44 protein-coding genes (1 of these 44 running past the window's edge) are annotated in these 57,671 nt (G+C 36.2%); 23 read left to right on the top strand and 21 right to left on the bottom strand.

The window, feature by feature from the left end; genetic code table 11:
• The 3 genes from B0X80_RS18315 to B0X80_RS18305 form a co-directional block, all read left to right on the top strand.
• A protein-coding gene (locus tag B0X80_RS18315) for a TonB-dependent receptor domain-containing protein (protein ID WP_077342936.1) crosses the window boundary here: on the top strand, positions 1–406 show its 3' portion. It extends 3,299 nt beyond the left edge of the window; the window shows 406 of its 3,705 coding nt (coding positions 3,300–3,705); its start codon lies off the left edge, out of view; it ends in the stop codon at positions 404–406.
• Positions 407–453: 47 nt separating this feature from the next.
• Positions 454–2,196 carry an Ig-like domain-containing protein gene (locus B0X80_RS18310; RefSeq protein WP_077342934.1) on the top strand — a complete coding sequence of 581 codons (1,743 nt, stop codon included), beginning with the start codon at positions 454–456 and terminating at the stop codon, positions 2,194–2,196.
• Between the two features lie 370 nt (positions 2,197–2,566).
• Positions 2,567–4,480 carry a sialate O-acetylesterase gene (locus tag B0X80_RS18305; RefSeq protein ID WP_175623985.1) on the top strand — a complete coding sequence of 638 codons (1,914 nt, stop codon included), beginning with the start codon at positions 2,567–2,569 and terminating at the stop codon, positions 4,478–4,480.
• Between the two features lie 230 nt (positions 4,481–4,710).
• Here the strand turns inward: B0X80_RS18305 and B0X80_RS18300 are convergent, their stop codons facing one another.
• From B0X80_RS18300 to B0X80_RS18255, 10 genes are all read right to left on the bottom strand, one after another.
• Positions 4,711–6,300, bottom strand: coding sequence for a tryptophan halogenase family protein (locus B0X80_RS18300; RefSeq protein WP_217697169.1), 1,590 nt, complete (start codon positions 6,298–6,300; stop codon positions 4,711–4,713).
• Between the two features lie 11 nt (positions 6,301–6,311).
• Positions 6,312–7,040 (bottom strand): SapC family protein, encoded by a 729-nt coding sequence (locus tag B0X80_RS18295; protein ID WP_077342930.1) that lies wholly within the window; start codon positions 7,038–7,040, stop codon positions 6,312–6,314.
• Between the two features lie 123 nt (positions 7,041–7,163).
• Positions 7,164–10,103, bottom strand: a complete 2,940-nt coding sequence (locus B0X80_RS18290; RefSeq protein WP_077342928.1) for a TonB-dependent receptor — start codon at positions 10,101–10,103, stop codon at positions 7,164–7,166.
• Positions 10,104–10,521: 418 nt separating this feature from the next.
• Positions 10,522–11,448, bottom strand: a complete 927-nt coding sequence (ttcA, locus tag B0X80_RS18285; protein ID WP_077342926.1) for a tRNA 2-thiocytidine(32) synthetase TtcA — start codon at positions 11,446–11,448, stop codon at positions 10,522–10,524.
• Between the two features lie 129 nt (positions 11,449–11,577).
• Positions 11,578–12,507, bottom strand: coding sequence for a universal stress protein UspE (uspE, locus tag B0X80_RS18280; RefSeq protein WP_077342924.1), 930 nt, complete (start codon positions 12,505–12,507; stop codon positions 11,578–11,580).
• Between the two features lie 345 nt (positions 12,508–12,852).
• Positions 12,853–13,581, bottom strand: a complete 729-nt coding sequence (gene fnr / locus B0X80_RS18275) for a fumarate/nitrate reduction transcriptional regulator Fnr (RefSeq protein ID WP_245825498.1) — start codon at positions 13,579–13,581, stop codon at positions 12,853–12,855.
• Positions 13,582–13,640: 59 nt separating this feature from the next.
• Entirely contained in the window at positions 13,641–14,300 is a 660-nt protein-coding gene (locus tag B0X80_RS18270; RefSeq protein ID WP_077342920.1) for a sulfite exporter TauE/SafE family protein, read from the bottom strand.
• Entirely contained in the window at positions 14,300–14,533 is a 234-nt protein-coding gene (ccoS, locus tag B0X80_RS18265) for a cbb3-type cytochrome oxidase assembly protein CcoS (protein ID WP_077342918.1), read from the bottom strand. The genes B0X80_RS18270 and ccoS overlap by 1 nt, the downstream gene beginning before the upstream one ends.
• A gap of 8 nt (positions 14,534–14,541) precedes the next feature.
• Positions 14,542–16,980: a heavy metal translocating P-type ATPase gene (locus tag B0X80_RS18260; protein WP_077342916.1), complete on the bottom strand. Its 2,439-nt coding sequence runs from the start codon at positions 16,978–16,980 to the stop codon at positions 14,542–14,544.
• Positions 16,981–17,056: 76 nt separating this feature from the next.
• Positions 17,057–17,548, bottom strand: coding sequence for a FixH family protein (locus B0X80_RS18255; RefSeq protein WP_077342914.1), 492 nt, complete (start codon positions 17,546–17,548; stop codon positions 17,057–17,059).
• Positions 17,549–17,708: 160 nt separating this feature from the next.
• On the opposite strand from B0X80_RS18255, the gene B0X80_RS18250 reads away from it, so the two are divergent.
• On the top strand, positions 17,709–18,110 hold the full coding sequence (locus tag B0X80_RS18250) for an MAPEG family protein (RefSeq protein WP_077342912.1): 402 nt from the start codon (positions 17,709–17,711) through the stop codon (positions 18,108–18,110).
• Between the two features lie 71 nt (positions 18,111–18,181).
• On the opposite strand, the gene B0X80_RS18245 is transcribed toward B0X80_RS18250, so the two are convergent.
• Positions 18,182–19,696, bottom strand: coding sequence for a UxaA family hydrolase (locus B0X80_RS18245; RefSeq protein ID WP_077342910.1), 1,515 nt, complete (start codon positions 19,694–19,696; stop codon positions 18,182–18,184).
• 276 nt (positions 19,697–19,972) lie between these two features.
• On the opposite strand from B0X80_RS18245, the gene fucP reads away from it, so the two are divergent.
• Complete coding sequence (gene fucP, locus B0X80_RS18240) at positions 19,973–21,403, top strand: L-fucose:H+ symporter permease (protein ID WP_077342908.1); 1,431 nt, start codon at positions 19,973–19,975, stop codon at positions 21,401–21,403.
• 221 nt (positions 21,404–21,624) lie between these two features.
• Positions 21,625–22,689 (top strand): RelA/SpoT domain-containing protein, encoded by a 1,065-nt coding sequence (locus B0X80_RS18235; protein WP_077342906.1) that lies wholly within the window; start codon positions 21,625–21,627, stop codon positions 22,687–22,689.
• Positions 22,690–22,763: 74 nt separating this feature from the next.
• Here B0X80_RS18235 and B0X80_RS18230 read toward each other — a convergent pair whose 3' ends face one another.
• The 4 genes from B0X80_RS18230 to B0X80_RS18215 all read right to left on the bottom strand — a co-directional run bounded on the left by B0X80_RS18230 (position 22,764) and on the right by B0X80_RS18215 (position 30,142).
• Complete coding sequence (locus B0X80_RS18230) at positions 22,764–24,188, bottom strand: DUF1501 domain-containing protein (protein WP_077342904.1); 1,425 nt, start codon at positions 24,186–24,188, stop codon at positions 22,764–22,766.
• A 31-nt stretch (positions 24,189–24,219) separates the two neighbouring features.
• Complete coding sequence (locus B0X80_RS18225; protein ID WP_245825497.1) at positions 24,220–27,447, bottom strand: DUF1553 domain-containing protein; 3,228 nt, start codon at positions 27,445–27,447, stop codon at positions 24,220–24,222.
• Between the two features lie 21 nt (positions 27,448–27,468).
• Positions 27,469–28,593: an NHL repeat-containing protein gene (locus B0X80_RS18220; RefSeq protein ID WP_245825499.1), complete on the bottom strand. Its 1,125-nt coding sequence runs from the start codon at positions 28,591–28,593 to the stop codon at positions 27,469–27,471.
• 130 nt (positions 28,594–28,723) lie between these two features.
• A complete protein-coding gene (locus B0X80_RS18215) occupies positions 28,724–30,142 on the bottom strand; it encodes a c-type cytochrome (RefSeq protein WP_077342902.1) in 1,419 nt (472 codons plus the stop codon).
• Between the two features lie 199 nt (positions 30,143–30,341).
• On the opposite strand from B0X80_RS18215, the gene B0X80_RS18210 reads away from it, so the two are divergent.
• Positions 30,342–31,202, top strand: coding sequence for an AraC family transcriptional regulator (locus tag B0X80_RS18210; RefSeq protein ID WP_077342900.1), 861 nt, complete (start codon positions 30,342–30,344; stop codon positions 31,200–31,202).
• Between the two features lie 71 nt (positions 31,203–31,273).
• On the opposite strand, the gene B0X80_RS18205 is transcribed toward B0X80_RS18210, so the two are convergent.
• Positions 31,274–32,800: an alpha-L-fucosidase gene (locus B0X80_RS18205; RefSeq protein WP_077342898.1), complete on the bottom strand. Its 1,527-nt coding sequence runs from the start codon at positions 32,798–32,800 to the stop codon at positions 31,274–31,276.
• Positions 32,801–33,263: 463 nt separating this feature from the next.
• On the opposite strand from B0X80_RS18205, the gene B0X80_RS18200 reads away from it, so the two are divergent.
• Complete coding sequence (locus B0X80_RS18200; RefSeq protein ID WP_077342896.1) at positions 33,264–33,509, top strand: Rho-binding antiterminator; 246 nt, start codon at positions 33,264–33,266, stop codon at positions 33,507–33,509.
• Positions 33,510–33,630: 121 nt separating this feature from the next.
• On the opposite strand, the gene B0X80_RS18195 is transcribed toward B0X80_RS18200, so the two are convergent.
• Positions 33,631–34,044, bottom strand: a complete 414-nt coding sequence (locus tag B0X80_RS18195; RefSeq protein ID WP_076420947.1) for a hypothetical protein — start codon at positions 34,042–34,044, stop codon at positions 33,631–33,633.
• Between the two features lie 255 nt (positions 34,045–34,299).
• Between B0X80_RS18195 and B0X80_RS18190 the strand changes: the two genes are divergently transcribed.
• The 11 genes from B0X80_RS18190 (at position 34,300) to B0X80_RS18140 (ending at position 47,595) form a co-directional block, all read left to right on the top strand.
• On the top strand, positions 34,300–36,651 hold the full coding sequence (locus tag B0X80_RS18190; protein WP_077342950.1) for a TonB-dependent receptor: 2,352 nt from the start codon (positions 34,300–34,302) through the stop codon (positions 36,649–36,651).
• Between the two features lie 95 nt (positions 36,652–36,746).
• Positions 36,747–38,918 (top strand): FAD-dependent oxidoreductase, encoded by a 2,172-nt coding sequence (locus tag B0X80_RS18185; RefSeq protein WP_077342894.1) that lies wholly within the window; start codon positions 36,747–36,749, stop codon positions 38,916–38,918.
• A 1-nt stretch (position 38,919) separates the two neighbouring features.
• Entirely contained in the window at positions 38,920–39,756 is an 837-nt protein-coding gene (locus B0X80_RS18180; protein ID WP_077342892.1) for a DUF547 domain-containing protein, read from the top strand.
• Positions 39,743–41,059 carry an ABC transporter substrate-binding protein gene (locus B0X80_RS18175; protein ID WP_077342890.1) on the top strand — a complete coding sequence of 439 codons (1,317 nt, stop codon included), beginning with the start codon at positions 39,743–39,745 and terminating at the stop codon, positions 41,057–41,059. Before B0X80_RS18180 ends, B0X80_RS18175 begins: the two co-directional genes overlap by 14 nt.
• The gene (locus tag B0X80_RS18170; RefSeq protein ID WP_077342888.1) at positions 41,056–42,816 is read left to right on the top strand and encodes an ABC transporter permease; all 1,761 of its coding nucleotides are present in this window, start codon (positions 41,056–41,058) and stop codon (positions 42,814–42,816) included. Before B0X80_RS18175 ends, B0X80_RS18170 begins: the two co-directional genes overlap by 4 nt.
• 10 nt (positions 42,817–42,826) lie before the next feature.
• Entirely contained in the window at positions 42,827–43,465 is a 639-nt protein-coding gene (locus tag B0X80_RS18165; RefSeq protein ID WP_077342886.1) for an ATP-binding cassette domain-containing protein, read from the top strand.
• 5 nt (positions 43,466–43,470) lie between these two features.
• Positions 43,471–44,163 carry a CDP-alcohol phosphatidyltransferase family protein gene (locus tag B0X80_RS18160; protein ID WP_077342884.1) on the top strand — a complete coding sequence of 231 codons (693 nt, stop codon included), beginning with the start codon at positions 43,471–43,473 and terminating at the stop codon, positions 44,161–44,163.
• Positions 44,156–44,962, top strand: coding sequence for a sterol desaturase family protein (locus B0X80_RS18155; protein ID WP_077342882.1), 807 nt, complete (start codon positions 44,156–44,158; stop codon positions 44,960–44,962). The genes B0X80_RS18160 and B0X80_RS18155 overlap by 8 nt, the downstream gene beginning before the upstream one ends.
• A 106-nt stretch (positions 44,963–45,068) precedes the next feature.
• Entirely contained in the window at positions 45,069–45,611 is a 543-nt protein-coding gene (locus tag B0X80_RS18150; protein WP_077342880.1) for a hypothetical protein, read from the top strand.
• 107 nt (positions 45,612–45,718) lie between these two features.
• Complete coding sequence (locus tag B0X80_RS18145; RefSeq protein WP_077342878.1) at positions 45,719–46,177, top strand: hypothetical protein; 459 nt, start codon at positions 45,719–45,721, stop codon at positions 46,175–46,177.
• Between the two features lie 38 nt (positions 46,178–46,215).
• On the top strand, positions 46,216–47,595 hold the full coding sequence (locus B0X80_RS18140) for an ATP-binding cassette domain-containing protein (protein WP_077342876.1): 1,380 nt from the start codon (positions 46,216–46,218) through the stop codon (positions 47,593–47,595).
• Between the two features lie 100 nt (positions 47,596–47,695).
• Here the strand turns inward: B0X80_RS18140 and B0X80_RS20735 are convergent, their stop codons facing one another.
• From B0X80_RS20735 to B0X80_RS18125, 4 genes are all read right to left on the bottom strand, one after another.
• Positions 47,696–47,932 (bottom strand): ion channel, encoded by a 237-nt coding sequence (locus tag B0X80_RS20735; RefSeq protein WP_425439719.1) that lies wholly within the window; start codon positions 47,930–47,932, stop codon positions 47,696–47,698.
• Positions 47,933–48,000: 68 nt separating this feature from the next.
• Positions 48,001–48,723: a DUF1353 domain-containing protein gene (locus tag B0X80_RS18135; protein ID WP_077342874.1), complete on the bottom strand. Its 723-nt coding sequence runs from the start codon at positions 48,721–48,723 to the stop codon at positions 48,001–48,003.
• 235 nt (positions 48,724–48,958) lie between these two features.
• Positions 48,959–49,888, bottom strand: a complete 930-nt coding sequence (locus B0X80_RS18130; protein ID WP_077342872.1) for a response regulator — start codon at positions 49,886–49,888, stop codon at positions 48,959–48,961.
• Between the two features lie 3 nt (positions 49,889–49,891).
• On the bottom strand, positions 49,892–53,278 hold the full coding sequence (locus B0X80_RS18125) for an ATP-binding protein (protein WP_077342870.1): 3,387 nt from the start codon (positions 53,276–53,278) through the stop codon (positions 49,892–49,894).
• A 230-nt stretch (positions 53,279–53,508) separates the two neighbouring features.
• On the opposite strand from B0X80_RS18125, the gene B0X80_RS18120 reads away from it, so the two are divergent.
• From B0X80_RS18120 to B0X80_RS18105, 4 genes are all read left to right on the top strand, one after another.
• A complete protein-coding gene (locus B0X80_RS18120; RefSeq protein ID WP_077342869.1) occupies positions 53,509–53,766 on the top strand; it encodes a type II toxin-antitoxin system ParD family antitoxin in 258 nt (85 codons plus the stop codon).
• Entirely contained in the window at positions 53,753–54,043 is a 291-nt protein-coding gene (locus B0X80_RS18115; RefSeq protein ID WP_077342867.1) for a type II toxin-antitoxin system RelE/ParE family toxin, read from the top strand. The genes B0X80_RS18120 and B0X80_RS18115 overlap by 14 nt, the downstream gene beginning before the upstream one ends.
• A gap of 97 nt (positions 54,044–54,140) precedes the next feature.
• Complete coding sequence (locus B0X80_RS18110; protein ID WP_089024917.1) at positions 54,141–55,061, top strand: HamA C-terminal domain-containing protein; 921 nt, start codon at positions 54,141–54,143, stop codon at positions 55,059–55,061.
• A gap of 2 nt (positions 55,062–55,063) precedes the next feature.
• Entirely contained in the window at positions 55,064–57,571 is a 2,508-nt protein-coding gene (locus B0X80_RS18105) for a DEAD/DEAH box helicase (protein WP_077342863.1), read from the top strand.
• Positions 57,572–57,671: the final 100 nt, after the last annotated feature.

The raw sequence follows: 57,671 nt of genomic DNA, 5'->3' as shown, positions 1-57,671 counted from the left end.
TTTACCTCAACCACATACACCTAAACATTCGAGCAATACCACTATTTACTGGGAAGAAGATGGGTTGATGCTGCGCTTGGCGCATCGTTATAACTCTGATCAAATGGTTGATCGTGGTGGCGTTAATGGTGCTATCTGGAAAGACGCATCTAGCAGACTTGATTTTAGCTCTAGCTATAAAGTTAATGACAATGTGTTTTTGACCTTCCAAGCTACTAATTTAACTGACGATAATAATAGAACCTATTTTACAAGTACTGATAATCATATTGGTACCGATGTTAATGGTGAGTCAATTAACTGGGATGAAGGTAACGCACTGGATGGAGATGCTACCACCAGCAGAACAGTATCAGAATATAAAACCGGCCGATTATACCGTATTGGTTTACGCATGAAGTTCTAATTGTCATTAGATGGTCTGTATTTAAAGAATTGATTTGGAGAAAAAAAATGAAAAGTAACTTATTTTCAAAAACATTCGCCTGTACATTAGGTGTTACATTATTAAGTGCTTGTGGTAGTGGTAACGAAGGATTTGAATCGCCTTTTAATACCCAAAAACCTGTACAGTTTGAAAATGAAAAACTAACAAAATCTTTTGACGAGTCTCAAGGTATTGTTGCAATAGATTTATTTGAAGGGGCAACTTCTGACGGAAAAGTGCTAAGTGAAGTGAGTGATACAGCTCAAGTTCGTCTTTTTCAAATGGACGAAGATAGTTGGAAGGCTTTAGAAGTAACAGGTATTTGGGATGAAAAAAATCTAACTGAACAACAAGTGGCTGATGCAAAAGATCAATCTCTTTTCAGAGTTTCAGGTACATCGCTGTTGATTGATACGGATATGCTTGACGATCATTTACATGCTAATGGTGATTTGACTACTCATACCTATAAAATGAGCTATGTTGTAGACAACGGTTATGATTATCCAGAAGGGTCTGAAGTTACAACAACGGTAAGATATCTTGAAGTTACCGTTAATGGTATTCCTGATGAAGTAGAGGGTATTTCGGGTAATAAATTATCAGTACCACTGAATAACTCAGCGCAGGCTGTTGCTTGGGCTTTACCAGAAGCAAGCTTTAGTAAAAGTTATCAAAATTTTAGCTGGGAAATAGCTGATACTAGTATTGCTACAGTAGATGCAGAGGGCTTGGTATCAGGGTTAGTACTTGGTAGCACAACACTTGTCGTTACTTCAAAAGATAATAGCCAATTAAGCTTTACGATTGATGTTGACGTGGTAAACCCTCCTGTAGGTACGAAAGAGATTGAGTTGACAACTGCTAACGGATTACAACCACAAGCACTTGAATTTCCTGCATGTTCAGTTTTACCTTTAACAGCTCAAGCTATAGCAGAAGAAAATGAAACGCTTTCGGGTGACTTTGTTTATGACTGGGTTTTTACGGGAGGAATTTCTGAACAAACAGTTGTTGAATTTATTGATACTGAAAAAACAACAGCAATGATAACAAGCCCTGATAATGACAGTCTAGGTGGCTTCAATATTAGTACTGAATTGTTAGGAGCTCCAGCACCTAAGAACGATAGTATGGAAGTTGCTTTTGTTGCTAACCATATGTGTAGTACTGCGTATGATATTGATGGCAACTTTGATACGCTTAATGGCGAAGGTGCAGGCGCTAACACTAGATGGACAACTACTAACGGTGTAACTTTAGCATTGGAAGATGGTGCGGGTTTATCAGGTAGTGCTTACAAAGTTACATTGAAAGATACAGCATCTGAAAGTACTTATGCTGAAGGTCTTACCCATAAACAATGGAGTGCTTGGGGTGCCGCTGGACGACTATATAATCCTAATACTGGTGCTAGTGTAGGTAGAAAATTCAAAGCTTCAATTTGGGTTAAAGTGGTGAGTAATGCTGATAATCAAGACTTCACTATACGTCATACTTTAATTAATCGCAGAGATGACGATTATTCACTTAGAAATGAAGGCCCTGAATGGACTGGTAAAATAGATGGTAGCTCAACAGAGTGGCAATATGTAGAATTTGTTAATACAAATTGGGACTCTAATGATGCAACGGATACAAGTACATTTACTGTACCATCAACCGGTTGGGATCTTCAAAAAGCGATTCTATTAGAATTGTATTTTGATGGATTAAACCCAGGTGACTCAATTTTATTAGATAACTTCGCGGTTTTCGACGGAGAGTAAGTCAGAAATATAACGACGAGTTTAAATTGTCTATCAAGGGCAAAAGGCAACTAAATCGAATGTTGGTCTAGCTGCCTTATTATTCTAGTTAACATGCATTTCATATGATATTCAGGAACGGATTCTTGTGTCATATCTTCTATATACTATCTCTAATAATTTATCGCTTTTTAAATCAATCTATTCATTTCTATTCTTATTTATCAATATTAACCATTATGACTTAATCATTCTTTTTATTGAGTTTGATATATTGGGGTATTGTCAGTTTTTAGATTGAAATTAATAAAGCCGAGATGAACTATTAGTACAACGAATATTAAAAGCAGGCCTGAATAGTTCAGGCTCATCTAATAGGATTTTAATGGATATGAATAAGTATCAAGGTGGAATTAAGCGTTTAATGATCGCATTATTATTTTGTTCTTCTTGGCAAGTTTTTGCGGTTGAATTAGCCCCTTTGTTTAAAGATCACATGGTGATGCAAAGGGGGAAAGTTATAGAAGTAAGAGGGTGGATTGACAAAAGTGAACAAATAAAAATTCAATTCAACCATAAAAACCTTACAGTAAATTATGACGGCTTTGGTGGGTTTAAAGCCGAAATACCGGCCCAAAAAGCGGGCGGACCTTTTATTCTGAATGTAATGGGAAATAATAATATTGATGTAAAAGATATTTATTTTGGCGATGTCTTTCTAGCTTCAGGGCAATCTAATATGGAGTGGAAGCTAATGTTTAAGATTAATAATTGGGAAGAAGAGGTTGAAAATAGTCACTATCCTTTAATTCGTTATTATGATGTTCCTAATAAATATAGTTTTGAGCCATTGTCTAAAATAGAACAAACGCAATGGATGGTTGCTTCTCCAGAAGTAGCACATAAGTTTTCTGCTATAGCGTGGTTAATGGCGCGAGAGTTACATTTAGATAAAAATATCCCTATTGGTATTATTGATGCTACTTGGGGAGGTACTCCTGCTGAAGCTTGGACACCTGCAGATGCTTTATTATCGCTTTCTGCGTATCGTGATGGCGCACTTCGAGTACAGGATAAAAGTAGAGATTGGGAAAATATAGTTGAAAAACAAAGTCGTTTAGTTAAAGCAAAGTCTGCATTTGTTAGCTCTGTTAATTCAGTAGAAAAGCTTAAGGTAGCTTCTGAAACATATAATGATTCAATGTGGACAGAAGTTACACTGCCTAACAGTTTGATCTATAACGACACCGTGTGGGCCAGAAAACAAATTAACTTACCGAAATCAGGAACTTCATCAGACAAGGTTTTATTTTCGTTAGGAAACTTTCCGCAGGTTGTTCAAGTTTATGTAAACGATACATTAGCAGGACAAAAAAAGTCGACAGATCAGTACTTGCCATTAAAAATTGATGCCTCTTTATTTAAAAAAGGGAAGAATACCGTTGCCGTTAGACTATTAAGTACTTGGGCTAATAAAGTACGTATTGGCAAAGCTAACGAAATGTATTTTGAATATAACGGAGAAAAAATATTACTTGATGGTGCTTGGCGTGTTAATTCAACTCTTGAAGGTAGCATGCCACAACCAATAAGCTTACAAAGAAATGAAGGGGTTTTATATAACGCAATGATCCATCCCCTTATTAATTATCCTTTAACTAGTGTTTTATGGTATCAAGGTGAAAGTAATGTAGGTGCTAATCAGTATTATGACGTACTTTTTAAAACATTGATCGAGTCGTGGAGAGCACGTTGGAAGCAGCCTGAATTACCTTTTGTTTTTGCTCAGTTAGCTGGGATGAACGAAAAGCATGATCAACCAACAGAGAGTGATTGGGCTTTATTAAGAGAAGCTCAATTTCAAGCCCTTTCGCTTCCGTTAACGGCTATGGTTACCCTGATTGATGCAGGTGAAGAATTTGATATTCACCCTAGAGATAAACAAACAGCGGCTAAGCGCTTTTACTCGGCAGTAAAAGGAGTTGTTTACAATGATCTTTCGGTATATTCAGGGCCTGTTGCAACTAAAGTTAAAGCCAATAAAAATAAAATGTTTGTTTCTTTTAAAGACATAGGTGCTGGTCTTTATGCTGAAGGTGAAATTTTAGGTTTTGAGTTAGCAGGAAGCGATGCAAAGTTTGTTAATGCTAAGGCAGTGATTAACGGCTCCACTATAGAATTAACGGCATCATCAATTAGCAAACCTGTTTTTGTTCGTTATGCATGGGCTGATAATTCTAATGCTAATTTATATAATGTAGAAGGGTTTCCAGCGGTGCCTTTTAGATTAAATATATATAAATAATTTATTATATTTTAGATTGATGACTATAATATAATCTTTGAGATGGCTTGATTGATTAGCCATCTCATTTATTTTTAAGTATATATTCACTTTTATTACGATGATAAATAAAAGGATTTTTTTTTAAATTAAATATGGGAATACTGCTAGGGTATCAAGTTAAATGGTATTTTTAGTTCACACTGAACCTCGTATCTTGAATGATAAAGGGTATATAACCCTAATTCGGGTTATATACGCTGTAAACCGTATTTTTTGATCTTGCTGATAAGTAAGTTATTTGATTCTAGCTGGTTAAATAAATATTCTCGCTGCAAAAGTAAATTCTTTTCAATTTCTATAATTTTCCTTTCTATTTCAGCGCTTTGTTTATCGTTAAAAACTAAATTTTTAGGGCGTTTACCCATTCCATATAAAATATAAAGGTAATTTATACGGTAAAAAACTTCATGACGACTACTAAAATCATACTCACTGGGTATTCTTGTATCCCATAAAGTTAACATTTCTAATAAGCTTTCAGGCATTGTGTCGTGTTGTTTGTTTTGTCGCCAAAAGTCATTGTCATCTCTATCTGATAAATAATAATGGAGTTTTATAAAGTCAATTATTCGGTCCCATTGATAACGTATAATTTTGTTGTATTTTTTAGCTGCTATTTCATACTGGTTAACATGTGTGGGTAATAGTTCACATAAAGCTTTAGCCGCATCGTCTATCATTAAAATTCCCGTCGCTTCTAACGGTTCTACAAAGCCTTGTGATAATCCAATAGCGACACAATTTTTACTCCAGGCAAATTTACGATAACCTACTTTAAATTCAATTTCTCTAAACTCAACATCTTCTATTTTCTGGGATAATGAAGGGCGAAGATAAGATAAAAAATCATCTTGAGCCTGTTGCTTGCTTGTATGTGAGCTTGAATAAACATAGCCTATGCCCCTACGATTTGAAAGTCCTATATCCCATATCCAGCCAGCACTTTTAGCCGTAGCAAGCGTGCAACTTGGGATACTATTTAATAGGCTATTCGTGGGGATTTGCGTCGTTATAGCACGATCAGTAAACAAGATAGATTGCTTATCAATAAATTCTACTTGTAATTTTTCTCCCAATAATAGAGATGAAAATCCGGTACAATCTATAAATAAATCAGCATCTAATGCTTGTTTATTTTTCAATGTAATTGAGCGTATATAGCCATTATCAGAGAATTTCGTATCAACTAGTTCAGATTTTATATGCTTAACATTGAATTTACTGGTTGCATGTTTAGTTAATAATCCTGCGAGCTTTATTGCATCGAAATGATAGGCATAGCCCATAGCCCCTTTAAATTCAGGCGTTGTAATTAATTTTGGAGCTAAATGTTGATCGCAAACTTGCCCTTGATTGCTTATCATATCGACAAATGAGTTGTTTATATTTTTATTACTCACCCATTGACGGATTAAAGCTTCTTTGTCGCTATTTGGATGGTCAAAAACATGATGATAATAATGAGATTCATTACTCTCCTTTTTTTTCCAATCAACAAACTTTACACTTTGTTTAAAGGTGGCATCGGCACACTGAATTAAATCGGCTTCTTTTATTCCTAATTTATTGAGACTTGCTACGATACTGGGCACTGTTCCTTCACCTACACCTATTGTAGGAATATTTGGAGACTCAATAAGTATTATTTCTTGGTTTAGGTTTCCATCCTGTTGAAGTTTATGTCCTAAATGACATGCTGTAAGCCACCCAGCAGTACCTCCTCCTACTATAATGATACGTTTTACCGTATTAGTTAAGGGCATTGATGTATCTGTCATTAGGGAATAACCTATAATTCATTTGCGCGTGAAGCTAAGGTTAATATATGCGCTTTTGATACTATATGCGCATAAATAGCAGGTAACATATTTGCCTGCTTTAGCTTTATGGTGTCTTTATCAGCTAATGTATTTAAACGGTTTTCATCAATTAAATAGACACCATCAATGTTGTAAGTTTTTTGTGGTGTTTCAACAGATAAGCTTTGAGGAGTGAGTAACTCAAGTTCTAATAAAAGGGTAAAAAAGTGCTGAGTTATTTCTTGCTGATGTAAATAGCTGAGTAGGTCTTCTTGAATTTTTTTAAGAAAAGGGCTTTCTTTACCATTTTGTTCAAATAAAGGCTCACCATCTTTTTGATTAAAAGCGGGGTCGTCTATTCTACAAGTTAATAGGTATTCACCTGCGGATTCTGTATTTTCAATTAATTTGAAGTATTTATTACGAACAGCTTTAGGTAAATAAATAGATTGCCACGTGTCATTTTTTATCATCAAATTTTGCTCTGACTTTAATCCATAAAGAGCAACGGCACGAAATTGTCCTGTTTGATTGTCTTTAACAAACACAATCGGGTTTTGTGTCGCAACTGGAATAAATTCATTAATAACTAAAGGAACTATTTGTTCTTTTTTTAGTACATCGATATTTATTTGGGGAGTAAATCGAATATTGCCATGTGACTGCTTATTTAAATATACGAATTGATTATTGCTTAATTTTATAGAAGGGGAGTTCATAAAAAGCCCTATTATTTTATGCCTATCCTGAAACTTATTTTTACGGTATTGAATAGGGGGGAGGGAAACGATAAATACAAGGTAACTAGTAAAATACTAGTTACCTTGAATACTAAAGTTATACTAGAACTGTCCTCTTAGACCCACAGAGAATCGAGCACCAGTATCTTGTAATGATACGAATCTAGATGAAAAACGACTATATTCTCTTCTATCTTCGTCAGTTACATTGACGCCTTCAACAAATACTTCAAAGTTTTCATTGATGGTATAACTTGCTGACATATCAAGTTGGCCATAATCTTCAACAGTTATAGGCTCTCCACGTAAACAAGATGTACAAGACAGGTATTCACTACGCCAGTTGTAAGCTATACGTGCTTGAATATCACCTTCTTCATAAAAGGCAATAACGTTATAAGCATTTTTAGACAACCCTGTTAAAGCCCCTTGAACTTCTTCACCAGGAACTGCTTCAGAGTCACTATCCATATATGTATAGTTAGCTTGAACACCAAAACCATTATCAAATGCGTGTAACACTGAAAGTTCAATACCTGTAGCATCAGAATCTTCAACATTAATAGGGAGTGACGCATCAAAAACAAAATCTTTATTACCTTGAGAAACACCATCAACTATATAAGGTAAAGATAAGGTTCTTTGAGAGTTACCTTGGGCAATCCAATCTTTAATCGACTTGTTAAAATATGCTAATGCAATAGTGCTGTCATCTGCATAATAATATTCAAGTGATAAATCAAAGTTAGTGGCTAGATAAGGTTTTAATTCAACATTTGACCCCGTAATTGTACCGTCAAACTCTGGTATGCCTTGTGAGTTCGCTGTTTCTTTTCCTTTGTAGTCTTGGTTAGGTGTTAGTTGCGATAACTGTGGACGTGTTAGAGTTTGTGACCAACCCATTCGAGCTACAATATCTTCACTTACATTCCATCGAAAATTCAAGCTAGGTAAAAATTTATCGTATTTTGCGTTAGCTGAGATATCTTTACCTGATGCAGTATTTAAAGGACCATCACCAATAGCACTATTGTATGTAATATTTACTATTTCAGTACCGTTACCGAATGAAGTGGTTTCTGTTTCTACGTATCGAACGCCAACATTACCCGACCAAGCTTCGCCTACTAAATTTGCTTCAAGATAATACGCAATAGTCTCTTCGCCTACACGCCAAGATTTATCGACTCTATGTAACGGAGAAAAAATACCAAGAGAGTTACCTGACTGGCCTTCAGGCATAAATGCTTGTGCGGCATCTATTTTAGCGAGTGCATTAGCTGTTGCAGCATCTGCCGCTGTTTGCGCTTCTGCGAGCGTTGAATAGGTAGGATCACCATTTTCGAAATTATTAATGATCTGATGGCCAACATTAACTGCTTGTTCACGAACTCCACCATTTGGATCTGATAAAAAATCAACTAAATCTTGAACATCGTAAGTATAAAAGTTGTTAACTAATCCACCATAATCCGATAAAAATCCACCTTTAGGTGATGTTAAAGATAAAACACTTGCCGGAGGATTGTATCTGAAGCCGTTAAAAGCTGTAACTACAGTTCCCCATGAGGTTTCACCATTATTGGCAATTTTTTCTCGGTCAGAATAAGAAAAACCTGTTTTGATTGAGTCTAAAATACCCATATCATCTAGTTGCCAATGAGCATCTAATTTTACTTCAGTGATATCATCATCTCTGTCATCAGAGGTAAACTGAACATTATTTGGATAATAATCACTAGGATTACCAATAAAGTCTTTTTCTGGTCCATTCCATTGGAAGCCATCATCGCTTAAAGCAAAATTAGTCACGTCTTGGGTAGGGTTTGATAGTGCTACGCGTGCATTATTACCTGAACGACCTGACGTTGATGACTTATGCGCGTCGAGCTCTATGACAAGGTTATCATCTACATTCCATTCAACATTGATACCTAATGTAGTCGTTTCAACATCACGGCTATCAGAGTTTTGACTGGAACTATTCCATTGACCGGTCCCAAGTCTGTTTCCATTTTCCCATAATTGGAATACACCTTGAGATACAAGTGGTTTAGGTACTCGACTTAGAGAATTAACGGTACCATTTTCGTCTACATTAGCGTTGAAAATAGGGTTAGAAAACCAACGAGATAAGCTCGAATTACGATCTTCGACTTCTAATGCTGAATATAAAAAATCACCCGTAACTAATACGTCATCTACTGGAGACCATTGTGCCGTTAAGGTTGCTCCTATTCGTTCACGATCTTGTGTTTCTAATACTTGCTCGGCTGATTGTGGTCTGTAAGCCTGTATTTTATTTGCAGAGTCAGCAGGATCATTCGATGTTATTACTGTGTCTTCGCGCCATCCTCCAACACTTATACTATCAGCACGAGCATCACGTTGCAGGTAACTAAAAGATGCAAGTAAACCAAACTTATCATCAAAGTTTTGCCCAATAAAAAGTGATGCAGAAGGGCTAGTATCGCTTACAAGTGTATCGTGTACGCCTTTTATAGAACCAACAGCTTTAAATCCGTCTAAATCAAAAGGTCGAGCTGTTTTAACGTTTACCAAACCACCAATGCTACCTTCGACTCTTGAAGCTTGAGAGGTTTTATAAACATCGGCACCACTAATAAGTTCTGATGCGAGCAAATCAAAAGAGAAGCCTCGACCACCATTATCTGTAGGTACTGTACGATTATTTAAAGTAACAGTGTTAAATTCAGGACCAAAGCCACGGATGGATACCGTAGTCCCTTCACCTGAACTTCTATCTATTGATACACCAGTAATACGTTGTAGAGACTCTGCAACGTTTTGATCAGGAAATTTACCAATATCTTCCGCTGAAATGCCGTCATAAACTGATTCACTAAATCTTTTATTATTTAGTGACTGTACCAATGAGCCCTTGATACCTGTTACTACAATAACTTCTGTTTCTTGTTTAGCTTTTTCTTCTGCGTAAGCTAAGTTAGTCATTAATGGTGAAAGTATTGCTAAAACTGCTATTGCTGTTTTTTTCTTTTTAAATTGAATTGAGTTCATCATTTTTAATTATCTCCCCCGATAGTCATAATTAGTTATTCATACTAAAGATATTTATTGTATATCTTTCAAATTAAAGATATCTCATAGTATGTTGTCTTACAAGTGTTTTATGTTGTAAATAATTAACACCTAAATTATTTACAATTTATTTAAATGCTAAAAACCATATTTTTATTATTTAAATAAGAGAGGATTGTGATTTTTTTTGTTTATTTGTATTTTAAATCAATGTGTTATTTGAATTTTTCTAGTGTTTTATTTAAGTGTTCATTAAAGGCTAGGAGATATAATTTATTGTTTTATAAAATGAGCTAAGGCAAGTTGTTAAATGAAAACTTGCCTGAGTAATATGATGCTTATCATATAAGTTGAGGGTGATGATGCCATTTAGTGAAGTTATTTTGTCATTAATATTATATTACGAGATATTGGTAATATTAATAAATTGGCTTTCATCTATGTTGGTGGATGATACAACTTCATCAGAAAACTCATATGCTTTTCTTTTTTCAGTTCTATCTATGGCAAGGTTTGAAAAGTCGAATAAATCAGTATCTGCTAATTGACTTAAACTTACATTTTTGAGTGATTTAAATATATTTTGAACACGTCCTGGTGTTTGCTTATCCCACGCGTTAAGCATGGCTTTAATATTTTGTCTTTGAAGGTTTTCTTGCGAACCGCACAAGTTACAAGGAATGATAGGATAGTGTTGAAAGTTAGAATAATCTAAAATATCTTGCTCTCTACAGTGAGCTAAAGGCCTAATCACAATATTTCTGCCATCGTCAGAGCGAAGTTTTGGCGGCATAGACTTTAGTTTTGCACCATAAAACATATTAAGAAACATGGTTTCAACGATATCGTCCATATGATGGCCAAGTGCTATTTTAGTGGCTCCTATTTTTTCAGCAAATGAATATAAAGTTCCTCTGCGTAAGCGTGAGCATAAACCACAAGTGGTTTTTCCTTCAGAAATTTTTTCTTTAACAACAGAATAAGTATCTTTATCAACTATGTAATAAGGAATATTTAACGATTCAAGATATTCAGGAAGAATATGTTCAGGGAAGCCCGGTTGCTTTTGATCTAAATTAACCGCCACGATTTCGAATTGAATAGGGGCTGCTTTTTGTAATTTAAGCAGAATATCCAGCATTGAAAAAGAGTCTTTACCTCCCGATAAACACACCATAACTTTATCGCCATCTTCAATCATATTGTATTCAGCGATAGCTTGACCCACATTGCGTCGTAAGCGTTTTTCTAGCTTAGATAGTTGTAAGGCTTGCTCGGATGTTAGTTTTTTAACTGATACTTCAGGTGTTGTAGGTAAAGCGTTCATAAATGGTCTCAGGTTAATAGCGAGCGCATTATACCTAAAGCCTTGTGCTTAATAAACTAGATGAAAGCAGTATTAAATGAAAAATTATACTGCTTTATTTTGTGATTGAAAGTTGTAACTTAATTTTGATTATTGAACAAAAGGTGATTTATAGCCGTTAGGTTTTAATGCGAGTACATCACAGTTCAGTCGATCTATTACGTGTTCAGCGGTATTGCCAATTAATGTGGCTGATAATCCTGTTCTACCTATTGTACCTAAAATCACTAATTCTGCATCGATTTGATTGGCAACTTCTTCGATAACATCTTCAGGTAAGCCTTCTTTAACATAGGTATTTTCTTTGGCTATTTGATACCTTTCACAATGTTCTTTCATAGCATCTTGATGATGTTTTAACATGGTGTTGTTATATTCAACGGCGTTAAATTCGGGTATTTCTATGGTGATGTTAACGGGTGTACCAGGGTAAGAATTTACAATGTGCACGTTGGCATTTATTGTTTTTGCTAGGTCGCTCGCTTGTGAGGTTATTTTATGATTTAGTGAAAGGTGCTCTTCTTCATCACTACCGACATTTATTGCTGCAAGTATGTTGCCGTTTTCAGGCCATAAGTGGTCTTTAACTAATAATACAGGGCAAGGACATTTACGCAAAATATGCCAGTCGGTAGGTGTAAATATAACGGATTTTAATTTGTCGTGTTCGTGAGTGCCTTTAATAACAATGTCGTGATTGTGCTCAAGTACTTCGTTTATCACGGCTTCAAAAGGTCTATTGTGCCATACAACTTTGGTGTTGATAGTCAGCGATTCTGTATCGAGTTGTTCAATAATATTATTAAGCCATTGGTGTCTATCATCTATAACAGTTTGTCGCATAGATTCACGTTCATCGCTTGATAACATGGTGGTCATTTCGTAAGAAAAGTCAAAAATAGATAAGAAGGCCGTGATAGTGGCTTTAGTATGTTGTGCTAGTTCAATGCTACGTTTTAACGCTTTTTGGTCGTCTGTCGTAGGATCAATAACCGTTAGTATATTTTGATACTTTTTCATAATACTGTCCCCAATTATTTAGCTCGTATTTATAATACCATGAGTATCAGTATAGTGTATGAACGAGTGTTTTTTAATTGTTTTACATCAAGATATTCTTAATTAATAATATCTTGATGAAGAGGGGAATATGAAATTTAAAATAGAGCTTTACGGAATTAACAACAGTAATAATGTAACTTTTACTACTGTTGTTTAGACCCATCGAAGAAGCGCTTGAGCAAAATCACTTCATCAACAACGCTTTTCATAAGGGAGTAACCATTATCACAAAGCGTTGCCTTGAATTGATATCGCTCAAGCACTCTGAAATAGCCTCTTGATTGGTAACGGGTATATATCGAATTACAGTGAAGCCACTTCATTAAGCTTTTCAATATTTTTAATGGTAATGAGTTTGCCACTCACATCGATTAAACCATTTTTATGAAACCTATTCAGTAAGCGACTAATCGTTTCAACCGTTAAACCAATAAAATTACCTATATCGCTGCGTGTCATGGTTAATCTAAACTCAGACGCAGAAAATCCTCGTTCATGATATCTTTTACTTAACGTACTAATAAATGTTGCTAATCGTTGCTCTGCATTTTTATGGTTAAGTAGCATAAGCATTTCATGATCTGAACGAATTTCAGAACTCATCATTTTTAATATTTGTTTTTTAAGCTTTGGCATAGTGTTAGAGATAGAGTCTAACGTGTCGTATGGAATTTCACATACCATTGATGTTTCCAGTGCTTTAGCAAAACTAGGGTGTTCTGAATTGGCGATGGCGTCAAAACCTAATAAATCGCCTGCTAGATGAAACCCTGTAATTTGTTCTTCGCCTTGTTCATTAACGGTAAAGGTTTTAAATGTACCTGAACGAATGGCATAAAGAGATTTCATTTCGTCGCCGTCTTGAAAAATCTGTTCACCTTTATGGATAGGCTTTTTACGGTCAATAATATTATCAAGCGTATTAAGTTCTTGCTCGTTTAACGAAAATGGAAGGCATAATTCACTAATACTACAGTTTTGACAATGGATGTGTTGTTTTCCTGAGCAATTGTTGTTTTCCATAATGTCCATACTTAATCAAAGGTTAATTGATTTGGATCATATTCTAACCTTAACCTATATGCAATCGATTAAACGAGTAAATACAAGGTGTAAATACCATAACCAATAAGGCTTATTGCCATTGTTTTTCTAAAGAGGGGGTGGTTAAGTAGCGTTTTTGCTTTGATGAAGCTATACGACATAATAAGCAATGCTGGTAGTGTTCCTAAACCAAAGCTAGTCATAATTAACGCGCCCGCAGTTACGCTGCCACTCGCTAATGACCATGTTAACATTGAATAAATTAAACCACAGGGCAACCAGCCCCATAGCGCACCTAAACCTATGGCTTTTTGTGGTGAGTCTACAGGTATTAAACGTTTTGAGTAAGGTGATAAATATTGCCAAATAAATTTACCTAAGCGTTCAACTCTATTTAACCACATAAGCCATTGGCCAATATAAAGTCCTAAAAATATAAGAAATAGAGCGGATATTACGCGTAAACCAGCTAAAGGTACGCCAAGGTTTTTAGCCGCGACAGAACCTGTAAAACCGACTATGGCTCCAATAAGGGTATAAGATAATATGCGACCAAAATTATAACTGAAAACTAAAAGTGTTTTTGAGTACGACGAATGTTTAGGTAGAGCAGAGGTTAGCATTGAGGTTATGCCACCACACATTCCTAAGCAATGGCCAGATCCCAAAATGCCTATAATAAAGGCTGAAAAATAATCAATGTTCATTAACTATCTTTTGGTTGATTTGATGCGTTGGTGTTTTTATTCTTTTCTGATATTAATTCTGATGTTGATTTATTTTTATCAGCTGCTTGATCGTCATTTTCGTCAAACAAAATACTTAAACCTTGTTTTTCAAGATCATCAAATTGTTCTGTTTTAACTGCCCAGAAAAAAAGGTAAAGACCAATAGCCGTTAATAGTACCGCGATAGGAATTAATACGTAAATTATGCTCATTGAATATATTAGCCTTTTGTATCTTTTTTGATATTAAGTAAGCGCAGTGAGTTAGTCACAACCAATATTGAACTGGCCGACATACCAATAACTGCGAGGTAAGGCGTAATATAGCCAGCCATTGCTAACGGTAACACTAAGGCATTATAACCAAATGCCCATAAGTAGTTTTGCCAAATAATTTTTTTAGTTTTTTGAGCAATGAGTTTTAACGCGGTAATATTCGTTAAGTCACTGTTTAATAAAATGATGTCGGCACCATTTTTTGCTATGTCTGTACCACTTCCCATGGCTATGGCTATATGAGCTGCGCTAAATACAGGTGTGTCGTTTACACCATCACCCACCATGGCAACAATATGGTCAACTTGTTTGGCTTTTAATAGTTCAACTTTATTTTTAGCACTTAAATTACTGTGAGCTTGAGATAAATGCAAAGCAGACTGTGTTTTATCGCAACCGGCTTTATTGTCGCCTGAAAGCATTAAGGTTGATATTGATTGTTCATGCAAGTTTTTAATTAAGCTAGCGGCGTTATCCCTTACACTGTCTTCTAGGTAAAAGGCAGCGATAAGTTGTTCGCCTGTTACTAATACGCATTGAGCATTATTCACATTAGCTTCTGAATCGGCTAAACGTAGGGTGGGTAATAACCAACTGGGTTTACCTATTTGGTAGGTTTCGTTTTGATAATTACCTGAAACGCCTGAACTGGGTGTTACTTCTATTTGGGTGACATTAAGAGAAAAGTCTCTATGTTTAATAAATGCTTTTGCGATAGGGTGTTCTGAATGAGATTCTAATCCAGCAGCAATAGCTAATACTTGTTTTTCGCTAAACGCACGATCAAATAATTCCACCTTGGAGATGGTAAATTCTCCCGTGGTTAACGTGCCTGTTTTATCAAAAGCAAAACAATTAACGTTAGGTAAGGTTTCCATTACGTGGGCTGACTTTATTAATATCCCTTTATTATTAAGCGTAACCGTTGCACAAGTTAATGCGGTTGGTGTTGCTAAAGATAAAGCGCAAGGGCAGGTTGCCACTAATACCGAAAGCGTTATCCAAAAGGCTTCTTCAGGTAAGTGCATTTGCCAATATATAGCCGTTGCTATTGAGGTAAGTAAAATGGTTGCGACAAAATATTGCGCTATTTTATCTGAAAGTTTGGCTAATTTGGGTTTATGGGCTTGAGATGATTCACTTAAGCGTATCATCTGATTTAAGAATGAGTATTGATTTTCTTTTTTGACTTCAACCGTAATATTACCATCGCCGTTAATGGTACCCGCTAAAACATTATCGCCAATATTTTTGTTAACAGGTGTTTGCTCACCAGATAACATCGATTCATTAATTTGGCTAGTACCTGAAATAACCATGCCATCGGCAGGTACTGTTTCACCAGGCTTGATCAGTACAAGATCAAACTTCTTTAAATGTTTAGCGGCTATTAATTTTTCTTGCTGAGTTGTGCCTTTATCGTCAGTGATAGAAACAAGCTTGGTTGCTGTCATCGGCATTAGCTTGAGTAAGTTAGCCGAAACATGAGAGGCTCGCATTCGCGCTCTAAACTCTAAAAACTTGCCAATAAGTAATAGGAAAGTAAACATGGCTACTGATTCAAAATACACTTCTCCTTGCTGACTAACGGTTGCCCAAGCGCTGGCAGAAAAAGCAAGCGTTATAGCAATAGAAACTGGAACATCCATTGAAAGGCGTTTTATTTTTAATGTATTTATCGCACCTTTATAAAAAGGAAAAGCGCCATAGGTAACTATAGGTAAAGTTAAAATTAAGCTAGCCCATCTTAAATAAACAAGATTGTATTCAGACATATCTGAAAATGCGCCAAAATATAATCCTACGGCAATCATTAATACCTGCATCATTAAAATGCCTGAAACGCCTAAACGTTTGATAAATGATTTACTTTGAGCTCTGTTTAGTTCTTCGATTTGACTGGCTTTAAAGGGAAGTGCTTTATAACCGATGCTGTCTATGCGTTTTAATATTTCACTTAACTTTAGCTGTTTATCTTGCCATTTAACGGTTGCTCGTTGTGTTGTTGCATTTACGGTAATAGAAATTATGCCGGTGGTTTTTGATAGCTGCATTTCTATTAACCATGCGCAAGCTGCACAGCTAATGCCGTCAATCGTTAAGATAGCTTCTTTGTATTCGTTTGTTTTGAACGTAAATTCGTCTTGTAAGCTTTCATCATCTAAGAGTTGATTACGTTGTAATTGCTGCGGAACTAATTGCTCACCCTTTTTAGCTGGCTCTGTGCGGTATCGGTAATATTCCGTTAAATTATTTTCAACAATTACCTTAGCAACGGCTTCGCAACCTATGCAGCACATAGGTTGAATAACGTTATCAATTTTAACCGACAAATCTATACCTTTAGGAATAGATTCACCACAATGGAAGCACAAAGATGACATAGATTGTTTTAGTTCTGTAATGTTAGCTCAGTATTATGCGTTTTATTATACTAATGTAAGTATGTGTAAAATCGCTTTAACTGTTTTTAGGTGCAGGCTCAATACTAATGGCTGAAGCTTGAGGTAAATATATCGTATTTTGAATTTTCCATTTATCATCAAAAGTAGATAATGTGATTTGCCATTTACCTTTAACGTCATGATCTAAGTGATGTCTGAAATTACCATCGCCATCTGGAGTTAACGTTAAAACAAAATCTTTTTCTTCTTGCGTAGGGTGGTAAAAATTAACAGTAAGCAATGAAAACTCTTTTTCTATACCTGTAGGTTTTATTAAAAGTTCATCGTCTTTTAATGTAAGAGAAAATTTCATGCCTAATTTTTGAGCTAATTTTATTTTACTTAGCTCTAAATTAATTGCTTTTCCTTTTTTATAATAGTTACCGACTACAAGTGGATCAGGTTCATGGTTGGCAATAATATAAGTAGCTATACCTGCTACAACGGCTGAAAACGGTAATGCGAATACGAGCCAAGCCCATGGCTCTTTGTACCAATATGTTGTCATTTATATGCCTTTGTCATGAAAATAAATAAGCGCGCATTATACGTTTTTATTAGTGATGAACCAATAAAAGATGGAGGGGAATTGATTTAAATCTATAATTTTATGTGAGATAGGTATAATTATTTTCATTTAAATTATTATACCTGATAAGGAGTCTTCATTGATTTACCCTGTGTTTTCTATGGTTTTACTCACATTAGTTGTCGGAATTATTGCCTTTTTTACACGTGTAAATAGTGTAAAAGCACGCAAAGTTAACCCCAAAGCGTATAAATTAATGGATGCGGAAAGCTTCCCTGAGAGTGTAATTAAAACCACGCGTTGTTTTAATAATCAATTTGAAGTGCCTGTGTTATTTTATGTGGGATGTTTGTTCTATGTTGCTTTAAATGTTTCCAGTGTTGTTGGTTTATACTTTGCGTGGGCTTTTGTGTTATTACGCGCAATGCATGCTTATATTCACATTACCTATAATCATTTACTACATCGTATTATTGTTTTTTGGCTAGCGGTTTTTATGGTATTAGGTTTATGGATAACCTTGATGCTGAATATGGCGTAAATAAATGAGAATAAAAAAAAGGAGTTATGATTAGCTCATCTCTCCTCTTTATATCACTTTTAAAAAGCGGCTTATAAAGTTACGCCGTTTTTCCAAATAGAAATTTCACGATTATCGTTAATTTCGTTATTTGTTTTTTCACCTGATGCAACTTTTAGTAAGTAACTAAATAATTGTTCAGCACATTCATCAATACTCATATCAGACGTTAATATTTGGCCTGAATCGAAATCAATCCAATGTTTTTTACGTGTCGCTAAATCTGTATTCGACGATATTTTTACCGTAGGAACAGGAAAACCTAACGGGGTTCCTCTACCTGTAGTAAAGAGAATAATGTTAGCTCCAGCAGCAGAAAGGGCAGTTGAAGATACCGCATCATTTCCTGGTGCTTGTAATAAGGTTAATCCTTTGCCTGTTGATGCTTTTTTACCATAACCAATCACTTCATTAATAATGGCTTTACCCCCTTTTTGAATGGCGCCAAGGGATTTTTCTTCTAATGTGGTTAAACCGCCAGCCTTATTACCTGGTGATGGGTTTTCGTAAATAGGTTGATTGTTTCTAATAAAGTAATCTTTAAACTCTTGCACAAGGTCAACAATTTCAGTGTAAATTTCTTTATTACTGGCTCTGTCCATAAGTACTTGTTCAGCACCAAACATTTCAGGGGTTTCAGTTAAAATAACGCGACCACCGTATTGAGTCAGCATATCCGTAATTCGGCCTACAACAGGGTTTGCTGTTAAACCACTAAAACCGTCTGAGCCACCACATTTCATACCTAAAGTCAGTTGGGATACAGGTACTTCGGTACGAACGTCTTTGTCCATTTCATTCAGTAATTCTTCAACGTATTTCAGACCCACTTCAATTTCATTATCTACTTCTTGAGAGTTAAAATAACGTACTTTATTGCTATCAATATCTTTAGTTTCAGACATTAATGTAGATAATTGATTATTTTCACAACCTAAGCCGATAACTAATACACCACCAGCATTCGGGTTTTGCATTAAGCTACTTAACAGGTTACGTGTATTTGATAAATCATCACCTAATTGAGAGCAACCAAATGGGTGTGTTAGTGCCACAAATTCATCAGCGCGACCTTCAAATTGCCTTTTACATAAATCAGTAATACGTTTAGCTGATTGATTTACACAACCTACGGTATTAATGATCCATAAATCGTTTCGGATACCAACCTTACCATTTTTACGTACATAACCTTTAAAAGTAGGCATGTTTGTTTTATCAACTAATGGTGTGGGTTCTTGATCATAATGATAGGTTTCACTACCGTTTAACTTGGTGGATAAATTATGACTATGGATATGAGACCCCACGGCTATATCAGCTGTGGCTTGACCAATAACAAAACCATACTTAACAATATCGTCGCCTTGCTTTAAATTTTGTAGCGCGAGTTTATGCCCTTTAGGTATCTCTTGGCTGAGAATTACGCTTGCATATTCTTCAGGCAAAATAGTGCCTTGAGCAAGAGTGGAAATGGCAACGGCAACATTGTCATCATTATGTACTTTGATTACTTGGCGAAGTAAATTATTTTCAGAGTTTTTCACGTTAATAAAATTCTTAAATATGATCGTGAGTAAATCATATCATTTATATATAAAAATGTTAATCTTTACTTAATGGTCTAGCCGTAATATTATCAAATATGAAATTTACTATTTATTATTTAGAAAAATTATCTTTTGCATAATAAATATACACAGTGTTGAATGTTAAAAAAATGTGCTGTGTAACAAAGGCAAGCCATAATTAAAACAGTAGTTATCAAAACAATATAATTTTATATATAAACCATTTGGGTTGTTTATAAATAGGGGAAGTAAATGAGTACAAGCGCAAACGAAACCATTGGCGAACCGTCAACGGCTAACAATGAAGATCAATCTTCAAAACCTAAAATTTTAGAAGCACAATATATAGTCCCTTTTATATTAGTCGCATCTTTGTTCCCGTTATGGGGTTTTGCAAATGACATAACCAATCCATTGGTGAAGGCATTTAAAGATATTTTTCTTATTTCAAATGCTCAAAGTAGTTTGGTGCAATTTGCCTTTTATCTTGGGTATGGCGTTATGGCGATACCTGCCGCTATTTTTATTCGTCGATTTTCTTATAAATCAGGCATATTACTTGGTTTAGGGCTGTATGCTACAGGTGCGTTATTATTTCTTCCGGCTTCTATTACTATGGAGTTTAATTACTTTTTAGCCGCACTTTGGATTTTAACTTGTGGTTTAGCGCTATTAGAAACTACTGCTAATCCTTATGTGTTATCTATGGGACATCCTGATACATCAACACAGCGTTTAAATTTAGCGCAAGCATTTAATCCTATTGGATCACTTACCGGTATGTTTGTTGCCTCTAATTACATTTTGGGTGAGTTAAAAGTTGAAGAGTTTAGATTAGCCGAAAAAGCAGCAAACCCTGAATATGCAAACATGTTACCGTCAGTTGTTGACGGTAAGCTAACACAAGCTATTCAAGACTTTTCTGTAGCAGAACCTGCTGCACATCAAGCGATGCAAGCGGCTGATCTAGTAACTGTTCGTGGTCCTTATATTGCGATAGCTGTTGTTGTTGGCATTTTGTTTCTAGTATTTTTATTTAATAAATTACCTAAAACCATTTCTAACGATCACCCATTAACCCTTAAAGAATTAAAAGAAACCTTTGGTCGTTTAATTGCTAATAAATGTTATTTAGAAGGGGTGTTAGCACAAGCCTTTTATGTTGGCGCACAGATTATGTGTTGGACGTTTATTATTCATTACGGCATGACATCAGTCGGCTTAACCGCAGCAGAGTCGCAACAATATAATATGATTGCTATGGGGGTATTTTTAGCAAGCCGATTTATTTGTATTTTCTTATTGAGTTTTGTTCGTCCGGGCCAATTATTAATGTTGCTTGCAGCAGGTGGTTTTGCCTTGTCGTTAGGTACCATTTTCTTAGGTGGTTATACTGGTTTATATTGTTTAATTGGTATTTCAATTTGTATGTCGTTAATGTTCCCAACCATTTATGGTATTGCCCTTAAAGGCATGGGCGATGATGCAAGTTTAGCATCTGCGGGTTTAGTTATGGCGATTGTAGGTGGTGCACTTATGCCACCATTACAAGCAAGCATGATTGATGCTGCTCCTATTATTGAAGGCATTCCATCGGTTCAAACTTCGTTTGTTTTACCTCTAATTTGTTTTATTGTTATTTGTATTTTTGGTTACAGAGCGCATAACAAATATAAAGTATAAGTTATTTCGCAAAGGCTAAAACGAAAAGATGAAGGCGAATACTTAGGTATTCGCCTTTTTTGTTATGTAGTTTCTTATAAGTATTGAGGATTTTGTAATGTGGCTTATTTGCTTTCTAAAAGGTTGTATTAACTTGTTATACCAGCTATTCAATAACTACACTATGAATGTTAACTATCGTATTATACCGTGTAATATCACTAGATTAATGATTTAAAAAAATGGTAAATGATAGCTACGAAAAATCTAAACAGCTATTAGCTTTTTCTAAAAATCAAGTAGAGAAAGCTGGGCGTACGATTAGAAAAAACGAAGGTGACTTTGAATCGGCAGTCAAGGTGATTCAAAATTTTCGTGCGGCTCATTTATATCCATTACAAATAATTAAAAATTTAGTTTGGAAGCATGTAAAAAAATTACATTTATTAGAAACAGCTACAGTCGTTAGGCGATTAAAACGGTTGCCTACGATAATTGATAAACTACAAAGAAAATCTTTAGACGAAAAAACTGATAATGCGATCAGCTTAAAAAGAATGCATGATATTGGTGGGTGTAGAGTAATTTTAGAATCATTAGACGATTTAAAACAATTAAATAAAAGTTTAGACTCAAGTCGAACTGTTCATGGAGTAAAGATATATGATTATATATCTTTACCTAAGCCTAGTGGATATAGAGGAATACACAGGGTTTATAAGAGTTATGCAAATTCCGCAGATCATCAATGGAAAGGCTTTCAAATTGAAGTACAGCTAAGAATTCGATTACAGCATTTGTGGGCCACTACAGTAGAAATAGTCGATATTATTGAAAAAGAATCATTAAAAACCAATCCAGCGAATGCAAGTAAAAGTTGGAAACGACTTTTTAAGATAATAGGAGAGTTTTTAGCTGTTAAAGATGGTTCTTGGCAAATGTCTGATGATGTTTCAGCTAAATATAAACATGAGTTAGTTTCTTTAAACTCTGAATTGTCTATATCTCATAAATTAGATACTTTTAACAGCGCATTTAAATTAGATGAAATAAAAAAGAAATCTAAAGATAGCGGGTACACTTTATTGGTTTATAACACTAAAGAGCGTAAAGGTAATGCTTTTTTGTATAGTGAAAATAAAAAAGAATTAGCCCTTGAACATTATGCTGAAAAAGAAAAAAACATTGATAATAACGTATTACTTGTTGCAGGAAGTGACCTTAAATCTATTGAAAAAGCTTACCCTAACTATTTAAGTGATACTTCTGAATTTCTAGCCGAATATAGCCGAATTATACTTTCATAAACTTTATATTAGTAGATTTAAAATAAGGTAAGACAGTTTTCTTACCTTATTTTAAATCTAACTTTTTTAGAAGCCTAAGCCAATATCGCTTTAACTATTTTACCGTGAACATCTGTTAGTCTGAAGCGGCGCCCTTGGTATTTAAAGGTGAGCTTTTCGTGATCAACTCCCATCAAATGCATTAATGTCGCTTGAAAGTCGTGCACGTGAACAGGATCTTTAACTATATTGTAGCCAAACTCATCGGTTTCACCGTATACGCCGGGTTTTACACCACCGCCAGCCATCCACATAGTGAAACAACCGGGGTGATGATCTCGACCATAACCTGTTTCTGTTAGCTTACCTTGTGAATAATTTGTTCTACCAAACTCTCCCCCCCAAACAACAAGCGTATCGTCTAATAAACCGCGTTGTTTTAAGTCGGTGACTAATGCCGCTGATGCTTGGTCTGTTTTTTCACAGTTAGCTTTTATACCACCGGGTAAGTTGTCGTGTTGATCCCAACCTTGATGATATAACTGAGTAAATTTAACGTTGCGCTCTGCAAGTCGTCTAGCAAGTAAACAGTTAGCTGCATAGGTGCCCGGTATTCTTGAATCCGGCCCGTACATATCAAATACCCAGTCTGGCTCATCGCTAAAATCAGTAGCATCAGGAACTGATTTTTGCATACGTTCGGCCATATCATATTGAGCGATACGCGATTTAATTTCTTCGTCTTTCCATTTTTGATATTGCAGATCTTGTAGCTTTCTGAATTTGTCCATCATTGAACGACGATCGCCGGTACTTAACCCTGGAGGATTATTAAGATATAAAACCGGGTCTTGACCACCTCTAAATTGAACACCTTGATGTATAGACGGTAAAAAGCCATTACCCCATAGGCGTGAATAAAGCGGCTGTCCACCAGCGTTACTTGACACCATAACAATAAAAGGTGGTAAGTTTGGATTGTCAGTACCTAAACCATAGCTGAGCCATGCTCCCATACTTGGGCGGCCAGCAATAGGAAAGCCTGTTTGTAAAAAGGTAATAGCCGGATCATGATTAATGGCATCTGTATGCATAGATTTTACGATACATAAGTCATCAACAATTTTTGCGGTATGTGGTAATAATTCACTTACCCAAGCACCAGACTCACCATGCTGTTTAAAATCGAATACTGAACGCGCTAGAGGTAATGAAGTTTGTTGAGCACTCATGCCTGTTAATACTTGTTCGCCTCGTACTTCAGCAGGAAGCTCTTGCCCATGTCGTTTGTCTAACATGGGCTTGTAATCAAAAGTTTCTAGCTGCGACGGACCACCACTTTGAAATAAATAAATAACACGTTTCGCTTTTGCGGGGACGTGTGGCGAACCTAAAATACCATCAAGGTTTGGTCCTTGTTCTGCAGCAGCCGTAGCTGCAGCAAGGTGAGGGTAGCCTGCTAAAGCACTAGCACCTAAGCCAAGTGAAGCACCTTTTAAAAATTGACGTCTGTTTATCATAATATTTCTCTTTTCAATTCTTTTATTGTGATTAACGCTTAATAACTACAGCATCGTGATTCATTAACATGTTTGTTATAGAGCCAAGCGACGCAAGTTGTATCTTATTGTCAGACGCTTTTAATGGTTTATCGCCTACGGCTAAAAACTCATCAGCTTGTGCAGGGTTCGCTGCAAAGGTTTGGTTAATGTCATTATACATACTTATAATAATGTCTAATTCTTGAGCCGTTGCTTGATTACTGGTTAGCTTGCGATATACCCACTTTAGTTGTTCATCAAGTGATGATGAATGACTCATTGCTTTGCTTGCAAGTACACGCGATGCTTCAATAATTTGCGGATCATTTAGTAAAGATAATGCTTGTAATGGGGTACTGGTTTGTTGCCTTTCGCCCACGGTGTAACTACGCATTGGTGCATCGAACGCGGTCATATTTGGTGGTGGTACACTACGTTTGTATATGGTGTACATTGATTTACGATATAAATCGTCGCCTGAACCGTGCTTGTAAGGGGTTCTGCTGTTCATTTTCCAAATACCGTCTGGTTGATAAGGATATACGCTTTCTCCACCGATAGAGTCAACTAATAAACCACTGGCTGCTAAGGCGTTGTCGCGGATCATTTCTGCTGTTAAACGGTTCGTTGGGCCACGCGCATAAAGCTTATTTTCAGGGTCTGCTTCCATTAACTCTTGGCTAGCTATAGATGATTGTTGATAGGCTGATGACGTTACCATGAGTGTTAACATGTGTTTAATGTCCCAACCTGAATCAACAAATTCTCTTGCTAACCAGTCTAATAACTGCGGATGTGTAGGTAATTGACCTTGGTTACCAAAATCTTCAGGTGTACGAACAATGCCTGTGCCAAATAGCATTTGCCAGTATCGGTTTATCACAACGCGCGATACTAATGGATGTTTAGGATCTGTTAACCATGCAGCCAAACCTAATCGATTTTTAGGGAGAGATTCATCGTAAGGTAAAATGGTTTCTGGTACGCCTGGGCTTACTGCTTCACCATGTGATGCGTAGCTGCCTCGTTCTAGTATGTAAGCTTGTCTAGGTTCTGGCATTTCTTTCATTACCATTATTTCTTGAACTTGCTCGGCCATACTGTTTTGTTTTTGGCGTAGCGAGATTAACTTAGATGCTGTTTTTTTATAGTCAGGATTAAAACTTTTGTTAAATAAAGCAAGCAGTTCATCTTTGTTATTAATAACAGACGGGCTGTTTACATTGTTTATGTTAGCAATCTCTATACGGGTTAAGTCTCTGTTATATATTTTTAGATCGTCAACTAAAGCGTCTTTTGTGCCACGGCTACGCCAGCGAGCACCTACTTTAATGCCTATTTCTTTTAAAACACCTTTATGGGTATGTTTTATGTCTTTAAATAGGTTGTCTTTATCAACATTCATTGAGATAGCTTCACCGTTAATATAAAAATTAACACCTTCTGCTTTTGATGAACCATCGTAGGTCATGGTTACGTTTAACCATTGGTCACGTTGTGCGTTTTCTGGAGAGGTTAAAGCAATGGCGTTAAAAGGGTAGGTGTGGGCTAAACGTACTAACCAGCGGTTGTTTTGAATACCAATATCAAAGCCTTTAAAGTTATATAAAATGCCAGCTTTGTTGTAATGTACTAATACACCTTCTTCAAGTTCATTAGGCAGTTTTACATCAATACTTACGCTAAAAGGACGCGCTCTATCAAAGTCGTTAACTGACGGGAAATAAAGCGGATCGTCACCATTGAGTTTAATGGCTTCACGTCCGTTTTCTGAAACGTGAACCATAGCAGGGCCTTCTTTTTTCTTGGGATTTGAACCAAAAATCACTTTACCTATGGCTTTAGGCGAAACCTTATTTGCAATTGCTTTGTTGCTGTCGCGTTTAGTTAACGGGAAATGGGCAATCAGTGCATCTTTACCTTTAGCTTGTTTAATTACTTGAGTATTCGCTGTTAACCACGCATTAAATCGCTGGTTTTGTGCGTTGTATTCAGTTTCTAATTGATTAGATAAATCTGAAATCTCGTTAGTTACATTAGCTAAGTTTTGCGCTTGTTGGTTTGTTGGCATTAACAAGGTAGGCACAGGAATGTCTGTAGGGTCGTAAGAAATTTGTCCTGATTCATCAATATTGTTGAAAAAAGCAAAGGTTGAATAATAATCTTTTGCAGAAATAGGGTCGTATTTATGATCATGGCATTGTGCACAATGCATAGTTAAACCTAGTAAGCCGGTACCTACAGCTTGAACACGATCTTTTACGTATTCGACTCTAAATTCTTCGTTTACAATACCACCTTCACCATTTTGAGCATGTACGCGGTTAAAAGCGGTTGCTAATATTTGTTCTTGGCTTGCGTTAGGCATTAAATCCCCTGCAATTTGCCAAGTAACAAACTCATCAAAAGGGCGGTTTTCGTTAAAGCTTTTTATTACCCAGTCACGGTAAGGTGACATATCACGGTAATAATCGGTACTGTAACCATGGGTATCGGCATAGCGAGCAACATCAAGCCATTCAACGGATAAACGTTCACCAAAACTTGGTGAAGCCATTAAGCGAGCAATTAGTTTCTCGTAGGCGTTTTCGTTAGTATCTTGTAAAAAATCATCTATTTCTTCTAATGTAGGTGGTAAGCCTGTTAGATCGAAAGTGACGCGCCTTATCAAGGTTTCTTTTTCTGCTTTTTTATTGGGTGATAAACCTTTATCTGCTATTTTTTTAGCAATAAAGTTATCAATAGGGTTACTGGCCCATTCGTCATGCTTTGTCGTTGGTGTTTTTGCTTTCGCTGGCGTAATGTAAGCCCAATGTTTTTTATATTCAGCACCTTGGTCAATCCACTTTTTAATAATGGCTTTTTGTCGAGGTGTTAATACTAAATTAGAAGATAATGGCGGCATTATGTAACTTTCGTCGGTAGACATAATACGCATAAAGGCTTCACTACCTTCAGCATTACCAGGTATTAGCGCTTGTATACCATTATCGGTTACATGAGACGTTGCTAAGTTAAACGAAGCAAAGCTTAAACCGTTTTTAGCATTAGGTAAATCAGGTCCATGACATAAAAAACAGGTGTCAGACAGAATAGGCCTAACATCAAAATTAAAATCAACCACTTCAGGAAGCGGTTCACTAAATTCAATTTCAGGTTCTTTATCATTACAACCTAGCAGTAAAATACTGGTTGCGGCGAGTAAGGTTAACTTATGTGGTTTTAAATAATTTTTCATTTTAGCTCTTATTATTAATGCTTAAACGCGTTCTAATTTAATCGGGTAAATTTGGTTTGAATTCCATTGACCCACGTAAAGGTTTTCGTCGTCATCTACACATACTGCATGGCAATGGTTAAACACGTCGTAAGTGGTTTGCATGGTTGTTAATTCGCCATTTTCGTAATGAGGTCTTGTACCGCCAGGGTTTGAAACGACTTTATTATCTTTATCTAAAATAGTGATAAATCCTGAATTTGGTGCCATCTTGCCATCAATATGCGACCAACAAACGGGCGCATAAAAGTTTTCACCTTTAAAAGTGGGTCCGCCTACATAAGCTCCCGGTAATGAAATGTCGCCTATGTATTTACCGTCCAATGTGTATTTTTTAAGAGCGCGTTCAGCACGAGAACTGATCAGTAAATGATGATTGTTGGGATCTCGTGTATCAACACCAATACCATGAGTATTTTTAAGATTAAGGTTTTTATCGGAATTCTTGTTACCTCCCCAATGTCTTATGTAACGACCATTGCTGTCGTAATGAATAACGTAGTCAGAGCCGTAGCCGTCAGTTACATATAAATCACCGTTGGGCGCTATGGTAATGTCGGTAGGTTGAAAGGGCATGCCGGGCTCGTAAATACCAATGGTTAATGGATGACCAAGGGTATAAACCAATTTACCTTCAATGGTTAATTTTGAAATAAAACCACTTTGTTTATACCATTTGTTCTTCCATTGATTATCAGGTCGGTTTCTATCTAACACCCAACCACCATCAACGATGTAGATGAAGTCTTCGCCATTTTCTCGTGATATTTTAACAGAATGGGCGCCGGGGTATTGTGTACCCCAAGCGTCTATAAATTTTCCATCTTTGTTGTATATCACAAAGTTATTTACGTCACTGTCTGTCACCATGATGATCCGACCTTTTGAATCAAAATCTAATCCATGACAGTTTTCTACAGGCACTTTATGAGGATCTAAATCGCCCCATAAGTAGTTAACTTTGTATTTAAAGTCGCCGTGTCCCACAATTTTTCCATGAGGACTTCTGCCAGCTTTAGGCAATGGTTTTTTAGGTGGTTCATGTGCGATAGCTGAGGTTGATGCACCAGTTAGAATAGCGCCAGTAGTTAAACCTGCGCCTAACATAGAAGATTGTTTAAGAAACTGGCGCTTCTTCAAATCGGGTTTAATAGAATCAATAGCTTTTTTAGTATTGTTATTTTTATGTATCGTGTTTTTATTATTCATAATATCTACCTTCAAAGAATCCAGTTTTTTATGCTTTTTTGTTTGTATTACTAGGAATTGATAAGCCTAAAATAATGTTTTGTTTTGCTTTATCGTTAAATGACGATGCGCTTGTTGGAGTTATTTTTGTTTGCCCTACATAAACCGCTTTTAATTTAGGGAGGGTTTCTAATGCCGATAAAGCCTCATCATCTACAGCCGTTTTATACAAATTTAAGTATTCAAGGTTGATTAAGGGCGACAGTGCATTGATACCTTTACTGGTTACACTATTTTTTTCTAATCTCATTTTTATTAAATAAGTTAATTGTGCTAATTGATTTAGTTGTTCATCAGTAACATTTGAGTTAACTAAATTAAGGTAAGCAATATGAGATTTTGCTTTTAGTAAACTGGCAAGCGCTTCAGGGGTTAATCCTTCACTAGCTGAAGACAAATCAACATCAATATAATTAACGTTCTTAGCAATTGTTTTCACTACAAAACCATGGCTTTGTAAATCACGCACGGTTTCTACTGATAGCGGCTCTACTTTAGCTAGCGGCCAACTACCTGCTTTAGGTGTTAGTCCTAGTGCGCGCATTACTGCGAGTTTAGAGTCGCTTGATAACGTGTGGTCGGTTACCATGCCCGATGTAGGTGAACCGGCGTTTATCCACCACGCTATTGTTTGCACTTGCTCGTCTGAAAGAGGTGTTTTCCCTTCTGCAGGCATGTACTTTTTATCATGGCTGTCCATCGTTATACGTTTGTATAACTCGCTTTTATCAATGCTATTACCAAAGGTTTTACCTGAACGCCCACCTTTTTCTATGCCTTTAATACTCGCTAAATTTAATTGACCTTTTTGTTTACCGTCGTTATGGCAACTTACACAGCGTTGCTTAAATATAGGTTCAATTAAATCAGCATAGGTTTCAGCTTGAGCAATAGACGTAATAGGTGGACGAGGTTCTTTATGCGGTTCAAAACCTGCGAGTACACGCACAACGTTAGGTGCATGTTCAACCAAATAGGTTTCACCGTGGGTCATATTTGCGCCGTAATGTCCTGTGCTAAACAATAAAAAAAGCTGCAATGAAGCCAGTGCACTTATTACAACTTTGTTTGTTTTTGTGTTAGCTTTTTTGTTCGGTATTTTTTTAGACAGGAATACGCCAAAGTATATCCAACATATAATGGAACAAACAGCTACCGAAATACCAAACGCTTTATGTATAAATACCGCATCATCGCTGTATCCACCGCCTAGCGATAACATATAACCTAAAGTACACGCACCTATTGCTGAAAGTGCCCCCCAAAACCAAACCCAGGTTAATAGTGAGTTTCTAGGTTTGTTTTTTACCGCATAAAAAATCTCCATTAATGCTGACATTAACAAGATACCTATAGGTAAATGTAAAACTAATACGTGAAAACGACCAAAAAATTGAATTATATCCATCAGTAAATTTTATTTTTTATATGTAATATTGATGATATTACTTAAATTAGTTGATGAGTGACATTGGTATTATTGATATTTATTTGTGTAAAATTGATAATTTAGATGTGAAGAAAGTTGATGTGTTCGAGATAATAAGGGAGTATATGCCTTAGATCTTAGCTGGAGATAATAACCAACATAATTGGTATAAAATAATATGCAACCAGAAAAAATAGAAACTGGCTCTAACGGCTTTGTTTGGAAAAACATATTACCTGACGAGCTTATAAGTCAAATTAAGCTACATGTTTATACCGCACATAAAATGCAAACAGATACATCGTGGGCAGGAAGTGATTTTATTAATCACTATAATAGACTGTATTATGTAGAGTCGGGTGAAGCAGTTTTAAAGTTTAAAGACAGTGAAATTTTGATGAAGCCTGGATATCTATATTTGATCCCCGCTTATCAATTAATATCTCATTACAGTAAAGGTGATTTTACTTTTTATTGGACTCATTTTCAGGCATCACTTGATGCAAATCTTGATTTATTTATGATTTATGGCAACCCACAAGGTATAAATTGTAAAGCATTACCGCATATTCCACAGGACTTTGAAGCTCTTATTCAATCCATAGATAAAACTCATCCTACGATTGTATTATCGCGTATGTTGCATTTATTGCGTTTGCTTGAACCTTTTATTGAAAAATTTTCAGAACAACCTAATTTGCCGACTCATTTTAAACATCAAGATTTAATCCCTGCATTAGATATGATCCGAGTTAATTTAACTAAACCACTCGAAATACAAACATTAGCTGAGATCAGTAACTTATCGCCAGAGCATTTTTCTCGTAAGTTTAAGTTAGCATTTAACATTTCACCTAAGCGATATATTTTATCTAAGCGTATTGAGCTAGCTAAGCAGCTTTTATTAGATAAACTTTCTGTAGGGGAAGTATCGGAGCAATGCGGGTTTTGTGACTTATATCATTTTTCACGAACATTTAAACAAAGTACAGGTATGTCACCAACGCAGTTCTATAAAGCTTATGCACGTGATGTTTAATTTACTCATATAAAAAAGCCAAAGCATTTTGAAGTGCTTTGGCTTTTATTTAAACGTGCGACGTGAGAAAGTTAATTTTCTAACTGTATTTTATACACAAAAGGTAAATCATTATTAAAGCTGATTTTTTGATGCTTTATTGTTAAACCTTCTTTTGATTGTTGCCACTCAATTTTGTTTGGTTTACCTATTAATTCGACAGATTTAACTTTTATATTATGACCATACTGCAAACGCGAAAGCGCTTTAAGTATAGTGTCGTTTGTTGATTGTCCAAATTTAATTGCGTATAGGGTTTTGTTGTCTTTTGAACGAGTATAGCGAATATCTTGTGGGCTAAAGCCTTTAAAATGTAAATCAGCTAAATGGCCTTCAGGCGTAATAGTAGGGCCTTCGCCGTAAGTATACCAAGGACGTGTAGCATAAATTGCCTCACCATTAACTTTTAACCATCCGCCTATAGCAAGTAATAAATCTTTTTGTTCTTGTGGAATAGTTCCATCTGCTTTAGGTGCAATATTAAGTAATACAGAGCCATTTTTACTCACAATATCTACCAAGTCTTGCACTAAACGTTGCGCGCTATAGTATTTCATAGGTTCAGCGTAACCCCACGAGTTAACACCTACCGAAGTATCAGTTAACCAAGGTTGAGGGTAAATACTGCTCATTCTGTTACGTTCTAAATCAATGGTTGCTGAACCTACGAGTAAATCAGGAGTTTTGTAAGTTAATACAACGTCTTTCTTCCATTTTTCTGCGCTGTTGTAATAATTAGCGGCCATATCCATACGTGTTTGTTCAGGTAGAATATTCATGCGGTTATCAAACCATAATAAATCGGGTTTGTAGCGGTCGACCACTTCATTAACTTTGGCTAACCATTCATCTGCAAATTTCTGTGGTGGCAACGTTTCAGGATGCAAAGGCGTTATTACACCATTAGCTTTAGCTGTTCCCCAAGCGGTTTTGTCAGATGTTGGACCATATAGGGCTTCATTTTTTGGGTTGCTTGCGTCAGTGTTTTTGTCTGATGTTGGATACCAACCCCATTTCCAATGATGATGGAAAGACGTCATAAACTTTAAGCCTTCACCACGTATCGCTTTTTCAAGTTCAGCAACGACATCTCTTTTCGGACCCATATCAGCGGCATTCCAAGGTGTTAGTTGGGTATCCCACATAGCAAAACCGTCGGCATGTTCAGCTACAGGACCTGCAAATTTAGCTCCTGCTGCTTTATATAATTTTGCCCATTCGGTCGCATCAAATTTTTCAGCTTTAAACATCGGAATAAAATCTTTGTAGCCAAAGTTTTTTAAATCGCCGTAGGTTTTTTTGTGATAAGCGTTTAAAGGATGGCCCTCAACATACATATTACGGCTATACCAATCAGATCCAAAAGCCGCTTTTGTTGCAGAATAAGGTCCCCAATGTGCGTAAATACCGAATTTGGCGTCTTGAAACCACTCGGGTGCTTGTTGATACTGAGCTAAAGAATCCCAGTTAGCTTTAAATTTAGGTGATTCAGCTGCACTAACTGAACTTGTAGCTACAAACATAAGAGCTGTTGAAGTAAGCGTTAATAGTTTATTCATTATTATCTCTGAAGTTGTTTTTATTAATGAAGTTATTATGTGAATTATTGACATTCTACGGAGCAAATCAATCAAAATGAATAGATATAACTGACATGCTTTTGTGTTTTTATGATTTTTAGGCTTTGAAAAAGGTAAGCATTAGTTATGTAATAAGTATAAAAAACATTTTAATGACAGAGTAGAGCCACAGAGGAAGATAAATTTATGTGCTTACTTTTTTTAATCAATAAACGAATTACGCTAATTTCACGAATTTTTTAAAACAGTAAAGCACTTCTCTGTGTAGAACGAAGTCCCTCGGTGACCTCTGTGGTTGTTGTTCTTTTAATTCGCGTGATTAGCCGACTTGTTACTTCTGAAAACATAACAAATAACTCTGTTTTTTAAGTTTTCTTTGGCGTAAATTCAAGTTTAAGTTTTGTCGTTAAGCGAATAGCAAAATAATGAGAAAGGTAAAGCTATGATAGGTTGTAATGAATACGACACCATTGAAATAGTATGCATGTATAAATATCCGATTAAACTCACCTTAAAAACAGGTGTGGTTGTTAGTGGTGTAGCACTTGATACCAAACGTAATAATAATCGTGAAGAATGTATAAAAATTGAAGTTGAAGGTGTTGAAATTTTAGTGGTTTTAGACGAGCTTTCAGTATTAGAAGTGTGTATTGCAAATCCTCATTTTAAAATAGTTTCTTTTACTTAATTACTCATTCTTATTGTTAAATCATCATAAAAAAGAGACTGATTGAATATTCAATCAGTCTCTAATATTTTATCTTTACATTTTATGTCTGATTAAAGAGAGTTGTTGTAAGACTTAACCACTATTTAACCGTAAATTTAACGTCTTGCTCGCGTAATAAATATAGCGCAAAACATGCCGCCCACATTGGCCATGCTGTAAAAAATAATAGGTTATTAAAACCATCAATATATTGATTGTAAGATGACAACGTAGACATACCGTGCATGATAAAAATTATGCCGTAAGTTATACGTTTTTTAATGCCAGCTAAAAAAGCAAGTACAAGTAATAACTGTAATGCACCGAGTATGTAAGCAATAGTATCGCTTGAACCACTAATACCATAAAACTTTTCAAATATGCGTGTACTATGTCCTGGATTTATAAATTTATCTAATGTCCACATAATCATCACGATAAATACGCCAAGACGTAAAGAAAATAAAGACCATTGCAAACGATTTTGCACATCAGAACTTATTGAATTACTCATAAAACTAAAATTTCCTAAACTAAAAATTTATATACATTAGAAGTAGTAAGACCGTGGTTTTATTTTTTTTCTTTCAAATAAAAAGCTAATTATTTTAAAAGATAAAAACAATAAAAATGATTGAAATTTATTTAGGTGGCTCAGGGTCTTAATGCCCATCAATAACATAATAATCCGTTGCCATTGAATATGAAGATTTTAGTTAGAATTCATATTTTGAGAAGGCGTAGATATAAAATAATAGTGAGTAAAAGTTTGAAGCACGCATATTTGGCTCTATCAATAGCCACCGTATTAAATATCCCTTTTGTTAGTTTTGCCGCACAAGAGTCGAAAGAGGACGCTATCGAGGTGATTAAAGTTTTTGGGCAAGCCAATAATTCGCAAGGCTTATCAGTTAAAGATGCTGCTATTGATGGCCCATTTGGTGACAACTTAGCGTTGAAAGATATCGCGCGCTCTGTTACGCCTATTTCCAGTGAGTTAATTGAGCAACTTAACATTACGACATTACAAGATGTTTTAGCGGTTAGCCCAAACACATACTCGGCTAGTGGCTTTGGTGCGCCAAGTTTACCGACTATTCGTGGTCAGTTAGGTGAACTGTTTCAAGACGGAACTCGACGTCAAGCAGGTAACAATGGTTTTGGTGTACCATTATCATTTAACTCGGTAGAACAAATCGATGTAGTGAAAGGTGCTCCACCGGTGTTATTCGGCTCAAGCCAACGTAATGGTGGTTTTGTTAATTTACATTCTAAAACCGCTTCAACAGATGAAAGCAAAGGCAAAGTTAATTTATCGGCAGCACGTTGGGATCAATACCGAGCGCAAGTTGATTACACGGGCGCTATTATTAAAGATAAAGTGGGCTTTAGAATAAGTGCTGAACATATAGATAACGGTAGTTTTTATGATTACGCGGGAATGGAAAGTGACAGTTTATATGCTGCATTACGTATTTTACCTGACGATAAAAGCAGCTGGGATATAAACTTTGAATTATTCCAAGTTGAATTTACCGACAACGCGGGCATTAATCGCCCGACACAAGCATTGATTGATGATGGTTTGTACATTACAGGTCAAGGCGTTCAAAGTAATGGCAGTACTGTACCAGCAGCAGGTTCAATTGTTTCTCCAACAGGGCAAGTTAAATTAGATAGAAGCACGGTATTAACAGATCCAGACAATCAAAACGAAGCCACTACCTATTTATTACACAGTGTTTATAAACGTGAACTGACTCCAAGCTTGTTACTTAAAAACACAACGTATTTTCAACACTTACAACGTGAAGAAATTTCACAAAACAGTTTTGTTGAAATTATCGATGGCGCAGATACTGCACAAAATAGAACAGAACTTAGTTATTTATGGAATAGCGATCAGCAAACTATTCTTGCTTTAGATGTGCGCTACAACAAAGTATTAGGTTACAGTCAATTTACAACTGAAGCTGATTCACCTATTGATTTAACGGGCCCCATTTCAAATCGTCGTATTCCTTTAACCGCAGAACAACAAGCGCGTTTAGTTGAGCTTCGCCCCGGTATTTTTGTTTCACCAGGTGCGCAATACGATACGAATAACGATGGTACGGGCGACTTTAACTTGTCAGATACTACCGATTCACGCTCTATACAAACAGGTTTAGCCATTCAACACGATTCAGACTGGACTACTAATTTACATACTACTGTTGGCTACCGCGCAGACTTTTATGATGTTAAAGCAAGTGATCCTATAGCACCAGAAGGTCAAGTTGCAGCAAGCGACAGCATTAATGAAGTATTACACTCAGCTCATGCAAGCTTCAATTACTCAATTGATAGTGACTTTACGGTTTATGGAACTGCAAGTTATAACGAAGCGACATCAAACAGTATGGCTGGTGGTACGGCATTAGGTGGCGGTAACATTATTAGTGAGCAAAATTTTGCTACTGAAAATACGTTAGTTGAAGTTGGTTTGAAATACGCACCCACTGACAGCGATTGGTATGCCGATGGCGCGTTATTTAGTCAACGCCGTAGTTTACGTAATAGGGATGGAAGCAATACTGGTATTCGTACGCAAGGGTTTGAAAGCCAAGTGTTTTACGATGCTTATCCTTATTGGATAAGCGCAGGTTACAGCTATATTGATGCAAGTTACGACAATTCAGCAAGCAGCCAAGACTCTGCTCAAATAGCCGATGCGTTTGATAATTCACGTCCAGACATTATTGTAGGTACAAGTGTTGGTGCACCAAGCTTTACTTCTTTTGCTCCGTCGAATAGCCAAGTACAAGGTATTCCTGAGCAATCTTTTAGTGTTAATGGCCAATATTCAATTAGTGCGCAATGGCAAGCAGGTTTCTCTGGTCTATATACCAAGAGTTATCCATTAGACTTTTTAGCAACGGTTAATATTAGAGATCAATATACGCTAAACGTTAATACCAGCTATACCTTTACGCCAAGTACAAAATTACGTTTTGACGTAAATAACGTGACTAATCAAAAGAATTGGCGTCCAGTATTTGAAGGCGGTTACTTTGGCGCAACCTTAGTCTTTCCTGAATTACCCATTAACGCCAAGTTAACCCTTACTCATTCTTTCTAAAAGTACGGGTATATAACAACAAGTTTTAAAAACACACTTTAAAGATAAAGCGTTTAATTTTAAGCGCTTTCATAAAGTATTTAAAAGAGACAAATATGATTAAAAAATTATTGTTATTAGTGATCGCAGCTGTTGCTGTTGGTTTGTTTTTTCATTTCAATTTACATCAATTGCTGACACTGGAAGGCTTGAAAGATTCAATGGCTCAGTTTAGCCAATGGCGTGAGCAATCACCGGTATTGGTTATTGGTGGTTTCTTTTTATTGTATGTACTAGTTACTGCACTGTCTTTACCTGGTGCTACTATTTTAACGTTAGCAGCAGGGGCTTTATTTGGTTTAGTTGAGGGGTTATTACTTGCTTCTTTTGCTTCAACCATAGGTGCTACATTAGCCTTTTTAGTATCGCGTTACTTACTTCGTGACTCTATCAAGCAAAAATTTCCTGAGCGTTTAGCCGCGATTGACAAAGGTGTAGAGAAAGAAGGTGCATTTTATTTATTTACTTTACGCTTAGTACCCGTTTTTCCATTCTTTTTAATAAACCTATTAATGGGCGTTACGTCTATCAAGTCATGGACTTATTATTGGGTAAGCCAAGTGGGTATGTTGGCAGGTACTTTTGTATTTGTTAATGCAGGCACTCAGCTTGCACAAATTGAAAGTTTGTCGGGTATTTTATCTTTCAACTTAATTTTATCATTTGCTTTATTAGGTATTTTTCCTCTCATTGCAAAAGGAATCATTAACGTGTTTAAAAAACGTCGCGTATACAAAAATTATTCAAAACCTAAAAAATTCGACCGTAACATGATTGTGATTGGTGCTGGTGCTGGTGGCTTAGTAACAAGTTATATTGCTGCTGCAGTAAAAGCCAAAGTTACCCTTATTGAAGCTGGAGAAATGGGGGGCGACTGTTTAAATTACGGTTGTGTTCCAAGTAAAGCGATTATCAAAAGTGCAAAAGTAGCAGAACAAATTCGTCATGGTGAGCATTACGGTTTAGAAAATGCGACTCCACAGTTCTCATTTAAAAAAGTGATGGCGCGTGTTCATAAAGTGATTGCAGACGTTGCACCACACGACAGTGTTGAACGTTACACAAATTTAGGTGTAGAAGTGGTTAAAGGCTACGGTAAGTTAATTGACCCGTGGACGGTTGAAATTAAATTGAATGATGGTGGCACACAAACATTAACGGCTCGTACTATTGTTATTGCGACAGGCGCACGGCCATTTGTTCCGCCTTTACCAGGTATTGAAGAAACAGGTTATGTAACCAGTGATACATTATGGAGCAAGTTTGCTGAAATGGACGAAGCACCTAAAAAGCTTGTTGTTTTAGGCGGTGGGCCAATTGGTAGCGAATTAGCACAAAGTTTTGCTCGTTTAGGTTCGAACGTTACACAAATCGAAATGGCAGAGCGCATCATGATCAAAGAAGATCTTGAGGTTTCTACATTCGCTCACGAAGCATTAACTGAAAGTGGCGTTAACATTTTAACTTCGCATCAAGCATTACGTTGTGAAGCTCGAGATGGTAAGAAATTCATTATTGTTAAATGCCTGTCAAATAACGAAGGAAAGGATAAAGAAGTAGAAATTGAATACGACGAGTTATTATGTGCCGTAGGGCGTAGCGCACGTCTTAAAGGTTACGGACTTGAAGAATTAGGTATTGAAACTAACCGTACCGTTGTTACCAACGAATACTTAGAAACCTTATACCCTAATATTTTTGCAGCAGGCGACATTGTGGGTCCTTACCAGTTTACCCATGTTGCAGCGCATCAAGGTTGGTACGCAGCAGTTAACGGTTTATTTGGTCATCTTAAAAAGTTCAAAGTGGATTACCGTGTAATTCCATGGACAACATTTATCGACCCTGAAGTAGCACGTGTTGGACTTAACGAACAAGATGCTATTGATAAAGGTATTGATTATGAAATTACACGTTTTGAATTTGAAGAGCTTGATCGCGCCATAACAGACAGCGCAACCAAAGGTTTCATCAAAGTGATTACGCCTAAAGGCAAAGACAAAATATTAGGTGTAACGGTAGTGTCTGAACATGCGGGTGATTTAATTGCTGAGTTTGTTTTAGCCATGAAACATGGTTTAGGTTTAAACAAAATATTAGGCACTATTCATAGTTACCCAACTTGGGCTGAAGGTAATAAGTATGCCGCTGGCGAATGGAAAAGAGCTCATGCGCCTGAAACTGTATTAAATTGGCTTGAAAAATATCACACATGGCGCAGAGGTTAATATGTTTAAAGGTTCTTTTAAAACACTATTATTAGGTTCTACTTTACTTGCTGCATCGTTTGTTAGTTATGCTGAAAACATGCACAAGGTATGGGATCAGTTGGTAAATCAAAACGTAGTGGCTATTAATAATGGCCATAGTACCGTTGTTAATTATGCGGCTATGCAAGCGCAACATAGCGAATTAACCACGTATTTAAAGATGTTGTCGGCAGTAAGCCAAAATGAATTTGACGACTGGGGGAAAACAAAACAACTGGCGTTTTTAATTAATGCTTACAATGCGTGGACTGTGGAGCTGATTGTAACAAATCTATCTAAAGACGGTTCAGACCTTAAATCAATAAAAGATTTAGGCGGATTTTTTAGTTCGCCATGGAGTAAAAAGTTTATTCCGTTATTAGGGGAAACACGTAGTTTAGACAATATAGAACACGACTTAATTCGTGGCGCGGTTGACGAAAAAGGTAAGCCAAAGTATAACGACCCTCGTATTCATTTTGCGGTAAACTGTGCGAGTATTGGTTGTCCTGCATTGCGTGAAGAAGCTTACACCGCTGATAAATTATTACAGCAGCTTGAGCAACAAACTGTACGTTTTTTGTCGGATACCACACGTAATTTTGCGCAGAGTTTTTCATTAAGTTTATCGTCAATTTTTAAATGGTACGGCGAGGATTTTGAAAAAGGTTATAACAACACGCATTCGTTAGAGGAGTTTATGTTGCAGTATCCTGAAGCTCTTAATTTAACGCCTGTTCAACAAAAAGCCCTTAAAGAGGGTGATATGAAAATACAGTTTTTAAAATATAACTGGGATCTAAATGCACAACATTAAGTGTTGGCAAGCTTTAACGCGATACTGCTTTTGTAGTGTCGCGTTTTGCGTTTGTATTAACTTGTTTTCTACTGTGTTATTTAACACCGCCTTTGCTTATTCAGTTGAACCACAAAACGATATAAGCCAAATAAGTGAAATAAACCTAAAAGAACACTGGCAACAAATTGAAAAAAAAGGAAGAAACCAAAACGTATACTTTCATGCGTGGGGCGGAGATCCACAAATAAATGCCTACATACAGTGGGTTGCACAACAGGTTAAAGCGCAATACCAGATCACTTTACACCATGTTAAGTTAAGCGATACCAGTGAAGCGGTTAGCCGAGTTTTAGCTGAAAAATCGGCAAATAATCATAATCAAGGCAATGTTGATTTGGTGTGGATCAACGGTGCTAATTTTGCCACCATGGCTCAGCACTCATTATTATTAAAAGGTTGGGCAGATAAACAGCCTAACTTTATTTACACCGATTCTGAACATAATCCTGCAGTAACACTAGACTTTGGTGTACCAACGCAAGGTATGGAATCACCCTGGGGACAAGCATCACTTACTTTTTATTACGACCAGTTGGCGTCAAATAATCCGCCTCGCAGCTTGTATGAATTACTTCGTTGGAGTAAGAAAAATCCCGGACGATTTAGCTATCCTAAACCCCCTGATTTTTTAGGCATGAGCTTTCTAAAATATGCGTTGGTGGTGTTACATCAACAAAACAGCTTATTAGCTCAAAATCAACTTTATTCACAAGCGACAGCTCAAAATACAGAACAAACATTAAAGCCTTTGTGGGCGTTTTTAGATGAACTTCACCCTAATTTATGGCGTAAAGGTAAGCACTTTATACAAAGTGGTGTAGAAATGCGTCGTTTAGTGGATGATACTGAGTTGAGTTTAGCGTTTACCTTTTCTGCGCCAGAAGTTCCTGCAGCCGTAAAGCGTTACGATTTACCTTATAGCATTCGTAGTTATGCAATGGACGATGGCAGTTTAAGTAATACGCATTTTGTCGCAATACCTTATAACGCTAGCCATCAGCAAGGTGCACAACTTGTCGCTAACTTTTTATTAAGCCCAAAAGCTCAAGCGTATAAACAACAAGCGGATATTTGGGGCGATCGCAGCGTACTTATTTCATCAACATTAAATAGCGAACAACAAGCCTTGTTTAAAACACAAAAACCTCACCCAAGTGCGCTACCTTTTAACAGCATAAAAAGTACCTTAAGCGAACCCCATCCAAGTTGGGTTGAAGCAATAACTCAAGGTTGGCAAACACGTTATGGAGTCACTCCATGACAGTAACTAACAAGGTGCAAGTTAACCAAACGCAGGGTGTCAATCATTCTACCGATTGGTTTACGCGTGTGGCTACCTTTAGCCCTAAGTTTTTATTGCTGCTTTTAATTGTTCCTGTATTTGGTGGTTTAATTGGCGTGTTATTACCAGCATTTGGCTGGGCGCCTGCACTTAATCAGTACAGCGTAGGGCTACAAGGGTTCAACGCGCTTTGGCAAACGTTAGGTCTTACTCAAATGATAAGCTTAAGTATTGCTACCGGATTAATAAGCACCGTACTCGCTTTTGTTATTACTCTGATGATCTTAGCGGCATTTTTTAACAGTGTTTGGCTTGACCGTATTCAACAAATATTGAGTCCTATTTTAGTTATTCCTCATGCGGCAGCAGCGATTGCGGTAGGCTTTTTAATTGCGCCATCGGGTATGGTTTCTCGTTTGTTTTCTCCGTGGCTAATTGGTTGGGAGTTAGCACCTCATGGTATTTTCCCTCACGACCCTTATGGCATTAGTATTATGTTAGGTTTAACGTTAAAAGAGTTACCGTTTTTGTTGCTTATGGCCTTAGGTGCATTGGCTCAACCTGAGTTAGGGAAAAAATTACGCCAACAACATAAAGTGGCACTTAATTTAGGTTATTGTCCAATAACAGCGTTTTTTAAAGTGGTATTACCGAGTTTATATCCGTTGTTACGTTTACCTCTTTTAGCGGTATTAGCTTATGCCAGCTCAAGTGTAGAAATGCCGTTAATTTTAGGCCCTAATACACCACCAACACTTGCCGTTGCTATTATGCAGTGGTTCAACGATGTTGATTTAAATCTTCGTATAAAAGCTTCTGCTGGCGCGTTATTACAATTAGCATTAACAGGCGGATTATTAGTACTTTGGTTACTAGGTGAAAAAACGGTTAAGTACTTATTTTGTGAATCGTTAACCAATGGTAAACGTGAATACGGCGGCACTTATTGGCAAATCATTACTGCAATTGTGACCACCTTAGTTATTGTATTTATTGCACTAGCGCTAGTGGGATTAGTTTTATGGTCAGTTGCTGGCTTTTGGCGCTTTCCTGCCACATTGCCAGACTCGTTCACGTTAATTCATTGGCAAAGTGCCGTGATGCAAATAGGCGAACCTTTATTCAACTCGTTATTGATTGGTATTATAACGACGTTACTGGCTATTGCGTTAACACTGCTTTGTTTAGAATATGAACAAATAAAAGGTAAGTTACTTTCGCGTTTTACCAGCTTAATTATTTATATTCCTTTACTTGTGCCCAGTATCGCTTTTTTATTTGGACTTGTGTGGATACAGCAGTTAATCACAGTGCAGGTAAGTTTTATTAGTTATATTAACGTGATTATCGCGCACCTATTGTTTGTATTACCTTATGTATTTTTATCGCTAGCGAGCAGCTACAGGCAATTAGATCCTCGTTTTGCTATTGTTGCCGCAAGCTTAGGTACAAAGCCTAGTAAAGTGTTTTTTAAAGTAAAACTACCACAATTATTTGTGCCTATTTTAATCGCATCAGCATTAGGTTTAGCGATTAGTTTTGGCCAATACTTACCAACATTATTGGCGGGAGGGGGACGTATTAGCACCATTACAACCGAAGCTATTGCACTTGCTAATGGCGCAAGCCGACGCACCAGCGCTGTATATGCACTTATGCAAATGTTATTACCGCTTATTGGTTTTATATTAGCGTGGGTTTTACCTAAGTTTATTTACAAAGCCGCACGTCGTTAAAGGGTCTTAAATGCAAACATCTTTACAGATAAAAAATTTACAACTGTTTCGTCAAAACGAGTTATTGCTGCGTTTAAATGAACAAGTTAATGGTGGTGAAATTCTCACACTTATGGGGCCATCTGGCAGTGGTAAATCAAGCTTACTTAACTGGTTAACAGGTGCACTTCCTACAGGATTTACTGCGGAAGGTGAGGTATGGTTAAACAATAACAACATTACTCAAGTGCCGGCACATTTACGCCATGTAGGCGTGTTATATCAAGACGCTTTATTGTTTTCTCATTTATCTGTAGCCGGCAATATTGCTTTTGCTATGCCTGCTGGTAATAAAAAACAGCGGCTTGAAAAAATTGAAGACGCACTCGAGCAATTAGGCTTAAAAGGTTTAGCTGACCGCCACACCGATAACCTTTCAGGTGGCCAACAAGCTCGTGTCGCGTTATTGCGTGTTTTACTGAGCGAGCCTAAAGCTATTTTACTTGATGAGCCTTTTAGTAAACTTGATTCACAATTGCGTGAAGATACCAGAGCGCTAGTTTTCGAACAAATTCGTTATCATCAACTACCGGCACTTATGGTTACACATGATCATAGCGACGCTAAAGCAGCTGGTGGTAAAGTTATCACCTTAAATAAAACAGAGTAAGTTGTATGTTAGATAAATATATCACGCCGGTTATAAAACCTTTGTTAACGCCTGTTGTCATGTTGCTACACAAACGCAAAATTACTGCCGATCAAATAACATTTTATGGCTTTTTAGTGGGTATGTTAGCGGTGCCATTATTAGCTTTTCAGCTTTGGTATTGGGCACTGGCTGCGATTATAGCAAACCGTATTTTAGATGGGTTAGATGGAGCACTTGCTCGTTATGCTAAGCAAAGCTCAAGTGCGGGGGGCTTTTTAGATATCACCTTAGACTTTTTGTTTTACGCGGCTATTCCGTTAGGCTTTATTTTTTCTGATCCCGAACTTAATGGCATCGCTGGTTCAATTTTACTAGCAACATTTATTGGTACAGGTTCAAGCTTTTTAGCTTTTGCGATTGCCGCTGAAAAATTTAAAATTGATAAACCACAATTCAAATATAAGAGCTTTTATTATCTTAATGGTTTAACCGAAGGTACGGAAACTATAGCTTTATTTATTGCTTTTTGTATTTGGCCACAATCGTTTCCATGGTTAGCTTTGTTATTTTCACTTGCTTGTATGATCACTATTTTTACTCGTATACACGGTGGCTATCACACCCTAAAACAACAAGAAGCGGATATGAAAAGTAAAGTCTTAATAAACGAAGCAGGGCAAGTCTCTGAAATAAATACAGAGGCGAAAAATGACTAACGAAGTATGGTGGCGACTTGGCTGTTTTTTTAGTATTTTAGTGGTTATGATGTTGCTTGAAGGCTGCAAACCTGCGCGACAGTCTCCTATTACTAAAACTAAACGTTGGACTGCCAATTTTGGTTTGGTGTTTGTTTCGTCGATTTTCGCTCGGTTAATTATACCTATTGGTTTAACTGCTGTTGCGCTTTATAACACTGAAAATGCTATCGGCTTGTTTAACCAAGCATTTTATATCAATGTAAACTTACCTTTTTGGCTAACAGTTGTACTAGGCCTATTCATATTAGATATTATTATTTATTGGCAACATAGGTTATTCCATGTCGTTCCTATGCTATGGCGTTTACACCGTGTTCATCATGCTGATGCGCATGTAGATACTAGTACAGGCCTACGTTTTCATCCTATCGAAATCGTATTAAGTATTGTTATCAAACTACTTGTTGTTACCGCGTTAGGTATACCTGCCATTGCCGTACTTATATTTGAAATTACTCTCAATGGTTTAGCGTTATTTAACCATGCTAACATTCGCTTACCTCAAGCGATTGAAAAACCATTACGCCTCGTATTAATGACGCAAATTTTGCATAGAATTCACCACAGCCAAGTGGTTAAAGAAACCAATTCAAACTACGGTTTTAGTGTTATTTGGTGGGATAAATTATTTGGCAGTTATAAAGATTCAGCCATTAAAAGTGATGGTGATCTTGATATCGGATTAAGCCAATACCCTCAAGCTAAACAAAACGCCTCGCTTTGGGGATTATTAATTATGCCGTTTAAAAATAAATAAATACAATTGGTCTATTCTTAGCATATTTATAAGACATGTATATATTTGGTTAGTAGTTTAAAAAATTATTTGAGTGTATGTAGTAACGTTATTTATTGGAGTTTATATGCCTGAAAAAATAATAAGTTTTGAATTAGAAACTGATTTGCTAATGGCATTAGAAAGTCTTTCTTCATCATTAAAAAAAATAAAAAATGGTAGAGAGAGTTATTTGAAGTGGGCATTTATATTCGGTCATACTGCTTTACAAAGTACTATGTGTTTATCATTAATTACAACGTCATCTTTTCTCGTCCGAAATAAAAGCTTTTATCAAGAGGATGCAGGTGATTTAGATAATATTGAATGGTTATACCAAAAACTTCAAAAGCCTGAATTTCTTCCTTATACAGGTAGTAAAATAATCCCTAAAAATGAATTAAATCAGATAAAAAATATTCAGAAAATTAGAAATACATTTATTCATCAGCAGCCTGATTTATATATTTTTACTTTTAAAGAACTTTTCGATTTTATTATATTGATGGTTCGTTTAATTCGTTTTCTTGTAAGTCAAAGTGAGAGAATGTCTTTCGGTGGAAATGTAAATAAAAAATGCTTTGAGGATTGGCTTGATATATTAGAAAAGCAATTGAGAGTAAGTCTATAAAAATATTATTGTAAATATCTACATGATTTCAAATATAAATATTATATTAGGTTATTATTTCTATACATTTACCAATTTTATTTGTTTCAACCTAAGGAATAAAAATCGTGGTTATTGATTGGGGGGTAGTGAGTTCTGCTGCTACAGCGGTTGGTTCTTTAGTTACTGCATTAGGTGTAGGGTTTGGTGCATGGCAAATCAGAGTAGGTAAAGAGCAAGCACAGGCAGCATTTGAAGACAGTTTAGATCAACAATATCGTACTTTGTCAATGGAGCTACCCGTTAACGTGCTGATAGGCGAACCCATTGAAGAAAGTGAAAGAAATAAAGTCAGAGAGCTTATTTTTAACTATCTTGATTTATCAAACGAGCAAGTTTATTTAAGAGCGAAAGGCCGTGTTTCAAAGCATACATGGGCCTCTTGGTCTATGGGAATAAAGCTGCTGCTAGCAAAACCTTCGTTTAAAGAAGTGTATAACGAAGTAAAAGATAAATCTGACTTTACCTATTTAAACCGGCTAGTTGCCTCTGACTTTAGTTCAGATCCAAAGAGTTGGTATAAGTAGCCCTTCTACTTAATGATTAAACTATATTGAACCGTATCATGATAAACATTGTAAATTTTGAACATAACAAGTTAACCATCAAAAATTGGCAACTCAATAAAAATGAAAGTTGGTGTGTATTAGGGCGAAATGGCTCAGGAAAACAATACATAGATCAACTCTTAACAGGTGATTTATCGCCTTATTCTGCAGAGCAGCTCACCTTACCCGATAAAAATAAAGTCGGTATGATCTCGTTTGAAACTCAGCAAGAGGTTTACGAGCATGAGCTGAAAATAGACGCTAGCGACTTTATTAACGCGAATGACATTGGTACTCAAGCGAAAGACTTTTTACCTGAAAGCAAATGGAACGATCCCTTAATAGCTGAGTTTGGTTTAAGTCATCGTCTTGAAACTGGCTATCGCCAATTAAGTACAGGTGAGGGGAGAAAACTCTTAATACTACAAGCCATTTTTAATGGTATTGAGCTTTTAGTGTGCGACAACCCATTTGATAGTTTAGATGTAGAGTCGTGTGATGCTTTATCGAAAGCCTTAGAGCGTTTATCTTCAAACGGTATTAGCATAGTATTGATGTTAAGTAACCGACAAGATATTCCAAGCTGGTGTAATAACATAGCCTTTATTGAGCGAGGGCAGTTTGATGTTATTGGTAAGCTAGAAAACACTGAAACTAAAAATCAACTAGACGCTTTATTAGCGCCCATTCCTGATGAAACAACTTGGCCTGAAAACACTAAACAGTTGTCAGATTACCAGCATTCTTACTTAGTTAAATTAAACCAAGGTAGAGTTCGTTATAGTGGCGTAAATGTTTTTGAAAATTTAGATGTTGCCATTAAGCCTTTACAACACACTTTAATTACGGGTAAAAACGGTAGTGGTAAATCAACCTTAATGCAGCTTATTACCGGAGATTGTCCGCAATGTTATAGCAACGATATACAGGTACTTGGTTATCAACGAGGCTCTGGCGAAAGTATTTGGGAACTTAAAAAACAAATGGGTATTGTAAGCTCAGAAATGCATCGACAATACCGCGTTAACTGCGATTTATTAACTGTGGTACTTTCAGGCTTTTACGACTCTATTGGTTTGTACGAACAGCCAAGCCCGTCACAAGTGATTATTGCTCGCCAGTGGTTAAAAAAAATAGGTTTGTTAGCCCATCAACACAGTGTGTTTAACAGCTTAAGTTATGGTGAACAACGCTTAGCATTAATTGCTCGCGCTTTGGTTAAATCACCTTACTTAATTATTTTAGATGAACCAACCCAAGGTCTAGATGAATTAAACCGACATAGATTACTCAACTTTTTAGAGCACTTAGACAAGCAAAAACATAGCACTATGTTATTAGTCAGCCATAGAGAAGATGAGTTTTTACCTATATTTAAGCAGCATATAAAGCTATGAATTTAAAAACAATAATATATCGAACATACTAATTAAATTTTTTCTTCAATATTTTTATTTAATTCTGAAACCTTAACTTCTCGAACTTCTACAGACGTTATTACTTCAAAAAATGAATATCTCCATATCCCAGTATTGTTATGGTCCCAACACTAAAATATATTGCCTGATAAAGGACAATTCTTTGTTTAAGAACCCTAAAGGAGAAAAGTAATACACGAGAGCAAAAATAATTATCGAAGGAAATACAATGCGAGTAATTTTTTAACTGATACTCATAATTCCTTGGCGGCGCATCACTAAGCGGCGCAAAAAAATAGTTGAGTGAAATGTACAAGAAAAGAGTGTTAGTCAACTTTTTAACATTCGTTTGAGTAACTTAAGTCTTACTACTGTATATCTCAATTAAAATTTTGGCAGCTTTATTTTTGGTGTGGTACCTATCTCCTCTACGCTAAGCGTCGGAACCACTCGCTGTAATTTTTCAGCTCCGTACTTATTGCGAACCTTGTCTGAAAGAGATTCCAACTGTGTTACAGGCATTCCCTTTCTGACCAGTTTTAATAAATCTTTCATTTTTTCTTCTGAAATATCTGGAGGTGATACCGCTACTGTTTTAAGCCTATACGTACTTGGACCCATAAATTTGTGGCTAGTAGCTACTTTTACTACTTTCCAGCTAGGGCCAAAGGTTCTAACGGCCCAATACATTACGCTAGCTTTTGCCTCGGATACACCATTAGCCTTCATTCCATAGTAAAAATTACGGTGAGTATCATGAGATGTACGTTTTTTAGTATCACAATATTTGTCATGGATTATCGAAGCGTGGATATATTTACCGCTCATAGGTCCACCAACAAATGACCAGGCTAACTTGGGGATTGAAGCTCCATCGACCTCCCAGTTTTTAGGTACTTCCCATTTAAAACCGTTGGGATCAGTAAAAGAAAAGTTATCTAACAGTATGAAAGTGGGTCTTCCCTCGTCATTAGTCTTTACTTTAAAACTAGGTTCACCAGAAAACTCACCAAAATATTCTACTTCACCCGCATAAGTTGTAACGGCAAATATTGCTAACGCAGTGAAAAGTACAAATAGCGATACTGAACTCAATTTCCTATACATAAATACTCCCTATTTCTGTGGTGTAGAGCATAACAGTTGATTTGCAAGAATCTGTTTAATACTAAATATTTACAAATTTAGATTAAGTCACTTTAATCGAAATATCAATAATACAACTTTTTTACTATGCTAACAGCTACATGAAAGACGGAGATAATCTTACTTTATTGTAGCAAGCAGAGGATATAGTGATATGTATGTTTAGAATAATTCAACATACTGTGATTTGTCAGCTTTAACCCTCTAATATCCTTATTGAAATAGCTGCGGCTGAGGTTCGGTTATCAACGCCTAGCTTTTTAAATATTTGTTCTAAATGTTTGTTAACTGTACGTGGACTCATTGCTAATATTTGCGATATTTCCCAGCTGGTTTTACCATACGACACCCAATAAAGCACTTCTGACTCGCGCTTGGTAATAGGCAGTTTAGCTTTTAAATCTTCAGGTGATTTTTGTACGCTGGTTTGAACAATTCTCAATAAATGTAAGTTGTCTTGCTTGCGTTCATACGAAATATTAAAAGGTGAAGTAAAGCAGTTAATCAGCAGGTGGTTGTTTGTGTCTGTAGTGTCGGTTGAACTATCGGTAATGTTTGTAGCAACGGTGGTGTTTAGCCAAGTTTTAATGCTTTCTGCGAGTGTACTCCAAGGTGTCATATTGTCTTGTGCAAGCTCGTCTATTATTTCGTGTACTTGTGGTGTTGCCCAAGCTAAACGACCTTCGTTACTTACGCAAAACACGTTTTTACCTGCATGATCTAATGCATCTTGTGCACTTAGGGCTAATTTCGCGGTATTTACATGTGTTTTAATACGCGCAATAACTTCATCGGGTGATATGGGTTTAGTCACATAATCAACACCGCCTGCGTTAAAGCCTTTTACCACATCTTCAACATCGGTTAAGCCTGTCATAAAAATAATAGGGGTGTTAGGGAGTAGTTCTTTTAATTTTTTACAGGTTTCAAAACCGTCCATTTCAGGCATTACAGCATCAAGCAAAATAACGTCTGGCTGTACTTTTTCAACAATGGAAAGCGCCTGTAAACCATTAAGTGCGACTAACGCGGTATAGCCTTGAGTATTCAGGGCAACGTTTAACATGCCTAAAGACTCAGGTGAGTCGTCAACCACTAATACTACATCACTCATTTTATTGTTCATTACTTACTTCTTATCATTAGTTTGATTAATGAGCTCGTTAAGATATTGAATTATTTTAGGAAAGTTACACTGTGCAACATATTCATTCAACTGTGATTTTACGTTATTAGGTAAAACAAACTCATTGTCTATTTTTGTCATTTGTTCTTTAAATCCTGATAAATAACCTATTTCAGCAATGGCGATTAAAGATTGGTAATGCTCAGCATTTACTGCGGAGCTAACTTCTATCGCTGGGTCATTATCGGTGTTTTCAGCGTCATTTTGAATGTTTTCGTATTGCCACTCTATAGATAAACACTGCGCTATTTTCCCTAATAACGAATCGATGTTAATGGGTTTAGCTATGTAGCCATTATGAAAAGCTTCAGCTTGTTGGTTAGCTTCTATATCTCTCGCATTAGCTGAAACCATGATAATAGGTAACGTATATTTTAACTGCCTAATTTGCTTGGCCATTTGCCAACCGTTTGTTTCTGGCATTCTTACATCTAGCAACATTAAATCAACAGTGTTACTTTCTAGTACGGCGAAACCTGTAGTCGCATTAGGTGCTAGTAACACATTAAAACCTAACGGTTGCAGCAAGTCTCTCATTAATCGATGTTGGTTCGAATCATCGTCTACCACCAATATCGTTTTTTCTGCTCCAGCATAAGAAACCGCTTTAGTAATAGCGTATTCAGGCTGTTTTTGGTTTTCCTTCGTTTGCGATAACAATAAACGTAATTTAAAGGTAGAACCTTGCCCAATAACGCTAGTTAAGGTGATTTCTCCGCCCATTAGTTCAGCTAAAGAACGCGATATAGTCAGCCCTAAACCTGTACCACCAATGGCTTGTGTATGAGCGTTTCTTATTTGTTCAAAAGGTTTAAAAACTAATTCTTGGTTAGCTTTTGATATGCCAACACCGGTATCGGTAATACTGAACTGGGCTACATTATTTCGGTACGAGACATCAACATTTACCGAGCCTTTTTCAGTGTATTTAATCGCGTTTGATATTAAGTTAATTAAAATTTGTCGAAAGCGCTGTTTGTCTGTAGCCACGTAAACGGGCAAGTTTTTACTAATGTTATAAGTAAATTTAATACCTTTTTGGCTGGCTTGCATTTGAAACATTTCAACTAATTGCATTAGTATTGAATACAGATTGAAATCGTCTTTTTGCAGGGTGATTCTTCCTGCTTCTATTTTAGATATCTCTAGTAAACCCTCAATTAAATCAGCAAGGTGTTCACCGTTTCTTTTTACTATGGATAAGGTTTCTCGTTGTCTTGTTGGTATTTCACTGTCTTGACTCAATAGCTGAGCATAACCCAGTAATACATTAAGTGGGGTACGTAATTCATGGCTTAATCCGGCTAAATATCGGCTTTTAGCTTCGTTGGCAGACTCGGCTACCTCTTTTGAATTTTGTAATTCAAGAGAGGTTTTTTTATGGGCGTCAATTTCTTTAGCTAAGGCATTAGTTTGTGATCTTAGCTCTTTTAAAGCAGCACGGTTGCCACTTCGCGCTAGAATAAATAGCCAACTGACTATGCCAATAATAATCAGCAACAAGAAGAATATTTTAATCAAGGTGTTCGCAAAAACCGTTTTAATGCCTTGATCATCTAATGGAACTTGTAAATAAATAAGAAATAATATGCCAGCACCAACAAAACTTAAACTTAGTGTTACTGCTACAAATTGCATCAGTGGAGTAGTGAGTTTTCTTAGTATTGACGTGGTTAAAAAACGATTGAAAAAATGATGTGATTGTTTCGCTATAGTCGCTTCTGGCCTACATTGATCGCCACATCTCACATCAAGACTACAGCAAAGTGAACATATGGCATTATTGTAAGCAGGGCAGTAGGTCATGTCTTCTTGTTCAAACTCGTTTTCGCAAATATGACATTTGGTTGATTGCTTAATTTCGGGCATATTATTGTTAACCAGATAGAACTTACCCTTAGTTAACATGCCAATTAATGGCACCGTAATAAAAGGTAAACCAAAAGCAATAAACGACGCTAATGCTTTAACGGTTTCGCCGTACCAACCAAAATGCGCAGTAAAACCCACAAAGGTTGCAATAATCATTGAGCCCACACCAACAGGGTTTATATCGTGTAAGCGCGAACGTTTAAATTCAATACCTTTTGGGCTAATACCTAAAGGTTTGTTAATAATTAAATCAGCCACAACCGAACTAAGCCAAGCCAGTACAACTACTGAATAAACCGTTAGCATTTTTTCAATGGTTTGATAAATGCCTAGTTCCATTAATAGCAGCGCAATGGCTAAATTAAACAGCATCCACACAACACGACCAGGGTGATTATGCGTGGCGCGTGAGAAAAAATTAGACCAAGCCAAAGAGCCTGCATAAGCGTTAGCCACGTTAATTTTTAATTGCGAAATTATCACAAAACTACAGGCAACAATCAGGCTGATGTTGGCATTGTCGAACACATAGCTAAAAGCTAAATTGTACATATGCGCCGGATCGCCAGCCAACGCAAATGAAACTCCTTGTTGTAAAGCAAAGTAAGCTAAAAACGATCCTAATAGTAGTTTTAAGCCACCAAATATTATCCACCCGGGGCCTGCAGATACTAAGGCTAACCACCATTTCCATGGGCTTTTTTTAGGTTTTTCAGGTAAAAATCGTAAAAAATCGACTTGTTCACCAATTTGAGCAACCAGCGCTAACAATACAGCAGAGGCCGAACCAAATAATAATAGATTGAACGACGCACCCGTTTCACCTGCATTACCGGTATAATTAAACCATGCTTGAAAGTCAGTATCAGCATGACTAAACACAAAAAACAAAGGTAGCACTTGTAATACAGCCCAAATAGGCTGAGTCCATACCTGAAACTTACTGATATAAGCAATACCGTGGGTAACTAAAGGAATAACCGCAACAGCGCTAATCACATAGCCAATATATAAGGGGAGATCAAACAACAGATAAAGCGCCATCGACATAACAGCCGCTTCAAGCGCAAAAAATATAAAAGTAAACGAAGCATAAACCAACGAGGCGATAGTTGAACCAATATAACCAAAACCCGCACCACGGCTGAGTAAGTCTATATCTACGCCATATTTTGCTGAGTAATAACTTATCGGTAAACCATTAAAAAATATAACGAATACAACGGCTAATATTGCCCATGCCGAATTAACAAAACCATAATTTAAGGTTATCGCGCCACCTATAGCTTCTAATACTAAAAAAGAAACAATGCCTAAGGCTGTTATTGCTATTTTACTGAACGAATGATGACGTGCGCGTTTAGCGGTAAAGCGCAAGGCAAAATCTTCCATCATCTCGTTAGCAACAAGCTTATTGTAAGTTCTGCGTGTGGGTAATATTTTTTGATTAGACTGCAATTTATCTATCTTTTCACTAATGATTTAAGGGAGATGCGCGTAGCGCGTAGTTTACACAAAAATAGAATGTTGATACATGCGTAGTTTTACGTATCTAAATTTACCAGTGTATTTGTTTATAAGGAAAAATGTATGTTTTTTATTCTTATCACATTATAATTTATGGTAGGATTAAGTATGACTTAATCTTATCTTATTCGATTGAGTCTAATAAATAGGAGTAAATCATTATGCCGATGATTAAAAAAAGCATTACAGTAACAGACCAACAAGAACAATGGATACAAGCGCAAATAGCGACGGGGCATTATGCTAGCGATAGTGAAATATTTCGTGATCTTATTCGTAAAGAGCAGCAGCGCAATACTCAAATAGAGAATATTCGTAATGAGCTTATTAAAGCTGAAGGGCGAGGTTTCACAGATAAAACGCCTCAAAATATCATGCAAGACGTAATTAAACGAAAGCAAGCTAATGGCGAACTATAAACTTAGTGAGGTAGCAGCTGAAGATATTGCGCAAATATTTGAATTTGGCATTGATACCTTCGGTTTAAATGCTGCTTCAAATTACATTGAAGGCATGACGGTTCGCTTACAACAACTTGCCGAATACCCTCTACAGTATCAAGCCGTAGATGATATTCGAGAGGGCTATCGACGTAGTGTTTATAGAAGCCACGCTATATATTATCGTATTGGCGAAAATTGTATTGATATCATGCGTATATTACGCAATCAAAATTTGGAATCTTCTTTTGATTAAGATAGATTACAAGTACTTATGTTTTTCCAATTATTTAATGAAAAATATCTAATAGTTAACTAGATAATGTGGAATATTAAAATGGACTTACCTTATTTTGTTAGAAAACATTAATGAATTTAATAGCGTAGAAAAAAGCGACTTTTCAACTTGCTTAGATGTAATTGAACATTCCCACCAAATATCAGGAATTGATACGACCTTAAGGTTTCATCACTTTAAGTTTAACGCAAATAAACAACCCATGATAAAAGCACTGGCTAATACGCTATATTCTTACATCATTGACTACTGTTTATCTGCTAAAAATAGAGATGATAAACTATCAAATAGACAGGCCACTATATTAACTAAAGAGGCTAGAAAGCTATTTAGACACCCTGAAATTACTGACGAATCCCCTGATAAAACAGGAGAGGCAGGGGAAACCTTACTCTACTTTTTGATGGAAGCTGTTTTAGGTGCACCTCAAATTGTTGCGAAAATGGAACTTAAAACAAATCACAAAGATGAAGTTAAGGGCTCTGACGGAATTCATGCTAAATGGAACGATGAGCTTAATATCGTTGATTTTTATTTTGGTGAAGCAAAGCTATACAAGCAGGCATCATCAGCTATTGATTCGGCTTTAAAAAGTATTTCTGACTTTCATGATATTAAGATGTATGAGCATGAGTTTTCAATGGTCACTAAACATTTTAAGTATGCTGATGACAGTGTTAAAGAACAAATATCAAACTTGTTTATTCATGGTGAAGCGGGTAGCGGGGTTCGAGTTAATCACTCTTGTTTAATTGGGTATGATTTTAATGGATATAAAACTTGTTCGGGAAAAAACCATATTGAGATTGAGAAGGATTTTAGAGATATATTTATAAGTGACAGTAGTAGAATAACTTCTCTCCTTCAGAAAAAATTTGATAAATTTGATAAAAAACATCTGGCATTTGATGTGTTTATGATCCCTTTTCCATCAGTCGTTGAATTTCGAAATGCTTTTAATGAGGCATTAGACTAAAAATGGAGAATATGGAGCCGTTAATAGAAAAATTAGAAATAGTTAGTATCCAGCATCAATTATCCAATATTCATGCTGATAATATATCTATTCTTAATGAGAAAGACATTCGTAGTTTGTTGGGAGGGGCTTCTATACTTTCACTTTCGACTGAACCTGAAGAAAAGTCACTGGCATATGAAATAGTTTCTAGATTATTAGAAATAACCGATGGAAAAGATCATAAAGTCACCAATGCTGCTGAAGTTGTACTTTCAAGATTGGGTAACTTTCCAAGTCGTAAACTTTTAAGGAATAGACATAACTCTAGCGAAGAAGATTTACCTGTTTTCTTGAAAATGGAATGTATAACACGAGAAATTGAAAACACTATTTTTATAAATGAACATGAAGATAATGTTATTCAGTTAACAGACTTCCAATATGAATTTTATGAATCACTTAAGAAAGAGAAAAATTTAAGTATTTCAGCCCCAACCTCTGCTGGAAAATCTTTTGTATTAGGCTTAGATTTAGTTAGAAAGTTTAAGTCAGGTAAAGATAATAGTATCGTTTATGTTGTACCTACCAGAGCTTTAATTTCAGAAGTATCTTTAAGAGTCAGGAAGTCTTTGAAAGAAAATGAGTTAGAGGAAGTAATTGTTCGTACAGCTCCTTTTCCTGTTTCAAAAAAGCATATAAGAACTGGAGTTATTTATGTTTTAACTCAAGAACGATTGATGAGCTATTTAAATGCTGATGAGGCAGAATCCCCTTTTATTTCAGCTCTTATTGTTGATGAAGCTCATGAGGTTCAAAAGGGAAAAAGAGGCATATTGCTTCAAAATACTGTTGAACTAGTTATAAGGAAGTTCCCTAACTGTGACGTATTATTTGCTAGTCCATTAATTAAAAACCCTGGCTATTTTTTGAGTCTGTTCGATAAAGTAGAAACAGGAAAATTTTTTACTGAAACGATTTCTCCAGTATCACAAAATATTCTTTTATTATCTGAAATCGCAAAAAAACCAAGTCTTATTAATATACAACTATTGGCTAGTAAATGTACTGTTAATATTGGCGATTTAAATTTAGGTTTTAGATTTAGAGATGCTAAGCCTTTACAAAAAGCATCATTAGCTAAGGCAATTGTTAAAAAGAATGAATCTGTCATTATTTTTGCTAATGGCCCTACAGATGCTGAAAATGTTGCAAATAAATTATCGGAAATTAATAATGATTTTATTGTTACCCATGAAGTTCAGCTGTTCATCGATTTTTTAATAAAAGATATTCATCCTGATTATGCCTTAATAAAGTGTTTGCGAGGAGGTGTTGGTTTTCATTATGGAAAAATGCCTTCTATTGTTCGTACTGGTATAGAACATTTATTTAAAACACAAAAAATCTCTTTTATTTGTTCAACGAGCACTTTACTTCAAGGTGTAAATTTACCTGCAAAACATATAATAATTGAAAACCCTCAATCTGGAGTAGGTGTGCCTATGTCACGTTCTGATTTTCAGAACTTGTCTGGAAGAGCAGGTCGTTTACTTCATGAGTTCCATGGCAATATATGGTGTTTGAGACCTGATACATGGACAGAACCATCTTATCAAGGTGAAAAGCTTCAGGAGGTAACAGCAGCGCTTGATACTGTAATGAAAGATGGAGGGCTGCTAATTCAAGATTTATTAAATGACAATTTAGAAAATGATAAAAGACAAGGTGAAGCTGAAATTGCTTTAGGTAAATTGTACCACGATATACATTTTTCTGATTTATCTACAGTTGATAAGTATCAAAGTGAAGAAAATAAAGAGGCTTTGGATCAAACTATCGAACAGTTAACAAACTTAGAAATTACAGTAGATAAAAATATTCTGGAAAGGCACAAAGCAATAAGGCCGGATCACTTACAAAATTTATACGATGTTTTAACTGAATTAGAGTCCTTGGAAGACTATATGTTAATTGCCCCATTTTATTCTGAAGCTAAAGATAAAATGGGAAATGCATTTCAGTTAATCATTTATTGCTTTGATTTAAGAATTTCAGAACAATATAAAAATTGGATAATTTATTTAGCTCAAGAATGGATATGGGGTAAAAAGCTAGGTAGTGTTTTAGTTAACCGAGTGGAGTTTATCCAAGAGCGAGACCCGAATAAAAGTACATCAAGTATTATTCGAGATACTTTAGGAGTTCTCGAAGAGCAAGTGCGCTTTCAATTGGTAAAGTATTTTTCAGCATACATAGATGTTTTAAAATTAGTTTTACTTGAAAAAGGTAAAGATCCTGATGATATTTCTATAGAGCCATATCATGTATATTTAGAGTTTGGTTCATTTAAACCAGAAGCTTTAAGTTTAATGGCTTTAGGGCTATCAAGGTTCACTGCATTATACTTAGTTGGTAAATTTGCGACAAGTGATGATCCAGAAATAGAAGAATATTTAGGCCTATTGAAAACAATGAATATTGACGCGATTGATATGCCTGCACTATGTAGAGAGGAGATTAGAAGGTAGTGTTCAAAAATCTGTGTCATTTCAGTAAACTAGTAAAAACAGGAATGACACATGACAAATCAATTCAATTTCGAAGATGCAGTTAAAGCACTTCAAGCAG

The sequence above is a fragment of the Pseudocolwellia agarivorans genome (assembly GCF_002000085.1).
Lineage (GTDB): Bacteria > Pseudomonadota > Gammaproteobacteria > Enterobacterales > Alteromonadaceae > Pseudocolwellia > Pseudocolwellia agarivorans.
The sequence above is the reverse complement of the archived record's forward strand: the minus strand, read 5'-3'. Positions and strand labels throughout refer to the sequence as shown.

Coding starts and splice junctions, on each gene's coding strand:
- B0X80_RS18310 (WP_077342934.1), top strand. CDS start 454: ATGAAAAGTAACTTATTTTCAAAAACATTCGCCTGTACATTAGGTGTT.
- B0X80_RS18305 (WP_175623985.1), top strand. CDS start 2,567: ATGAATAAGTATCAAGGTGGAATTAAGCGTTTAATGATCGCATTATTA.
- B0X80_RS18300 (WP_217697169.1), bottom strand. CDS start 6,300: ATGACAGATACATCAATGCCCTTAACTAATACGGTAAAACGTATCATT.
- B0X80_RS18295 (WP_077342930.1), bottom strand. CDS start 7,040: ATGAACTCCCCTTCTATAAAATTAAGCAATAATCAATTCGTATATTTA.
- B0X80_RS18290 (WP_077342928.1), bottom strand. CDS start 10,103: ATGATGAACTCAATTCAATTTAAAAAGAAAAAAACAGCAATAGCAGTT.
- ttcA (WP_077342926.1), bottom strand. CDS start 11,448: ATGAACGCTTTACCTACAACACCTGAAGTATCAGTTAAAAAACTAACA.
- uspE (WP_077342924.1), bottom strand. CDS start 12,507: ATGAAAAAGTATCAAAATATACTAACGGTTATTGATCCTACGACAGAC.
- fnr (WP_245825498.1), bottom strand. CDS start 13,581: ATGGACATTATGGAAAACAACAATTGCTCAGGAAAACAACACATCCAT.
- B0X80_RS18270 (WP_077342920.1), bottom strand. CDS start 14,300: ATGAACATTGATTATTTTTCAGCCTTTATTATAGGCATTTTGGGATCT.
- ccoS (WP_077342918.1), bottom strand. CDS start 14,533: ATGAGCATAATTTACGTATTAATTCCTATCGCGGTACTATTAACGGCT.
- B0X80_RS18260 (WP_077342916.1), bottom strand. CDS start 16,980: ATGTCATCTTTGTGCTTCCATTGTGGTGAATCTATTCCTAAAGGTATA.
- B0X80_RS18255 (WP_077342914.1), bottom strand. CDS start 17,548: ATGACAACATATTGGTACAAAGAGCCATGGGCTTGGCTCGTATTCGCA.
- fucP (WP_077342908.1), top strand. CDS start 19,973: ATGAGTACAAGCGCAAACGAAACCATTGGCGAACCGTCAACGGCTAAC.
- B0X80_RS18235 (WP_077342906.1), top strand. CDS start 21,625: ATGGTAAATGATAGCTACGAAAAATCTAAACAGCTATTAGCTTTTTCT.
- B0X80_RS18230 (WP_077342904.1), bottom strand. CDS start 24,188: ATGATAAACAGACGTCAATTTTTAAAAGGTGCTTCACTTGGCTTAGGT.
- B0X80_RS18225 (WP_245825497.1), bottom strand. CDS start 27,447: ATGAAAAATTATTTAAAACCACATAAGTTAACCTTACTCGCCGCAACC.
- B0X80_RS18220 (WP_245825499.1), bottom strand. CDS start 28,593: ATGTTAGGCGCAGGTTTAACTACTGGCGCTATTCTAACTGGTGCATCA.
- B0X80_RS18215 (WP_077342902.1), bottom strand. CDS start 30,142: ATGGATATAATTCAATTTTTTGGTCGTTTTCACGTATTAGTTTTACAT.
- B0X80_RS18210 (WP_077342900.1), top strand. CDS start 30,342: ATGCAACCAGAAAAAATAGAAACTGGCTCTAACGGCTTTGTTTGGAAA.
- B0X80_RS18205 (WP_077342898.1), bottom strand. CDS start 32,800: ATGAATAAACTATTAACGCTTACTTCAACAGCTCTTATGTTTGTAGCT.
- B0X80_RS18200 (WP_077342896.1), top strand. CDS start 33,264: ATGATAGGTTGTAATGAATACGACACCATTGAAATAGTATGCATGTAT.
- B0X80_RS18195 (WP_076420947.1), bottom strand. CDS start 34,044: ATGAGTAATTCAATAAGTTCTGATGTGCAAAATCGTTTGCAATGGTCT.
- B0X80_RS18185 (WP_077342894.1), top strand. CDS start 36,747: ATGATTAAAAAATTATTGTTATTAGTGATCGCAGCTGTTGCTGTTGGT.
- B0X80_RS18180 (WP_077342892.1), top strand. CDS start 38,920: ATGTTTAAAGGTTCTTTTAAAACACTATTATTAGGTTCTACTTTACTT.
- B0X80_RS18175 (WP_077342890.1), top strand. CDS start 39,743: ATGCACAACATTAAGTGTTGGCAAGCTTTAACGCGATACTGCTTTTGT.
- B0X80_RS18170 (WP_077342888.1), top strand. CDS start 41,056: ATGACAGTAACTAACAAGGTGCAAGTTAACCAAACGCAGGGTGTCAAT.
- B0X80_RS18165 (WP_077342886.1), top strand. CDS start 42,827: ATGCAAACATCTTTACAGATAAAAAATTTACAACTGTTTCGTCAAAAC.
- B0X80_RS18160 (WP_077342884.1), top strand. CDS start 43,471: ATGTTAGATAAATATATCACGCCGGTTATAAAACCTTTGTTAACGCCT.
- B0X80_RS18155 (WP_077342882.1), top strand. CDS start 44,156: ATGACTAACGAAGTATGGTGGCGACTTGGCTGTTTTTTTAGTATTTTA.
- B0X80_RS18150 (WP_077342880.1), top strand. CDS start 45,069: ATGCCTGAAAAAATAATAAGTTTTGAATTAGAAACTGATTTGCTAATG.
- B0X80_RS18140 (WP_077342876.1), top strand. CDS start 46,216: ATGATAAACATTGTAAATTTTGAACATAACAAGTTAACCATCAAAAAT.
- B0X80_RS18135 (WP_077342874.1), bottom strand. CDS start 48,723: ATGTATAGGAAATTGAGTTCAGTATCGCTATTTGTACTTTTCACTGCG.
- B0X80_RS18130 (WP_077342872.1), bottom strand. CDS start 49,888: ATGAACAATAAAATGAGTGATGTAGTATTAGTGGTTGACGACTCACCT.
- B0X80_RS18120 (WP_077342869.1), top strand. CDS start 53,509: ATGCCGATGATTAAAAAAAGCATTACAGTAACAGACCAACAAGAACAA.
- B0X80_RS18115 (WP_077342867.1), top strand. CDS start 53,753: ATGGCGAACTATAAACTTAGTGAGGTAGCAGCTGAAGATATTGCGCAA.
- B0X80_RS18105 (WP_077342863.1), top strand. CDS start 55,064: ATGGAGAATATGGAGCCGTTAATAGAAAAATTAGAAATAGTTAGTATC.